The sequence below is a fragment of the Hydrocarboniphaga daqingensis genome (genome assembly GCF_900129825.1).
In the GTDB taxonomy this organism is placed as follows: Bacteria; Pseudomonadota; Gammaproteobacteria; order Nevskiales; family Nevskiaceae; genus Hydrocarboniphaga; species Hydrocarboniphaga daqingensis.
In genome coordinates, this window is the sequence record NZ_FQWZ01000002.1 from 599,539 (window position 1) to 655,287 (window position 55,749).

Genomic DNA, 55,749 nt, shown 5'->3' on the forward strand with positions numbered 1-55,749 from the left:
AGCGCGCCGAACAGCACGACGGTCATTGCCCAGGCCTGCAGGTTCTCGTTGCGTACCGACCAGACGCTGTGGCCGAGGCGGTTCAGCCGTTCGCGCTCGATGTTCCAGGCCGACTTGACGCTGCCGACCACAGTGCGCGGCCAGAATGCGTAGAAGCTTTCGCCCATCCGCGAGCTGGCCGGGTCGACCGGCGTGGCGACGTGCCGGTGATGGCCCTTGTTGTGCTCGACGTAGAAGTGGCCGTAAGCCACCGGCGCCAGCGCGATCCGCGCCAGCCAGCGTTCCAGGCCATTGGTCTTGTGGCCCAGTTCGTGGGCGGTGTTGATGCCGACGCCATTGGTGATGCCCACCGTCGCCAGCAGGCCCAGCCATTCGGCCACGCCGAGCTGGCCCTGCGCCGCCAGCCAGGCACCGGCGATCGTCGCCAGATACTGGCTCGGGATGTACGCGAACACGATCTGCAGGTAGTAGCGGTCGGCGTTCAGCGCCGGCACCGCGGATTCGGGCGCGTTGACCGGGTCTTCGCCGATCAGCCAGTCGAGCAGCGGCGTGATGCCGTAGAACACCACCGGCAACGCCCACAGCCACAGGCTCGACGCGCCGCTGATGACCAGCAGCGTCGACACCGCGCCGAGCAAGGGTAACGCCGGGCTCAGCAGCCACAGCCAGCGTTTGCCGTCGGTCCAGGCCGGGCTATCGGCGGGGCTGTTCATCATCGTGGGCCGCATCGTCATGGCGACGTCTCCTTCGTTATGGTTTTGATGGCATTGATGCTGAACGCTGGGACCGGCTTGAACCGGTCAAAGTGCGCCATGTTATGGTCATAATGCGCCACGGGATTGGGAGCGCTGCATGGGCAAAACCGAACTGATGGTGCCGACGCGCTACTACGCGCGTCTGGCCGAACTGCTGGTCCGCGATCGCGTCGACGTGTCGGCGCTGCTGGCCGGGCTGGGCTTGTCACCGCAGCTACTGACCCATGCGCAGGGCTTGGTGCCGTTCTCACAGGTCGACCGCCTGCTACAGCTTCTGGTGGCGGGCGGTGTGCGCAGCGATCTGGCCTTCGACTTGGGCAAGTTGTTGTCGGCCAGCGCCCACAGCTTCGTCGGCTACGGCATGCTCAATAGCGTCAATCTCGACCAGGCGCTGCGCTTCGAGGCGCAGTACTTTCGCCTGATACTGCCGAGCTTTCAGTTGCGGTATCACAGCGGCCCGGACTTCGGCGAGCTGACGTTGACGCCGCGCGTGGCGATGAGCCACGTCTGCCTGGCCTTTCATCTGGAGGCGATGGGCATGGCGGCGCTGCGCGAAGTCAGCGATCTGATCGGTGATCGGCGCCCGCCGTGCCGCTTGCAGCTGTCGATCCCCGAGCCGCCGCACCAGGCGCGCTACCGCGAGATCCGCGACCTGCAGTGCCGCTTCGGCGTGGCGTCCGCGCCTGGCGTCAGCCTGCGCCTGCTTGGCGATCCGCGCGCGCTGCCGCTGTCGATGGCCGATGCCAACGCGCGCAGCTTGGCCGAGGAACGCTGCCGCGCGCTGGTGCAGCAGATGGCCGATGTGCGCGAACTCGCTGGCTGGGTCGCGATGACGCTGCGCGAAGTCAGCGAGGGCCTGCCGACGCTGTCGGAGCTTGCCGGCATGCTGAACTTGTCGCCGCGCACGCTGAACCGCTATCTGGAACGCGAGGGCACCACGTATCGCGAGTTGTCGGGTCGGGTGCAGCACGAGCTGGCCTGCGAGCGGCTGGCGTCCGGCGCCAGCGTCACCGAGGTCGCCTATTCGCTGGGCTTTAGTGACACATCGAACTTTGCGCGTGCGTTCCGCGCGCGTTCGGGTTGCAGCCCGAGCGAGTATCAGCGGCAAGCGCGCCCGGGTTCAGGGCCAATTAACGCCGCCGCTTCGATGCTCGCGTCGTGAGTTGGCTTGCCCCTTGCGGAGCGAGCGCAGGCCCGCGCAATACTGACCAGGGACGGATACGACGATGAAAACCGGATTCTTGAACGACGACGAAGTGCGGCAGATCCACTCGATCATGGCGCGTCATGGCATTGAGCAATTTGATGCCGCCATCCGCTTCTGGGGGCGCGGCAAGGCGATCTCGGTCGACGGCGTGCTCGACGAAAAACACCTGACCTGCCTGCTCGACATTGCCCGAGCGTTGTCGCCGCAGCCACAGGCCGAGCAGGGCGTGGCGCCGGCAACGATGTCGTTGGCGGTGTCCGCGGCGGTGCCGGCGATCACAGCAGCGGCGTCGCCGACGCAGGCCGCCGCCTGAACGATTCGACCGCACACTGGCGCGATCACCTGATCGCGACGCCGGAGGCGATCCGCCGCCTGCTTAATGCAACGCGGCGGATCGCCGTGCTGGGCATAAAGACCGAGATGCAGGCCGATCAGCCGGCGTTCTACGTCGCGCAGTATCTGGTCGATGCCGGCTTCGATGTGGTGCCGGTGCCGGTCTATTACCCGAATGTTTCGACGATTCTTGGACGGCCCGTGCATCGGCAATTGGCCGGCATCGATCCGCCAGTCGACATGGTCAACGTGTTCCGCCGGCCGCAGGACTTGGCTGCGCATGTCGACGACTTGATCGCCGCCCGGCCGCGCGCGGTGTGGATGCAACTGGGCATCGCCGACGCGGCGGTCGCCGAGCGGCTCGCCCGCGCTGGAATCGACGTCGTGCAGAACCGCTGCATCATGGTCGACCACCGCCAGCTGGCTGCCTGAGCAGCGGCAACAGCAGCGGCAGCGCGCACCGGCTGCGCTGCCGCTGTGAGCCGCGATCAGCCGCTGGTCAGCGCGCTGGCCGGCACCACGGGAATCACCACGCTCGACGGCCGCGCCGCGTCGCTGTAAATCGTCAGCACGCCGGCCAACGACTGCAGCAGCGTGGGAAGCGGCGGCACACCCTGCGGCAGATTGCTGGCGCTGACGGCGATCCGCAGACGGTGACCCTTGGCGATCAGCGCGCTGGTTTGGAACACCTCGACCGGCACCATGACCGGCGTGTTGATGCCCACCGGCAGCACCGATTCCTGGGTAAACGGATGCCAGGGCTGGATCGACTGGCCGTCGAGCTTGCGTGAGCGGCGCTCGTCGACCGCGCGCAGTGATGCGGTCTGCAGGCCGTTGGTCAGCGGTGTCACCCGGCCATTGGGTGCGACGTCGTCGACCCGCACCGACAGGCCGGCGTCGATCGCGGTGGTCGCCATCCAGATGTCCGCTTCGATCGGGCCGTTCAGGTAGTAGTCCTCGGCCATCGGCTCGGTCTGGTAGTTGATCGCGCCGCTGTCGACGACGTTGCCGTTGGAGAAGCAAGGCACCGGAAGCAAGCCGAGCAGGCCGGCGGTCCACTGCGCGGAGCTGACCGAGCACAAGCCCAGGATCGGGACTTGCGCCGCGACATTGCTGCGCTCGTCGGCGGCCGGCGTCGTGGTCGACAACGATTTGTCGCCGCGGAGGTACAAGCGCTGCGCGCTGGCTTGCGGATGCGGCCAGTCGCTCGCCGTTACGTAGCGATCCAGGCCGGTGACCCACTGCGTAACATTCGGCAAGCGGTCGGCGCCGACGTCCAGGCCTTTGACGTACTGGTCGAACCACTGCAGCGTCAGCTCGCTGAGCGTCGGCACACCATCCGCCGGCAAGCCCATGCCCATCGCAGCCTGGATGTGCGTCCACGGGCCCATCAGCAGCTTGGCCACGGTGTTGCGCTTGATGACCTCATAGCTCATCGGCTCGCTGCGCTGGAACAAGTCGCGCAGGCCGCCGACGACGAAGGTCGGCACCCTGACGGCCGAGATGATCTCCAGCGGCGAGCGTGCCTGCCAGAACGCGCCGTCGTATGCGGTTTCGGCCTCGCCGACCAGCGCCTTCAGAATCGTCGGCACCTGAAAGTTGGTCACGGCGCTGAGCACGTGCTCCAGCACGACCGGGATGCCGATGGTGGGATCGGTCAGCACCGTCGGATTGGTCACGCCGAGCACCGACACCAAGCCCAGCCACAGCGGAATGAACGTCGGATTGACCTGGCCGCCGGTGAACACGATGTCGCGGTAGCCGTCACCGATCGGCACGATCGGGAACGCCGCCTTGATCGACGGATGGCCCTGCGCTGCCGTGATGATCGCCGTGATGCCCAGATAGGAGACGCCCTGCACGCCGATGCGTCCGTCGCACCACGGCTGGCGGACGACCCAGTCGACCACCTCGGCGTAGTCGGCCTGCTCTTCAGGGCCGAAGGCTTCCCACTGCCCCTCGGACTGGCCGGTGCCGCGGACGTCGACCGTGATGCTGGCGTAGCCGTGAGTGACCAGCAGCTCGTCGGCACCGCCGAGCGCCGGCACGAACTGGCCGCTGACGCCGTTGTAAGCGGTCTGCACGAGCACGGTCGGGAACGGCCCTGGCGCCGGATTGCCGTCGGCGTCGGCCGGCAGCGTCAGATACGCGGCCAGACGCTTGCCGTCGCGCATCGTGATGTATTGCAGCGGCTGCACGGCCGTGCCGGCGTGCGTCGCCGGCGGGGCATAGGTGCTGGTCCACTGCGCGCCCTGATTGCCGGTGATCGTGCGGCCGCCTTGCGCCGTGGCCGTGCGCGCGCCGAGCGTGCTCCAGTCCGACTGCGCTGTCGGCAACGGGCCAGGATTGTCGTCGCTGCCGCCACCGCCACAGCCCGCCAATATCACCAGCGCCGAACAGGCCGCCGTCAGCCACAGTCGATAGCTCGTCTTGCCCACGATGTTCTCCATTTGCACCACGTTTCGATGACGCTCGGTACCGGGCACGGCGAGGTGCGCATCGGCATTGCTGCCACGAGTCTGTCATGCAAGCCACGGCTTCGTGATTGGCCTAGTTCCTACTTCAAATGGAGTAGATCGGAGGCGGTGCTGCGATCGCGGCGCGAGGAGGGCGGGCGCTTGCCTCGGCGTGCCCCGCAGATATCCAACGTGCTGTCAGTAATCAGGTCGCGAACGACACGTTTGGCGCGGGCCATGCAGCGCGCCAAGCGGTGAGTGGCCCGGTAACATGTGCTGCGATGAAAAGACCCCGATACCTCTACACCGCCGGTTACGAAGGCATGACCTCGGAGGCCTTCATCGGTCGGCTCGCGGCCGAAGCGATTCGGACTCTGGTGGATGTCCGGGCGCTGCCGCTCTCGCGAAAACCCGGATTCTCCAAAACCGCTTTATCGAAGCTACTGGCTGACCGGGGTATCGGCTATCTGCACATGCCATCGCTCGGCTGTCCGAAGTCTGTGCGCGATCGCTACAAGCTCGACCGCGACTGGACGCAGTACACAGCGTCGTTCATGGAACACCTCGCTGGCCAGCAAGCCGCCATTGCCGAACTCGCGAAGATCGGGAGCACCACGACGGCGGCCTTGATGTGCTTTGAGGCCGACCCGGCTCAATGTCATCGAACGTTCGTCGCAAGGGCGGTGAGTCAGGCCGGTGCCCTGCCGGTGGCCCACATCACGGCCCGAACAGTGATCCCTGAACTTGCGTGCCGGGCTGCAGCTTAGGCGGGTAGATCACGCTGACGATCAGCCACTGGTCCGGGAAACGGTGGATCGTTCCCATCAGGAACATCAGGTCCTTTGAGGCAAACTCGGTCTCGTACTTGGCCCGAAGCGGAGCCTCCCAGGCCGTTCCATGCTTGCGCTCAACATTCCAATAAAGGGCGCCAATCTCCCAATCCACGATCTTGTGCCGGTAAGACGTTACCGATGAGCCCGCACGGCACTCGTACCGGTAGTGGAAGTCGTAGGGAAGTTTCTTCAACAGCCGGATGTCCGGATCGGAATGCGCGAAGAGGTTGCCCTGCGCTTGAAGCTGGGTGAGCTTGGCTTTCTCTTCCGGGGTCCAGTCACGGTCTTTGACCGGCTTGGTATCCAAGGCGAGGATTCGAGAGGGCCTGAGCAGCGCCAAGGTCGGTCCGCGGCGCTGTTGCCTTGCTCGTTCGAGGGCATCGAAATCATCGAACACCGGCAGCATGTCCAGCCAGCGTCGACGTTGAGACCAGTCTTTGGCGGTCGGTACCACCTCGCCAATTTTGATGGTGTCGACATGCAAACGATGGCTTTCAACTCGGCGATCGTCTGACGCGTGCTGGACTCGCGCATCGATCCACTGCCACTTTTTGAACTGCTGCTGATCCGTCACGAGGCGGAAGGGCACCGGATACAACCGGATCAAATCGCCCGATTCCGTCATCCCCGCAACGCAAGACGTCTCAACGTACTTCGTGCTGGGGGATGGATACGTCTTGCAAAGAATCAGGATGCGTTCCTGTCGGATTGGATGGGCCATGGGTCACGTCCTGCGCCTTGAGGTTGGCAGACGCGGCTTGAACCACGGGAGCGGATTCGCTCAAGCCCGCCGAGCAACGGCATCGGCCGCAGGGGCAGGTCGCGCCGCATTCGCCGAGCGCGGCCGATCGCGTCGGGCAAAATGATCTCATCAGCAGAAGTGAGAATTTGTTGCGCCGGTCTCAGTGGAAGACGGCATTTTCGACCCGACGTGCCGGACCCCAGCCCGGGCTCGAAATCCCGCTGGCTGCTTAGGCAAAAGCTTTTTTGCCTGCAAAATTCAGCAAAAACTCCATCTGGTCCGCGAGGATCAGTCGGTTGCTGAGGATCAGGTATTCGGCGAGGTTGGGCGTGTAGGGCACCGCCAGCAGTTTCATGCCGGCTTCTTCGGGCGTGCGGTCGGCCTTGCGGTGGTTGCAGCGTTCGCAGGCGGTGACGCAGTTGATCCAGACGTTTTCGCCGCCGCGGGATACCGGAATGACGTGGTCGCGCGTCAGCACCGAGGCGGAGAACTGGCGGCCGCAGTACAGACACAGATTGCGGTCACGCTGGAACAGCGTGCGGTTGGTCAGCATCGGCGCGCCGGCGGCGAATTTCCGCGCGCGGTCGGCGACGGCGATGATCGAGCCGATCTCGACTGACGAGCGCTGGCCGGTCACGGAGCTGAGGCCGCCGCTGATCCGGAAGCGCTCGGCGCCGGCTTCCCAGCAGACGCGTTTGCGGGCGTACAGCGTCACCGCCGATTGCCAGCGTATCCAGCCGACGGGCAGGCCGCCGGCGTCGAGTTTGAGTATCGAAGGGATCATTACTGCTCCGTTTCGCTCAATGCGGCTGATGTGTCGCGCGCCGCTTGCATCGTTGCTGCCACTGCGCCCTGGCCGGTGCCGGGGATGACTCGGTTTGATCACTGCGATTGTGGACGCGCCGTATGGACATTCCAAGACGGCGCGTGACGCAACCTATTGTGATTAAGTATTCAACAATAGGATTTTGTGCAAGCCTTTAAAGCTCCGGCACCTTGAAGAACACTTCGGCGACGGCGCCGTGCAGGTCGTTCAGGCCTAGCTGGATTTCGTCGATCAAGCCATGCAGGCCTTCTTCGACCAGCTTGTCGACGTTGGCGTCCTGAACCAAGGCCCGGACCCGCCACAAGGTGCGCTCGACGCTGCGCGATTCCGGCAGGTGCGGCAGCGTGGAGGCGATCATCGACAGGCAGAACGTGACGCTGCGCGGGAACTCGCGGTTCTGCAGCAGGAATCGCAGCACGCCGGTGCGGTTGACGCGCGCCTTCACGTGCCGGCGATACATCTGATACGCGGTCAGCGTGCGCAGCACGCTCATCCACTGGATGTTGTACAGCGGCGCCAGCTGTTCGGCTCGGCCGGTTGGGTCCAGCAGCGACGTCGACCGCACATCGAGGATGCGCGTGGTCATGTCGGCTTGTTCGAGGTTGGTGCCGATCCGCAGAAACTGGAAGCCGACGTCCTGGCTCATGTTGAAGCTGAGCACCGAGTACACCAGCATCGTGCCGTCGATCACGCGCTGCAGGAACGCGCCGCGCCGCGACCGGCTCAGCGCGCCTTCGCCCTGGCCGATCACGTAGTAATGCAGGTCGTTGAGCTTTTCCCAGACTTCGCGCGGCGTGGCGTCGCGCACGGTGCGGAGGATTTCGCGCGCCGCGTGCAGCGAGCTGTGGATCGAGCCCGGGTTACGCTGGTCCAGCAGCAGAAAGCGCACGACATTGGATTCACTGTAGTCGTCGCCGTACAGCGAGCGGTACAGCTCTTCGGCGCCGACGATCTGCACCAGCGGCTGCCAGCCGAACGGAATGCCGCGCGGCAGGTCGAGCAGCAGCAGCGCGTTGACGTTGACCAGTCGCGCGGTGTTTTCGGCGCGTTGCAGGTAGCGGCCGAGCCAGTAGATGTTGCTAGCGACGCGGGACAGCATCAGCCGGCCCCCTGCGATTGCGATTGCGTTGGTGACGGCGGGGCGCTGTCTTCGAGGTCGACGATCCAGGTGTCCTTGGCGCCGCCGCCCTGACTGGAATTGACCACCAGCGAGCCGCGCACCATCGCCACGCGGGTCAGTCCGCCGGTGGTCACGTAGGTGGAATCAACACTGCCGCGCGACAGGATGAACGGCCGCAGGTCGAGGTGTCGGGGTTCGATCGTGTTGTCTTCCATCAGCGTCGGCGCAGTGGACAGTGCCAGCGTCGGCTGGGCCATGTAGTTGCGCGGATTGGATTCGATCAGCCGGCGGAACTTCTCACGCTCTTCGGCCGTCGATCGCGGCCCGATCAACATGCCGTAGCCGCCCGATTCGTTGGCCGGCTTGACGACCAGCTTGTCGAGATTAGCCAGCACGTATTCGCGCTGCTTGGGGTCCATGCACAGATAGCTGGGCACGTTCGGGATGATCGGGTCTTCGCCCAGGTAGTACTTGATCATCTGCGGCACGAACGCGTAGACGACCTTGTCGTCGGCGACGCCGGCGCCCGGGCAGTTGGCCAGCGCCACGCGACCGTTGATCCAGGCGCGCATCAGGCCTTTGACGCCCAGCACCGATTCGGGATTGAACGCTTCCGGGTCGAGGAACAAGTCATCGATGCGGCGATAGATCACGTCGACCCGGCGCGGGCCGTAGATCGTGCGCATGTACACGCAGTCGTCGTCGGCGACGAACAGATCGGTGCCTTCGACCAGCTCGATGCCCATCTGCTGCGCCAGATACGCGTGCTCGAAGTACGCCGAATTGAAGATGCCCGGCGTCAGCAGCACGACGTTGGGCTGGTCCAGCGGCCGCGGCGACAGTGCGGCGAGCGTGTCGTACAGCTGCGCTGGGTAGTCGTCGACCGGCAGGATGTTCGTCGCTTCGAACAGCTCCGGGAACACGCGCTTGGTGACCAAGCGGTTCTCGACCATGTAGGAGACGCCCGAGGGCACGCGCAAGTTGTCTTCGAGCACATACATCGTGCCGTCGTTGTCGCGTACCAGATCGCTGCCGCAGATATGCGCCCAGACGCCGTTGGCTGGCTTGACGCCGATGCACTGCTTGCGGAAGTTCACCGACTCGTTGAGCAACTCGGCCGGGAACACCCCGTCCTTGATGATCTTCTGCTCGTTGTACAAGTCCTGGATGAACAGGTTCAGCGCGTAGACGCGCTGCTTGAGGCCGGCTTCGGTCTTCTGCCACTCACTCAGCGGGATGATCCGGGGAATGATGTCGAACGGCCAGGCGCGGTCGACATTCTTGCCCTCGGAATACACCGTGAAGCTGATGCCCATGACCTTGATCGCCAACTCGGCGGCCAAGCGGCGTTCGGCCAATTCGGGTTCGGACAGGGCTTGGAGGTACTCGGCGAGCTTGCGCGCCGCGGGGCGTGGCAGCCCGGCCGACTCGCACAGCTCATCGTAGAAGTTTTCGCAGCGGTATTGCCGCCAATCAATTGCCATGTGCTCCCGCAGGGTGATGGCTGTTTTTAGAGAGAAACTACGCTAACAGGAAGCCTAAGCAAAACATAGGCCATGGCGCACCGCTTCGGTGCATCATGCTGCGGTCTCGCCGAAGGCCCGGTGAACCGGCAATGCTAGACTGTTGCAATTCCGGTAGACCGATTCCATGCCCAAAGCCAAGCCTGCTCTGGAGTTCAAGGGGCGCATGCTGTCGTTGACGCGAGTCCGCGTTCTCGATCCCAGCCTGGCCGCCATCGACACCCACCTGCGCAACTTCGCCGCCCAGATGCCGCAAGCCATCGAAGGCCTGCCGGTGATCCTCGAAAGTGACGTGCCGATCGAACTGGCCGGCGTGCTCAAGCTGATGCGCGATTTGGGCATGCAGCCGCTGGCGGTCATGGAAGGCGCACTGGCCGGTGATGCGCGGCTGTGCGGCCTGCCAGTGCTGCCGCTCGACGTCGTCAGCGAAGGCCGCAGCGGCCGCGCTGCGGCCGAGCCCGTGGTGGTCGAAGTACCGGTCGCACCACCGCCACCGCCGCCGCCGCCGATCGCGATGCCGGTGCGCCGCTCGACCCGGATCGTGACCGAGCCGGTCCGCTCCGGCCAGCAGATCTACGCCGAAGGTGCCGACCTGATCGTGACGCAACTTGTCAGCCCGGGCGCCGAGGTCATCGCCGACGGTTGCATTCATGTCTACGGCACGTTGCGCGGCCGGGCCTTGGCCGGTGCGCGCGGTGATACCGACGCCCGCATCTTCTGCCGCAAAATGGAAGCCGACCTGCTAGCGGTCGCCGGCATCTACGCCGTCGCCGACCAGATGCAGGGCGCCCTGCGTGGCCAGCCGGTGCAAGCCAGCTTGGTGCAGGGCAAGCTCAGAATCGAACGCCTCGACGTGTAGCGCCTTTGGCGCGCGACGCGGCTCACACACAGGAAGCAGTACGTACTCGAGAGGGACAGCGGTGACGAAAATCGTCGTAGTGACATCCGGCAAGGGCGGCGTGGGCAAGACCACGACCAGTGCATCGTTTTCCACGGGCCTGGCGGCGCGCGGCAAGAAGACGGTGGTGATCGATTTCGACGTGGGCCTGCGCAATCTCGACCTGATCATGGGCTGCGAGCGGCGCGTGGTGTTCGACTTCGTCAACGTGATCCACGAAGAAGCCAACCTGCGTCAGGCGCTGATCAAGGACAAGCAGTACGACAACCTGTACGTGCTGGCCGCGAGCCAGACCCGAGACAAGGATGCGTTGTCCGAAGCCGGCGTCGAAAAGGTGCTCAACGAACTGGCCAAGGAATTCGACTACATCATCTGCGACTCGCCAGCCGGCATCGAGCGCGGCGCGCATCTGGCGATGTACTTCGCCGACGAGGCGCTGGTGGTCACCAACCCCGAAGTGTCGTCGGTGCGTGACTCCGACCGCGTGCTCGGCCTGCTGTCGAGCAAGACGCGCTCGGTCGAATCGGGCAGCGGCCGGGTCAAGGAACACCTGGTCATCACCCGCTACAACCCGGCGCGCGTGCTCAAGGGCGAAATGCTGTCGATCGACGACGTCAAGGAGATCTTGGGCATCCCGGTGCTTGGCGTGATCCCCGAGTCCGGCAGCGTGCTGTCGGCATCCAACTCGGGCTCGCCGGTCATCAACGACAAGACCACCGACGCCGGCCAGGCCTACGACGACTTGGTGGCGCGTTTCCTCGGCGAAGATCGTCCGCACCGCTTCATCACGGCAGAAAAGAAGGGCCTGCTCAGCAAACTGTTCGGAGCCTGATTATGGCCATCGACTGGATGAAGCTGTTCCGCACCGAACAGAAAGCGAGCGCGCAGACCGCCAAGGAACGCCTGCTGGTCGTCGTGTCGCACCAGCGTGCCGGCCGCGCCAACGGCCCGGAATATCTGACCCGTCTGCGCGAAGAACTGCTGGCCGTGGTGCGCAAATACGTCACCGTCGACGATTCGGCGGTCCACGTCGACGTCAAGCGCGAAGACGGTGACGAAGTGCTGGCGATGAGCATCACGCTACCCGAGCGCAGCTGACCTTGCTTGCCTCTCCCTCCGGGAGAGGTCGGCGCGTAGCGCCGGGTGAGGGCGTTTGGGATCGCGCGACGCTGGCAGGCCCTCACCCGGCCCTGCGGGCCACCCTCTCCCGGCGGGAGAGGGCTAAAGCGCTGGCTTGGCCCGCTTTTTCTTGCAGCAAGGCTGCCCCTCTTGCTTGGCTTGCCTGTCCCTCCGGGAGAGGTCGGCGCGTAGCGCCGGGTGAGGGCGTTTGGGATCGCGCGATGCTGGCAGGCCCTCACCCGGCCCTGCGGGCCACCCTCTCCCGGCGGGAGAGGGCTAAAGCGCTGGCTTGGCCCGCTTTTTCTTGCAGCAAGGCTGCCCCTCTTGCTTGGCTTGCCTGTCCCTCCGGGAGAGGTCGGCGCGTAGCGCCGGGTGAGGGCGTTTGGGATCGCGCGACGCTGGCAGGCCCTCACCCGGCCCTGCGGGCCACCCTCTCCCGGCGGGAGAGGGCAAAAGCGCTGGCTTGGCCCGCTTTTCCTTCAGCGAGGCTGACCTTCAGGCCTGGTTTGCCTCTCCCTCCGGGAGAGGTCGGCGCGTAGTGCCGGGTGAGGGCGTTTAGGGATCGCGCGATGCTGGCAGTCCCTCACCCGGCCCTGCGGGCCACCCTTTACCGGTGGGAGAGGGTTAAAGCGCTGGCTTGGCTCGCTTTTCTTGCAGCGAGGCTGACCCTCAGGCTTGGCTTGCCTCTCCCTCCGGGAGAGGTCGGCGCGTAGCGCTGCGTGAGGGTGTTTAGGAATCGCGCCACGCTGGCAGGCCCTCACCCGGCCCTGCGGGCCACCCTCTCCCGGCGGGAGAGGGCTAAAGCGCTGGCTTGGCTCGCGTTTTCCTTCAGCGAGGCTGACCCTCAGGCTTGGCTTGCCTCTCCCTCCGGGAGAGGTCGGCGCGTAGCGCCGGGTGAGGGCGTTAGGGATCGCGCGATGCTGGCAGTCCCTCACCCGGCCCTGCGGGCCACCCTCTCCCGGCGGGAGAGGGCTAAAGCGCTGTCTTGGCTCGCGTTTTCCTTCAGCGAGGCTGACCTTCAGGCCTGGTTTGCCTCTCCCTCCGGGAGAGGTCGGCGCGTAGCGCCGGGTGAGGGCGTTAGGGATCGCGCCACGCTGGCAGACCCTCACCCGGCGCTGCGGGCCACCCTCTCCCGGAGGGAGAGGGCTAAAGTGCTGGCTTGGCCCGCTTTTTCTTGCAGCAAGGCTGACCCTCTTACCTAGCTTGCCTCTCCCTCCGGGAGAGGGTGGCGCGTAGCGCTGGGTGAGGGCGTTTAGGAATCGCGCCACGCTGGCAGGCCCTCACCCGGCCCTGCGGGCCACCCTCTCCCGGCGGGAGAGGGCTAAAGCGCTGGCTTGGCTCGCCTTTCTTGCAGCGAGGCTGCCCCTCTTGCTTGGCTTGCCTCTCCCTCCGGGAGAGGTCGGCGCTTAGCGCCGGGTGAGGGCGTTTGGGATCGCGCCACGCTGGCAGACCCGCTCGCTCCGGGAGCGGGCGCCATCTTGAGCCCCGCTCGCCACGCCCCTCGGGCGAGCGGCCGAAGCTCAGGCCTTGCCGCGCAGTTCCTTGCGCAGGATCTTGCCGATCGGCGACTTGGGCAGGTCGGTGCGGAACTCGATCACCTTGGGCACCTTGTAGCCGGTCAGGTACGACTTGCAGTGCTCGCGCAGCGCGGCAACCGTCAGGCTTTCGTCCTTTTTGACGACGCAGACCTTCACCGCTTCGCCGGTCTTGTCGTCCGGGATGCCGACGCAGGCGCATTCGAGCACGCCTGGATGCTTGGCGACCACGTCTTCGATTTCGTTCGGATATACGTTGAAGCCCGACACGATGATCATGTCCTTCTTGCGGTCGACGATCGCAAAGAAGCCGCGCTCGTTCATCGTCGCGATGTCGCCGGTGCGCAGGTAGCCGTCGGGCGTCATCACCTTGGCGGTTTCTTCCGGGCGGTTCCAGTAGCCGGCCATCACCTGCGGGCCCCTGACGCACAGCTCGCCGGGTTCGCCCGCGGCGACGTTGCGGTTGTCGTCGTCACGCAAGGCGATGTCGGTGGACGGAATCGGCAGGCCGATCGTGCCGTTCCATTCCAGCGACGTGATCGGGTTGATGCAGACCGCCGGCGAGGTTTCGGTCAAGCCATAGGCCTCCGACAGCGGCTTGCCGGTGACCTGCTTCCAGCGTTCAGCCACGGCCTGCTGCACGGCGGCGCCGCCGCCGAGCGTGAAGCGCAGGCTGGAGAAATCCAGCGCGGCGAAGCCCGGCGTGTTGAGCAGGCCGTTGAACAGCGTGTTGACGCCGGTAAAGGCCGTGAACTTGTGCTTGGCCAGCTCGGCGACGAAGCCCGGCATGTCGCGCGGGTTCGGAATCAGCACGTTTTTGCCGCCGACCGACAGGAATACCAGGCAGTTCGCCGTCAGTGCAAAGATGTGGTAGAGCGGCAAGGCGGTGATGATCAGTTCCTTGCCTTCCTGCAGGTTGCCGCTGAGCCAGCTGCGCGCCTGCAGCACGTTGGCGACGATGTTCTTGTGCAACAGCTGCGCGCCCTTGCTGACGCCGGTGGTGCCGCCGGTGTACTGCAAGTAAGCCGTGTCGGCGTGGCCGATCTTGACGCGGTGATACGGCTGCGACCGCCCCTTGGACAGCGCCTTGCGCAGCGGCACTGTGCCGGGGATGTTCCAGGCCGGCACCATCTTCTTGACGCGTTTGACGACGAAGTTCACCAGCGGCCGTTTCGGGAACGGCGCCAAGTCGCCGATCTGCGTGGTGATCACCGTTTCGACCTTGGTATTGGCCAGCACCTGCTGCAGCGTATTGCAGAAGTTTTCGATGATGACGATCGCACGCGCGCCGCTGTCGTTGAGCTGATGTTCCAGCTCGCGCGGCGTGTACAGCGGGTTGACGTTGACGACGACCAGGCCGGCGCGAAGGATGCCGAACATCGTCACCGGGTACTGCAGCAGATTGGGCAGCATCACCGCGACGCGATCGCCTGCATGCAGGCCGAGCACGTTCTGCAGGTAGCTGGCGAAGTCCTGGCTCAGCTTGTCGAGCTCGTCATACGTCAGGCCAAAGCCCATGCACTCGTAAGCCGGCAGATTGCGGAAACGGTTGCAGGCGTCTTCGAGGATGTCGACGACCGACTGATAGGTATTCAGGTCGATTTCGGCGGGAACGCCGGGTGAATACTGAGAAAGCCAGATCTTGCCGCTGGTCGCGACGCTGTTCCCGGTCATGGGCATGTCCTGCCTGTCGTAATGGATCGTTGATTTAATGGTGGCATTTCAAGGGTCTGCGCCCCTGGCCGCGATACAGCGCTCCCTTGCGGCCCGCCGATGATAGGGGATTTTCCGCGCTCGCCGCGAACTCGTTATCGGCACATCGCCGGGCTAAATCGCGTTGTTTTCGGCGCTGTTTTGGCTCTCCAGCAGCCAGGTTCGCAGATCGATGTCGCCCCCGCTGCGGTCGAACGCGCCGTCGACCCGGTCCAGCAAGGCCGCGACGCGACTGCCGAGCGGGCCGCCGGGCTTGACCGCCAATTCGTGCTGGCGCAGCGCACGCCACATCGCGCCAAGACGGATCGATGATGGATCGCGTGCCGGCAGCAGCACGCTGCGGGTCGGGCCGGATTCGATCAAATAGCCGCAGGCGATCAGCGATTCGACGCTGTGAATGACGTTTTCGGGCGGTGCATCGATGCTCTGCACCAGATCGTCCTGGGTCAGCGGCGCATCGCCTGCGACGTAGCGCTGCGCGGTCATCGCGATGATCGTCAGCGCCAGATAGTCCGCTTCGCGGCCGGGGATCTGCAGCGCACGTCGTGCCGGGCCTAGATGCCGCGGATTCTGCACATAGAAGGACAACTGGCAGCCGATCAGCAGCACCAGCCAACCCACATGCAGCCAGATCAGCAGAAAGATCACGATCGCAAAGCTGGAATACACCGCGTTGTAGTTGCTGGCATTGGCCACGAACGAGGCAAACAGCAGGCTGCCGGTTTGCCACAGCACGCCAGCGCCGAGCCCGCCGATCAGCGCCGCTTTCCAGCGCACTTTGGTGTTGACCAGAAAGCTGTACATGAAGCTGAACAGCAGCACGATGATCAGGTACGGAATCGCCCGCGCCAGCAGAAAGATCAGCCAGCCGAACGGCTCGTACTGCGCCACTTGGGCGACGATGCCGCTGTTGAGCACCGTCGCGGTCAGGCCAAGCGCCGTAAACACCAGCGCAGGCCCGATCATCAGCACGCCGAAGTATTCGCCGATGCGCCGCGTCAGCGGCCGCTGGATGTCGATGCGCCAGATGAAATTGAAGCTCGACTCGACTTTGCGGATCAGCGACAGCGCGGTGTAGAACAGCAGAATCACGCCGAACGAACCCAGCACACTGACCTGGATCTTCTCGACGAAGGCCATCACGCGCGTCGCGATCGGCGCGGCCTGCGGGCCCAGCGGCCGCAGGAATTCCAGCAGCACCGGCTCCAGGCTGTCGTTGGCGCCGAGCGCCTTGAGTACCGAAAACCCGAGCGCCAGCAACGGCACGATCGACAGCAGCGTGGTGTAGACCAAGCTCATCGCGCGCAGTGACAGGTCGCCTGCCATCAAGTCGCGCAGCACCGCATACAGATACTGGCCGCAGCGGACCAGCAGGCGCTGATGCCGGTGCCGCGCCACCGGCGCCTGCCACAGCGCCGAGCTGAGCCGGGTCATCAAGGGGACTTTCATCGGGTGTTTCCTCGGTCGGATCCGCGTGCGTCCGTCTGCTCGCGCTTGACTTTGTTGCACTGCAAAAATAATCTGCAGATGCGCGTTGTTGCAGTGCAACATCGCTTTCCAATTGCAGGGTGCCCAAAGCGGGCAGCCCCTTGTACCAAACCAGGAGTGAGTGATGACTGTGCAGACGATCGTGAGCGATGTGAAGGGCCGTGTTGAACCGTTGGTTGCCAAGGGCCAGGAAGTGGTCACCGTGTCGGTCGACACGCTGCTGAAGGCCAACGACGTCGTCGTCGACGGCGTGACCACCGTGGTCAAGACCCAGGTCGAAGCCGGCAAGGACCTGTTTGCTGCCGCCCAGGCCAGCTTCGAAAAGGCCAAGAGCGCCGGCATCAAGGCCGTCGTCGCCTCGCCGATCGAATACCTGCCCGACGGCCGTGAGCGCGTCGTGTCGGCCTACAACGACACCGTCACCGTCGTCACCAAGACCGGCGAAGAAGTCGTCAAGATCGTCAAGGAAGGCTACGAGACGGTCACCGCGACGCTGACCGGCGTCCCGGTTGCCGCCAAGGCTGCCCCGGCCAAGAAGCCGGCGCCGCGCAAGGCCCCGGCTGCCAAGAAGCGCACCGCCAAGAAGGCGGCCTGAACTGACTCGGTGCCGGCCGCGAGGCCTGCACCGGTCAAGCGGTAACCAGAAGGCTGAAGCGCAGCGCGCTTCAGCCTTCTGTCGTTGTGCTGCCGCAAAATGCCGGTCTTGCATCCCGCTGCGGATCGTCGGCAGGAAGGTTCGTCGCGCCAGCGCTATACGGAACTGCATTTCCAAGGATCGGTGGCAGCGGCTGGCCGTGCGTGTTGGGCGCTTCCAGCGCCCTGGATGATCATTGGGTTCGCGGCTTCGTCCTCGGAGAGTATTCACCGATGTCTATTCAAAAAAGGCGCGCGATCTGCATCCATTGTGGAAATCTAAAGCCGCACTTTCTAAGTGAATGCCGAAAGTGCGGCTTTATTCCGCTGTCGCTCTCGGCCAAAGCAAGAAGCTTGATTCTTTCGATGGATTACGAAAGGCAGAGCAATGAATATGGCAATGAGCCCTCAGAGGTCTCATTGCGCGACTTGGAGGATATGGGGCGCAGGATCGAGTCCGGTATCGGCGTTGAATATGATGACGAGGCGGTTTTGGATGCTGAGCGCCACCTGCAGAGTATTGAAGCACTCACGGCCAAGGACGTATTTCGCGCGACATTCCTCTGGTTGCTGCCCGTCATCGTCGTCTTTGTCGTGACCGTTGTTTATCTATTTCTGAAGTAACCATCACAGGGAACGCGATCGGTGGCGGATCATTGGAGCCAACGGTGAACGCAACGGGCGTCGTTTTGCTGACTTCATTGGCAGTTGGCGTTCTGGTGCCTCTCATCGCTGCGTTCGTGAGCGATCGGGCGCGCAACGTGCTGGCATCGGACGTTGCAATCAGATCGCACCCTCGCCGGAGAGCGACGTCGTAACCGTGCTGTGTCAGGTTATGGAACCGGCGGTTGATCGCCTGACCTCATGGCGCTTTTGATCATGGACCCAGCCCTTTCTGCTTCCCCCACCATCGGTCGCCGCGTCGAAAGCCGCTTTCGTGCGCACCCGCTGCTGCGCAATGCGCATCAGCAGACGATTGCGCCGCTGTTGTTCCGGCGGATGCCGGTGCTCGATCTGCGGATCGAGCGCCTGGAAACGCCGGACGGCGATTTCGTCGACTTGGGCTGGGTTGATCGGCGGCATCCGAGCGGGCCGATTGCGGTGTTGCTACACGGCCTCGGCGGCGGGTTTTCGAGCCTGTATCTGCGCGGGCTGGCGCTGCGGCTCGAAGCGCTCGGCTGGCGCGCGCTGCTGCTGCAACTGCGCGGCGCCGGCGAAGAACCCAACCGGCTGCCACGCAGCTATCACCACGGCGACACGGCCGACTTGCGCTGGATCTGGCAGCGGCTGCGCGCCGCCGAGCCGGCAACGCCGATCGCATCGGTCGGCTGGTCGATGGGCGGCAACATTCTGCTGCGGGCCCTGGCCGAGGAGGGCGAGCAAGCGCCGCTGTGTGCCGCGGTGGCGGCCAGCGTGCCGTTCCGGCTGCTGGAATGCGCCGAGCACCTCGATCGCGGCTTTGCCCGCGTCTACCAGCGGCATCTGCTGACCGGGCTCAAGGACATCGTCCGGCGCAAGCATGCGGCGTGGCCGCTGCCGCCGTCGGTCAACGTGGGCCGCGTGCTGGCCTCCCGCAACTTCTTCGAGTTCGACGACGCGTTCACGGCGCCGTTGAACGGCTTTGCCGATGCGGCCGATTACTACCGCCGCACTGCTTGCGGCGAGGTGTTGGACCAGGTCCGGACGCCGACGCTGATCGTCCATGCCGAAGACGACCCGTTCATGCCGCGCGGCATCATGCCGTCGGCATCGCAGTTGTCGCCGTCGGTGACGCTGGAGGTGGCCGAGCGCGGCGGGCATGTCGGGTTTGTGGCCAGCGATCGCTACGGTCGTGCCGACTGGTGGCTGGAGCGGCGTATTGCAGCCCATCTGCAGCAGTCGCTGCCGACGGCCGCCGCCACCGCGTGACGGTCGTTAGCGCTGCATCTCGACGCTGCTGGCGGCCGGCGCCGGTGGCCGAACGCGGTTGACCTGGCGGCGCAGCAAGTACCGCTGCAGACGGAACACCAGACGGCTCAGCAGCGAGTCGTCCACCGGCGCCAGTGCGGTGAATTCCATGCCCAGCCGCGTCGACGACGCGCCGCTGACGCAGTTGCGCACCGTCACTTCGGTGTCGAGCGCGCCGTCGTCAGCCGTTAGCCGGCAGCGCAGCCGCACGCCGCGCGCCACGGTGACGCCGGCCGGCAAGCGTGCGCCGATGCCGGCGCGCGACAGGTCGAGGACCACGGCGCCGACGGTGTCGCCGCTGTCGTCGATCAGCGTGGCGCTGAGCCAGCCCGGATCGGACACCGGCACCCGGAACACGCCGCGACGTTGTGCGGAGTCGTTCATGGGCATTCGGCGGCGCGGCGGAATGGGCGGTGGTTCATACGGGTGAACAGGGGAGGTTGTGAGTCGATCGGGGCTTGCCACAAGATGACTATCGGCCGGGCCAGATCAAACTAGAGTCCCGCAAGTGACTGTCTCGACAACGTCATCTGGCCGCGCCGCCCTATTCGTTTGCCTGCGCTACCGTTGAGGATCATCTGCTGACATGACCCACTACCATTTGAATGCCCCGCTGACGGCCGATCTAGGATCGCGCGTGGTCTCGACTTCGGCTGCGATTCGCAGCGGCAAGATCGGTCCTAGCCAATCCGACCCGGTCAGCGACCTGATCGTCGACCTGACCGACGCGGCGATGCGCCACTTCTTCGTGCGCCCGGCCGAGGTGTTCAAGCTGGGCCTGGCGTCGCGCGGCATCATCGACCTGGGCGTGCGCAGCACCAACAAAACGATCCGCATGGCGCTCAAGCAGATCCTGCCGCGACTGTCACCGGAGCAGTTCCGTCAGGTCGCCGACTACCTCGACGAAGCGCTCGAAATCAACAAACCGCAACGGAAGCCCGAATGACCGCAGCTCGTCCCGACCCGGCCGCCGAGCGCGGCAGCGACCGTATTCGTCTGGTCGATCTGCTCTGCAGTGCCGCGCGCATCACGCCCGACCTGCCCGGCGTGGTCCGTGGATTGGCTCGGCTGGCGACGCTCAAGCCGGCCGCCAGCGGCTCGATCGCGGCACTGATCGAGCGTCATGCGCAGCGTCGCCCGCAGTCTTTGGCGCTGAGCTTCGAAGGCCGGCGCTGGACCTACGCCGAATTCAACGCCGACGCCAACCGCGTCGCGGCCGTGCTGCGTCAGCACGGCGTCAAGCCGGGCGACGCGGTGGCGGTGCTGATGGAAAACCGCGCCGAAGTGCTGATCTGCGTTGCGGCGGTGCTCAAGCTCGGCGCGATTGCCGGCATGCTCAACCACCAGCAGCGCGGCGATGCGCTGACGCACAGCATCAAGCTGACCAAGGCGGCGCTGGTGATCGTCGGCGAAGAATGCCGTGAGGCGATCGATTCCACGCCGTACGCGGCCGGCGGCTCGTTACCGATCCAGCGTTTGTGGGATGGCGCGGCCGATGCGCCGGAAGGCTACGTGGCGCTGCGTCCGCTGCTGGCCGATGCCAGCAGCAGCAACCCGCCCGAGACCGCGCAGATCACGCTCAAGTCGCCGGCGTTCTACATCTTCACGTCCGGCACCACGGGCTTGCCCAAAGCCTCGGTGATGTCGCATTTCCGCTGGCTGCGCGGCATGTCGGGCTTGGCCGACAGCGCGGTGCGCCTGCACCCGGATGACGTGCTGTATTGCTGCCTGCCGCTGTATCACAACAATGCGCTGACGGTGTCCTGGGGCGCCGTGCTGTCGCAAGGCTCGGGTCTGGCGATCGCCCGCAAGTTCTCGGCATCGCGCTTCTGGGACGATATCCGCGCCACCGGTTCGACCAGCTTCTGCTACATCGGCGAACTGTGCCGCTATCTGCTCAACCGTCCGGCGTCGCCGGGCGACCGCGACCACAAGGTGCGCGTGATCGTCGGCAACGGCCTGCGTCCCGACATCTGGGATGCGTTCCAGCAGCGTTTTGGCATCGAGCGCATCTGCGAGTTCTACGGCGCCAGCGAATCGAACCTGGCGTTCGTCAATGCGTTCAACATGAAGCGCACCGCCGGCTATTGCCCGCTGTCGTTCGCGATCGTCGAGTTTGATGCCGACGCCGAAACGCCAGTGCGCGATGCGCAAGGCCGCATGCAGCGCGTCGCACCCGGCGGCATCGGCTTGCTGATAGGCGAAGTCACCGATCGTGCGCCGTTCGACGGCTACACCGATGCCAAGGCCAGCGAGGGCAAGCTGTTCCGCAATGTCTTCGCCGACGGCGATTGCTGGTTCAACAGCGGCGATCTGGTGCGCGACCAGGGCTATCGGCATATCCAGTTCGTCGACCGCGTCGGTGACACGTTCCGCTGGAAGGGCGAGAACGTCGCCACGACCGAAGTCGAAGCAGCGCTGTGCCGACATCCGGGCGTCGAGGAAGCGGTGGTCTACGGCGTGCAGTTGCCCGGTATGGACGGGCGCGCCGGCATGGCGTCGCTGAGTTTGGCGTCGCCGGATTTCGACGGCGCGGCGCTGGCCGCCGGGCTGCAGCAGTGCTTGCCTGCCTATGCCGTGCCGCTGTTCCTGCGCCTGCGTAGCGGGCAGGAAACCACGTCCACGTTCAAGCACCGCAAAGTCGATCTCAAGCGCGACGGCTTCGACCCGAGCCGCGTCGGCGATCCGCTGTACGTGCTGCTGTCGGGTTGCTACGTACCGCTCGACGATCAGTGCTACCAGCGCGTGCAGCGCGGCGAACTGCGCTTCTGACACGCGACCGGTCAAGTGACGACGGCGATGCCGATCGCCGCGTCACTTGACGTCGCTGACGCATCACCACGCGCTGGCGGCCAATGCGGCCACTTTGCGCTGCGTGACACGCTGGGGCTCTTATCGAGGAGCGCCCATGAAAGTCGACATTGAGATCGAACGCAGCATCACCATCGAGCTGCCGCCGGAAAAAGTCCGCCCGCTTTTCCAGGACATCGAAACCACGGTGTCGCGGTTTCCCAAGCTCAAGAAGCTGGTCCGCGTCGCCGACAACCAATACGTCTGGGAGCTGAGCACGATCGGCTCGCGGATGGCCAAGATCGCGCACGACGTCACCTATGGCGCGCATTACCAGCTCAGCGCCGACGGCAACGAGCTCACCTGGAAGCCGCTCGCCGGCAAGGGCAACGCCAGCATCTCTGGCCGCTTCCGCATCGCGCCGACGGCCAAGGGCAGCGAAGTGTTCTTCAAGGTTCAAGGCGAGCTGCGCGACGTGCCGGTGCCGCTGATCTATCGCCTGGTCGCGCCGCCGTTCATCCAGGGCAAATTCATTCACCTGGTCGAGACGTTCCTCGAACGTACGCGTGAAGCCTTGCTCGCCGACAAAGCACCGTCGGCCAAAAAGAAAGCCGCTGCGCGCTGAGTCGCGCGGCGGTATCTGACGGTCGCAACACACTGCCGGACCCCCGGCAGCCGCGGTTCAATCGATCAATCTGTGGAGCAGCCCCCGATGCAAAACGTGATGGGTTTGGGTTTGCGTGTGCTCAATCGTGTAGCGGGCTTGCCGGTCGTCGATCGGCTCGGCTTGCGTCCGACCACCGAGCGCTGGATTTATCAGGCTTCTAAAACCGGCTTCCAGGCCGCGACACTGGCAGCGCGTCAGTTCAAGGCGACGCAGAAGCTGCTCAAGCCGGCGCGCCTGCCGCGCGCCGCGCGTCCCGAGTTGTTCGACCTGACGCCGACCGACGATCAGCAAGCGCTGAAAGAAGCCGCGCAGAGCTTCGCGATGGAACAGCTGCGCGCTGCCGGCCAGCAGGCCGACACCGATGGCAAGGCGTCGCCCGAATTGCTGGCGCAAGCCGCCGAACTCGGTGTGGCCATCCTGGGTGTTCCGGAAGAACTCGGCGGTGCCGGCAGTGAACGCTCGGTGATGACCAACGTGCTGATGGCCGAAGCGCTGGCACAAGGCGACTTGGGCTTGGCGGTGGCGTGTCTGGCGCCGACCGCGGTCAGCACCGCGCTGGTGCTGTGGGGCGATGCCGATCAGCAGGCGCGTTATCTGCCGGCGTTCGTCGGCGAGCAGCCTCCGGTGGCGGCGCTGGCCGTCATGGAGCCGCGTCCGCTGTTCGATCCGCAGCAGCTCGATACCACGGCCACGCGCAGCGACGGCGGCTTCGTGCTCAACGGCGTCAAGACGCTGGTGCCGCGTGCCGCCGAGGCCGAGTTGTTCATCGTCGCGGCGAGCTTGGACGGGCAGCCGGCGCTGTTCATCGTCGAAGCCGGCGCCGCCGGTTTGACGACCGAAGCCGAGCCGGCAATGGGCTTGCGCGCGGCGTCGATGGCGCGGCTGCAGCTCGGCAACGTGTCGGTGCCGGCCACGGCCTTGCTGGGCGCCGGTGCGGCCGAGGTTTATGACGAATGCATCGCGCTGTCGCGGCTGGCCTGGTGCGCGCTGGCGGTTGGCACCTCGCAAGCGGTGCTCGATTACTTGATTCCCTACGTCAACGAGCGCGTCGCCTTCGGCGAGCCGATCAGCCATCGCCAGGCGGTTGCGTTCGCGGTGTCGAACGTCGGCATCGAGCTTGAAGGCATGCGGCTGCTGACCTACCGCGCGGCGTCCCGCGCCGAGCAGGGTCAGGACTATGTCCGGCAAGTGGCGCTGGCGCGTCGCTTGTGCGCCGACAAGGGCATGGCGATCGGCTCCGACGGCGTGCAGCTGCTCGGTGGCCACGGCTTTACCAAGGAATATCCGGTCGAGCGCTGGTATCGCGATCTTCGCGCCGTGGGCCTGATGGAAGGCGTGCTGTTGGTCTAACCGATAACGAACGAGCCATCCGATGATCAATCTCGAAGTCCCCAAGAAGTTTCGTCCGCTGGTCGACCAGGCCCACCAGGTCGCCGTCGAATTCTTTCGCGCCAACTCCCGCAAGTACGACCGCGCCGAGCACGCCGTCCCCAAAGAACTGAACATGCTGGCGTCGCTGCTCGACGGCATGAACGACAGCGGTGCCGGTGGTGGCACCGGTGCGTCCGGCGTGCGTCGTGACACCGTCGATCACGCTGAAAACAAGAACGGCTCCAACCTGTCGACCTGCCTCGGCATCATGGAACTGTGCTGGGGCGACGTCGGCCTGCTGCTGGCCATGCCGCGCCAGGGCCTGGGCAATTCGGCGATCGCCAGCGTGGCCAACGCCGAGCAGCTGGAGCGCTTCAAGGGTCGCTGGGCGGCGATGGCGATCACCGAACCGGGCTGCGGTTCGGATTCGGCCAACATCCGCACGACCGCCGTACTCGACGGCGACCACTACGTGCTCAATGGCGAAAAGATCTACGTCACCAGCGGCGACCGCGCCGACCTGGTGGTCGTCTGGGCAACGCTCGATCGCGCCGTGGGCCGCGCGGCGATCAAGAGTTTCGTCGTCGAAAAAGGCACGCCGGGCTTCGAGCTGGTGCGCCTGGAGCACAAGCTCGGCATCCGCGCGTCGGACACCGCGGCGTTCGCGCTCAAGGACGTGCGCGTGCCCAAGGAAAACCTGCTCGGCGACCCGGAGGTCAACGTCGAGAAGGGCTTTGCCGGCGTGATGCAGACCTTCGACAACACGCGTCCGTTGGTGGCGGCGATGGCCATCGGCCTGACCCGCGCCTGCCTCGAAGAAACCTGGAAGCTGCTCGACACCGCTGGCTTGTCGGTCGACTATCGTCGGCCGTCACTGGTGCAGTCCTCGGCAGCCGCCACGCTGCTGGGGCTTGAAGCCGACTACGAAGCGGCGCGTCTGCTGACGCTGCAGGCGGCGTGGATGGCGGACAACCGCAAGCCCAATTCGCTGCAGGCGTCGATGGCCAAAGCCAAAGCGGGCCGTACCTGTGTCGACGTGGCGCTGAAGTGCGTCGAGATCGCCGGCAGCCTCGGTTATGCCGAAGGCAATGGCGGCGCCGGCTTGCTCGAGAAGTGGGCGCGCGACGCCAAGATTCTCGACATCTTCGAAGGCACGCAGCAGATCCAGTTGCTGATCGTCGCCCGTCGCCTGCTTGGCAAGTCATCGGCCGAGCTGAAGTAACAGCGGATGCGGCAGGCCCGCGGCGCGATCGCCGCGGGCCACAAAAAACCCGCGCTGCCGGACCTTGTGGTCCGAACAGCGCGGGTTTTTTGTTGCGGCGGGTTTAGCGGCCGACCGAGTAGGTCGCGCTCAGATCGCCGATCTGTTCCAGATACGCGCGGTTGTCGTGGTCCCAGGGATGGAAGCTCGGACGGAAGTAGTCGAGCCATGGCAGCGCCAGCTTGCGCAGCACGCCAGGGGCGCCGAACAGGAAGTTGATCAAGCGCACCCAGCCGGTCAGACCGCGGGCCTGCGGGTCATTGGCCAGCAGCCGCAGATGGAACACGAACACCAGCGCCATAAACACCGCCGACGCCAGCACCAGCGCCAGGCAACGCAGCGCCCAAGCGCCGACACCCTTGCCGACGACCTGCTCGTAGACGTCGAACGCCACGCCCTTGTGTTCGGTTTCTTCCAGCGCGTGCCAGCGCCACAGCGCCGCCATGCGCGGGTTGGAGTCGTCCAGCACCTTGGCGTCGCGCAGCACGTGGTCGGCCATCATCGCGGTGAAGTGCTCCAGCGCCAGCGTGACCGCCAGCTGCATCGAATTCGGCAGCACCTTCTTGAGGCCGCTGAGCAGCTTGCCGATGAACTTGTCGAGACGGCTCGCCGGCAGGCCGGCGCTGTCCATCAGGTTGTTGAAGTCGACATGCTCACGGCCGTGCATGGCCTCCTGGCCGATGAAGCCCAGGATGTCGCGCTGCAGCTTCGGATCGGTGATCTGATCCCGGTAGTTGCGGAGCGAATGGATGAAAAAGCGTTCACCTTCGGGGAAGAACACCGACAGTGCGTTGAAGAAGTGGCTGACGTGACGGCCCTGTTTATGCCAGGTGCCGACATCGGCAGGGCTGAGCTGTTCGGGGATGTTGAAGTCGAGGTCGCGGCGAATCGGCTGCATGGCTTGCTCCAGCGATGTGACATTGCCAGCGAACGATGTCACAGTCGTTTTATAGCGTCAAGGCGGGCGATACGTTGCCTCGCTTATCATGGCGACATGAACAAACGCCGCTTTTTTCAGCGCAATAGCGCCGATGGGTCGTCTGGCTCCGGTGACGATTCGGAGCCCGATCGCGCCGACGGCGGCGTCATCGAGTATTCGATCGACGAACTGGCGCGCGCCGCGAGCACCACGGTGCGCAACGTGCGCGCGTACCAGGATCGCGGCCTGCTGCCGCCGCCGGAACGGCGAGGGCGCGTCGGCATTTATGGTGAATCGCATCTGTCGCGCCTGCGCATCATCGGCCAGCTGCTGGCGCGCGGCTTTACGCTGGTCAGCATCGGCGAGCTGATCAACGCTTGGGAAAGCGGTTCGGACCTCGGCGGCTTGCTCGGTCTGGAATCAGCGGTGTCGAGCCCCTGGGGCGACGAAAAACCGATCTGGCTCGGCTTGCCGGCGCTGGTTGACATGTTCGGTGGTGCCTTCGACCCGCGCTGGCTGGTCCGCGCGTCCGAGCTGGGCGTGATCGTCCTCGACGGCGTCCGGTTCCGGGTGCCCAGCCCGCGGCTGCTGCAGGCCGGCGCCGAATTGGTCAAGCTCGGTATTCCGCTCGACGAAATGCTCGAAGTGCTCGGCAGCCTGCGGGCCAACGTCGAAGCGGCCTCCGACCAGATGGTGATGCTGGTCGAGCGTCACCTCTTCGACGGCTTTGGCAAAGGCCTGCCGCCGGCCAGCGAGGCCTCGCGGCTGGGCGAGATCGTCTGGAAGCTACGCCCGCTGGTGGAATCGGCGGTGCAGGCCGAAGTGGCTAGGGCGATGGAGCAGGCTGCTACGCGTCACCTCGGCGATCGTCTGGCGCATATCCTGGCGCAGTTCCAGGCCAGCAAGGCGGGCGATCCGCCGCGTTGAGGTTCAAGCCGCGCGCCGCATCGTCGCCGCCGGCGGTTGATAGGCGGCCACCAACTCGTCGATCGCGCCGAGCAAATCCCGGTTGTCGTCGTCCCAGGGATGAAAGCTGGGCCTGAAGTAGGCCAGGCCCGGCCGGATCATCTGCCGCAGCAGCCCGCGCCGCCCGCCCAGAAAGCCGGCGAACCGAGCCCAGTCGCGCAGGCTCGGCCGACCGCGGCGGTCGGCCGCCAGCAGCCGCAGCTGAAACGCCAGCACATGCGCCAGAAACAGCGGCATCACCGCCGAAAATGCCGCCGTGCGCAGCGCGTACGCGACCGCACCGCGCCCGAGCGCGGCCTGGTAGACGTCGTAGGCCACCGCCTTGTGCTCGGTCTCTTCCGCCGCATGCCAGCGCCACAGCGCGCGCAGCGACGGCTCTGCTGCGTCCAGCAGCGCGGGTTCGCGAAGCAGCAGGTCGGCCAGCATCGCGGTGAAATGCTCCAGCGCCAGCGTCACCGCCAATTGCAGGCTCGGCGATAGATGGTCTTTGAGTACGCCCAGCAGCCGCGCCGTGTACTGCACCAATGCGTCGGCCGGCAGACCCGCGCTCTGGAGCAATGCGTTGTATTGGTCGTGTTCTCGGCCGTGCATCGCCTCCTGGCCGATGAAGGCGGTGACCGCGTCCTTCAGTGCCCGGTCGTCGAGCCGGTCGCGGAAGTGGCGCACGCTATGGATGAAAAAGCGCTCACCTTCCGGAAAGAACAGCGACATCGCGTTGTAGAACTGGCTGACCGGCGCCCCGAGCGGATGCCAGTGCGCGGCGATCGACGGAGGCAGACGGTCGAGATCGAATTTGAGGTCACGTCGGACCGGTGTTGCGTGCATGGTGGGCCTTCCTTGGCAAACGACATGCCCCACGATCCACTGCATGTTGCACTGCGTCAAATCCCGGAAAGGTGGCGCTCAGCTTGGGCTGATTTTCGCTCGCAACACATTGATTATGCGAGTGGAGACCACTCGGCCTTTGGCGGCCGAACGCGCAATGAACGCTAGTGGTCGACGGTGTCGACGACGGCGTTGAAGATCGTCATCGCGCTGCCGACGACGTCGTCGAGGTCGCGCTGGTAGCCTTCGAGGAACCAAGTCATCGCGATGAACACCACCGATCCGACCAGGCCGGCCGTGATCAGGTCTTCCTGCTGTTCGGGTACCGGCAGCTGTGGCAGCCGGCGCGCCGTCATCCGGATCAGCATTGCAAAGTCGGCGATCGCGCGTTGGCTCAGTCGCGTTACTTCGGGACTCACGCCCAGCACTTCGAACAGCAGGATGCGCGCGGCGTCCGGGTTGTCGCGCATCGCGGCGAAGTAGCCGGTCAGGCCCAGGCGGGCCAGGGCGGCGGCATTGAGGTCGCCGGCCGTCATCACCGTTTCGGCGATCTGCGCGCGCAGCTGGGTTACCAAGTGGCCGTAGACTTCGCCGAGCAGCTGCTCGCGATCGCCGATCGCCTCGTAGAAGTAGCGTTCGGTCAGACCGGCTTCCGCGCACACGGCGCGTACCGTCGTCGACGCGTAGCCATCGCGGCCGATTACCTTGATGCCGGCCTCGATCAGCTTGCGCTTGCGCTCGTCGCGACGCTCGTCGGCCGTGGCGCCACGATACGAACGGCCTGGAGTTTTTGCAGAGTCGACCATCTGCCCATATTGACTCCCGGCGTTGTCAGATGCAAAGTGACATCAGTCGTTGTCACAAATAATCGAGGGGACCATGAAGAATTTCTCAGGCCGCGTCGCGGCGATCACCGGCGCAGCGTCGGGCATGGGGCGCACGCTGGCGCTCGAACTGGCGCGCCGCGGCTGCCATTTGGCGCTCAGCGACGTCAATGCGACCGAGCTGAACAAGACCGCCGAGATGGCGCGCGCCAAGGGCGTGAACGTGACGGCCGAAGTGGTCAATGTCGCCGACCGTGTCGCGGTCGAGGCTTGGGCGGCGCGCACGGCGGCGGCCCACGGCAAGGTCAACCTGATCTTCAACAACGCCGGCGTCGCGCTCAGCTCGACGATGGAGGGCGTCAGCTATACCGACTTCGAGTGGATCATGGGGATCAACTTCTGGGGCGTGATCTACGGCACCAAGGCGTTTCTGCCGTACCTGAAGGCGTCGGGCGAAGGCCACATCATCAACACGTCTAGCTTGTTCGGGCTCTGCGCCCAGCCCGGCATGGGCGCCTACAACGCCAGCAAGTTCGGCGTGCGCGGCTTTACCGAGGCGTTGCGCCAGGAACTCGATATGGCGGGCTACAACGTCAGCGCCACCAGTGTCCATCCGGGCGGCATCAAGACCAACATCGCGCGCGACAGCCGCGTGTCGTCGAACATCGAAGGCCTGTTGGTCAAGGACGCGAGCAAGAGCAGCGCGCAATTCGAAAAGCTGTTCATCACCACGGCCGAGTCGGCTGCGCTGACGATTCTGGGGGCGGTGGAGCGCAATCAGCGCCGTGTGCTGATCGGCCCGGATGCCAAGGCCACCGACCTGCTGGTGCGGCTGCTGCCGAGCGCCTATCAGGTCGTGCTGTCGTGGATGGCGCGCCGGTTCTTCAAGAACGTCTGATCGCCCGCCCGGCCGGCGCTTGCGAGCGCTGGCCGGGCGTGGCTGCCGCCGGTTTCAAGGCTTTTCGGCGGCGGCTTTCGACGAACGACGTGCGCGGCGGCTTTCGCGGTACTGCACCGGCGTCTGTCCTGACCAGCGCTTGAACGCCCGGTAGAACGTACTCGGCTCCGAGAATCCGGTCAGGTAGACGATGTTTTCGATCGCCTCGTCGGTCTTGGCCAGCAGGCGCTTGGCCAAGTGGAAGCGGAAGTCGGCCAGGATCTGCGAAAAGCTGGTGCCGGCGCGCGCCAGCTCGAAGCGCAAGCGTCGCGGCGGGATGTCCAGTTCCTTGGCCACGTCTTCGAGGTCGCAGTTTTCGAGCTCGAGCCGCTGCGAGAACACGCCACGGATGCGTTCGACCAGATCTTCGCGCTTGAGCTTCATCAGCCGCTTTTCGGCCAGCCCTTCGTGCAGCTGCAGCAGATCGGGGTCGGAATGCGGTGAGCGGTAGTCGAGCAGCGCCGCGTCGAACCAGATTTCGCTCTCGCGGCTGCCGAATTCCACCGGCGCGCCGAACACCGCGCGATATTCGTCCTGCGATGCCCGCTGGCTGCAGCGCAGCAGCACGCGATCGGGCTTGAAGTGATCTTCGGTGACGGCCTTGGCGAACTGCATCAGCTCATAGACGACGCAGATTTCGGTGTGGCGCAGCTGCGGCGCATCGACCGCGGTGCTGACGATCGCCATCCGCACACCCTGAGCGTCGTTGACCAGCCGCACGTTGATCGCATCGGAGATCAGCCGCAGATACTTCAGCGATCGGTTCAGCCCGTCGCCGAACGTACGTGAACTGAACATCAGGTATTCGAGCACTTCGCCGCGAAACACCGGTAGGTGCGGGCACAAGTGCAAGCCGACCTCGGGGTCTTTGGTGACCGACTCGATCGTGCTCCAGAAGAACACTTGTTGCTGATGCGGCGTGCGCAGGTCGCGCAACGCCAGTTTCTCGGCGTCGTAGCCGAGCCGTTGATAGATCGCGGAAACATCGAGGCCGGCTCGCACCATGCCCTGATGAACGATCTGCAGTAGTTGACCGGAATCCCGCATCGGCGCCCTTTAAATCAAGACGCCTAGTGTGCCGGATTGGCCGCTGCGACACACCTGTCGCTGGTCGCTATAGCTTGGGTGTGTGTGAAGTACCGGCAGGACGTACCCATTCCGGTGGCGCCCACAAGTGACGCAGTCGCTGCCGCAGCGGGCCGGGCCGGCCGACGTCGGCCAACATGTCGCGCCATTCATGAAACATCATCACCAGCGGATTGCGCGTGTGAATCTGCCGCGTGATGCCGTAGTCGCAGGGGGCCTCTTCGGCGACGAAGCTGCCAAACAGCTTGTCCCAGATCACCAGCACGCCGGCGTAGTTGCGGTCGATGTACTGCGGATTGCGGGCGTGGTGGACGCGGTGGTGCGACGGGGTGTTGAACACCGCTTCGAACCAGCGCGGCAGTCGTTTCACGACTTCGGTGTGAACGAAGAACTGGTAGCCGAGATTCACGGCGACGACCAGGATCACCTGCTCGGGTTTGAAGCCCAGCCAGGCCAGCGGCAGCCAAAACGCCCACATGCCCGACAGCGGATACGTCAGGCTCTGGCGCAGCGCCGTCGACAGGTTCATCCGCTCCGACGAGTGATGCGTGACATGGCTGGCCCACATCCAGCGGATGCGATGGCTGCCGCGATGGAACCAGTAGTAGAAAAAGTCCTGCAGCAACACCAGCAGCAGCACGGTCCAGCCGTTGAACGGCATGTCGAACACGCGGTGCTGGTAGACCCAATAGAACAGGCCGATCAGCAGGCTCCAGGCCAGACCGTCGGCCGCTGCGTGGGACAGTGCCAACACCACGTTGGTCCCGGTTTCGTGCAGCGAATAGGTCTGCTGCCGCCGGCGTTGCAGCACCAGATACTCGGCGGCCATGCAGACGATGAAGACCGGTGCCATCAGCAGCAGAAAGATCTTCTCGATGCCGACGGCCTGGATCGTGGCGAATAGATCGGTGAGCGGGGGCGGGAGCATGTCGCGATTCTAAAACGGTCAGGGGCGGTGGCCGGCTAGCAAATGCAGCCGGCCATTGCCGCTACAGCCGCGCGGCGAGCCGGCTGCCCTGATCGATCGCGCGCTTGGCGTCGAGTTCGGACGCGACATCGGCGCCGCCGATGCGGTGCACCACGACGCCCGCGGCCGCCAGCGGCGCTTCAAGCTCGCGCAGCGGCTCCTGGCCGGCGCACAGCACGATATGGTCGACCTCGATCAACTGCATGCGCTCGCGCTTGTCACCGAAGCTGATCCGCAGCCCGGCCGGTTCGATCGCTTCGTAATTGACGCCGGGGATCATGTTGACCGCTTTCATCTGCAGCGACGCGCGATGCACCCAGCCGCTGGTCTTGCCCAGCCCGGCGCCGGGCTTGCCGGCCTTGCGCTGCAGCAGCCAGATCTCGCGCGGCGACGGCGGGATGTCGCGTTCGCTGGTGACGCCGCCGCGGGCGACGGCCGGGTCGGCCACGCCCCATTCACGCTGCCAGGCCGGCAGGTCAAGCGTCGTCGAATGGCCGTCGCTGGCCAGGTATTCGGCCATGTCGAAGCCGATGCCGCCGGCGCCGATCAAGGCCACGCGCTTGCCGACCGTCGCGTTGCCGCGCAGCACGTCGATGTACGACAGCACGCGGCCCGCCGCCTCGCCTTCGGCCTGGCCGGGGATCTTCGGATTGCGCGGCACCACGCCGGTGGCCAGCACCACCTCGTCGTAGCCGGCAGCGGCCAGCGACGCGGCGTCGGCGCGGACGCCGAGCTTGAGCTTGACGCCGGTGACCTCGATCCGGCGGCGGAAATAGCGCAGCGTTTCGTGGAACTCCTCTTTGCCGGGAATGCGCTTGGCCATGTTGAACTGGCCCCCGATCTCGTCGGCCTGATCGATCAGGTCAACGTCGTGGCCGCGCTCGGCCAGCACCGTGGCGCAGGCCAGGCCGGCGGGCCCGGCGCCGACGACGGCGATGCGCTTGCGCACCGAGGTCGGCAGGTAGTTCAGCTCGGTTTCGTGCGCGGCGCGCGGGTTCACCAGGCAGGACACCAGCTTGTTCTTGAATGCGTGATCCAGGCAGGCCTGATTGCAGGCGATGCAGGTGTTGATCTCGTCGGCCCGGCCCTGGGCCGCTTTGCTGACGAACTCGGGGTCGGCCAGCAGTGGCCGCGCCATGCTGACCATGTCGGCGTAGCCGTCGGCGAGCAGCTGCTCGGCGACGTCCGGCGCGTTGATGCGGTTGGTCGTCACCAGCGGAATCTTCAGGCCTTCGGCCTTGAGCTTGCGGGTGACCCATGCGAACGCCGCGCGCGGCACGCTGGTGACGATCGTCGGCACCCGGGCTTCGTGCCAGCCGATGCCGGTGTTGATCATCGTCGCGCCGGCCGCTTCGATACCGCGCGCCAGCTGCACGACTTCGTCCCAGGTCTGGCCGCCGGGTACCAGGTCGATCAGCGATTGGCGGTAGATGATGATGAAGTCCTTGCCGACCGCCTCGCGCACCCGCTCGACGATCTCCAGCGCGATGCGCTGCCGGTTCTCGACCGAGCCGCCGTATTCATCGTCGCGCAGGTTCGTGCCCGGCGCGAGGAACTGATTGATGAAGTAACCCTCGCTGCCCATGATTTCGACGCCGTCATAGCCGGCTTCGCGCGCCAGCGCCGCGCAGCGGGCGAATGCGCGAATCTGCCGCGACACGCCCCAGCCCGACAGCTCGCGCGGCGTGAACGGCGTGATCGGCGACTTGATCCGGCTCGGTGCCACCGACAGCGGGTGATAGCCGTAGCGGCCGGCATGCAAGATCTGCAGTGCGATCTTGCCGCCTTCTTCATGCACGGCATCGGTGATCACTCGGTGCGATCGCGCTGAGGCACTGCTCGCCAGTTTGCCGCCCAGCGGCAGCAGCCAGCCCTCGATGTTCGGCGAGAACCCGCCGGTGACCATCAGCCCGACGCCGCCGCGCGCGCGCTCGGCGAAATACCGCGCCAGCTGCGGAAAGTGCTTGCGCCGGTCTTCGAGACCAGTGTGCATCGAGCCCATCAGTACGCGGTTTTTCAGCGTGGTGAAGCCGAGGTCCAGCGGGGCCAGCAGATGCGGATACGGCGATGCTGCGGTCATGGTGCGTCTCGGTGACAAAAGGAAATCGGGTGGGGTGCCGGGCCGCAGGACTAGGGCTGCGCCGGGCGCTCGGCCTGACTCTCGGCCTTGAGTTGAGCGACCAGCGCGTTCTGCGCGTCACGCCATTGTCGCGCCCAGTCAGGCAATGCCGGAGAGGGTTCGCGGTGGGCGATCACGTCGAGCACCTTGGCCGTCGGCACCGGGCCGCGCGAGCTGACGAACAGATAGCGCACCAGCACCAGCGCAGCGACTCGCTGCCCCAGCTGGTAACGGTGTTCGACGAAGAACCACTTGTCGTCCCAGCCGAGCAAGCGCGTGTGCAACTGGTAGCGCGCGAACGGCTGCAGCGATACCGAAAACCGGCCGTCGGCATCGCCGGCCACCGGGCGCCAGCCGCGCTTGAGCGCCGCGCGCCACAGCCCGCTGCGCAGGCCATGATCGAAGCGGCCCAGGTCGGCCACGCTGAAGTAGCGGCCGTTGTTCATGTGCAGGTTACTGTCGAGATCGCCCGGCCAGACGCGCAGCCGCAGCACGCTGGTGCCGAGCAGCGGCAGCACGCCGCGCAGGCGCGAAGTCAGTACCACCAGCAGGGTTCGCAGCAAGCCGGTTCTCCGCCCGGCATGAGCCGGGTTTGATTCGATGTGGGGTGCAGCTGGCGTCCATTGTGAGGCCGTTGAGGTCTGGCGGACTGACGCGCACGCCAGAACAGTCTGTCGGCTCCGCCATGGTCTTGCGCGCGTCGGAGCGCGACGCTGCAGGTAACAAGCGCCGATCCCTTGCTCGGCCCTGATGCCGAACCCGTCACGGGCGAGGCGCTAAGCTTGGCCCATCCAAACCAAAACGGATTTTTCCCATGAGCACCTACGGTCGTCGAGTCGCCCTGTTGGGCGGCGCCCGCATTCCTTTCGCCCGCTCCAACACGGTCTACTCGTACAAGAGCAACCAGGAGATGCTGACCGCCGCGCTGCGCGGCGTCGTCGACAAGTACCAGCTGCAGGGCGAGCGCCTCGGCGAAGTCGCCGCCGGCGCAGTGCTGAAGCATTCGCGCGACTTCAACCTGACGCGCGAGTGCGTGCTGTCGTCGGGCCTGGCCGCTGAAACCCCGGCCTACGACATCCAGCAGGCCTGCGGCACCGGTCTGGAAGCAGCGATCCTGGTCGGCAACAAGATTGCGATGGGCCAGATCGAGTCCGGCATCGCCGGTGGCGTCGACACCGCGTCGGACGCGCCGATCGCGGTCGGTGACAAGCTGCGCACGCTCCTGCTCGACCTCAACCGCGCCAAGACCAACAGCCAGCGGCTGCAGATCCTGACCCGCTTCCGTCCGTCGATGCTGGCGCCGTCGGCGCCGACCAATGGCGAGCCGCGCACGCGCAAGAGCATGGGTGAGCACTGCGAGATGATGGCGCAGGAATGGAAGATCAGCCGCGAAGACCAGGATTTGCTGGCGGTCGAATCGCACCTGAAGGCCGCCAAGGCCTATGACGAAGGCTTCTTCGACGATCTGCTGGTCGAGTTCGCCGGCGTCAAGCGCGACAACAACCTGCGCGGCGACAGCAAGATCGAAAAGCTCGCCACGCTCAAGCCGGTGTTCGACCGCAAGTCGGGCAAGGGCACGCTGACGGCCGCCAACTCCACGCCGCTGACCGACGGCGCTTCGGCTGCGCTGCTGTCGAGCGAAGCCTGGGCCGACGCGCACGGCTTCAAGCCGCAGGCGTTCCTGACGCACAGCGAAACCGCTGCCGTCGATTTCACGGTGAAGAAGGAAGGCCTGCTGATGGCGCCGGTTTATGCCGTGCCGCGCATGCTGGAGCGCGCGGGCCTGACGCTGCAGGACTTCGATTTCTATGAAATTCACGAAGCGTTTGCGGCACAGGTGCTGTGCACGCTGCGCGCCTGGGAAGATGCCAAGTACTGCAAGGAGCGCCTCGGTCTGGCCAAGCCGCTGGGTTCGATCGACCGCAGCAAGCTCAACGTCAAGGGCAGCAGCCTCGCGCTGGGTCACCCGTTTGCCGCCACCGGCGGCCGCATCCTGGCCACGGCCGGCAAGCTGCTCGAACAGCGCGGCGGTGGCCGCTGCCTGATCTCGATCTGCGCGGCCGGCGGCATGGGCGTGGTCGCGATCGTCGAGCGCTAAGCCTCACGCTGTCGGCGTGGCTCGCGCCACGCCGTCGTGTTGATTCAAAAGCCAGTGGTCGCGGATGCGATCACTGGCTTTTTCGTTGTGGCGCCGCGCCGGCTCCGTACAATTCGCCGCCTTCCCGTCCGAATCAGAGAACTGCCATGCCCGTCGCCTATCAGGCTCCCGACTTTCTGCACCCGGTGGCCGGCGTGCGCCTCGGTGTCGCCGAAGCCGCGATCAAGAAGCCCGGTCGCAAGGACCTGCTGGTCATCGAGCTGGCGCCCGGTACGCGCGTGGCCGGTGTGTTCACGCAGAACCGGTTTGCTGCCGCACCGGTGCAGGTCTGCCGCACGGTGCTTGCCAGCGGCGCCCCGGTGCGCGCGCTGGTGGTGAACTCCGGCAACGCCAATGCCGCGACCGGGCAGGGCGGGCTCGACGATGCGCAAGCAGTGGCGGCCGCGGTGGCCGCTGCCGTCGGTTGCGAGGCCGGGCACGTGCTGCCGTTTTCGACCGGCGTCATCGGTCAGCGTTTGCCGGTGGCGCGGATGGTGGCAGCGGCGCCGGCCGCGCACGCCGATTTGCGCGCCGACGGCTGGCTCGATGCGATGCGCGCGATCATGACCACCGACACGGTCGGCAAGGGCGCCACTCGCCGTGTCGCCACGTCGCAGGGCGAGGTCACCGTCACCGGCATCGCCAAGGGCGTCGGCATGATCCACCCGAACATGGCGACGATGCTCGCCTATGTCGGCACCGATGCGCCGCTGTCGCCAGCCACCACGCAAGCCGCGCTGCAGACGGCGGTCAATCGCAGCTTCAACTGCGTCACCGTCGACGGTGACACCTCGACCAACGATGCGTGCGTGCTGTTCGCCACCGCCCGCGCGGGTAGCCGCGACATCGAGGTTGGCGACGCCGACTACGCGGCGGTCTACGGAGCGATCGAGCAGGTCTGCCTGGAGCTGGCGCACGCGATCGTCCGCGACGGCGAGGGTGCGACCAAGTTCGTGACGATCGACGTCGGCGGCGCCTCGGACGAGGCCGCTGCTCGCCAGGTGGCGCTGTCGGTGGCGCATTCACCGCTGGTCAAGACCGCGCTGTTCGCATCCGACGCCAACTGGGGCCGCATCGTGATGGCGATCGGCAAATCCGGCGTTCCGGTCGACCCGGCGCGTGTCGACCTGTGGCTCGACGACGTCTGCCTGCTGCGCGGCGGCCAGCCGCATCCCGACTACGTCGAGGACGCCGGCGCCGCCGTGGTCGCCCAGCCGGAGTTCCGGATTCGCATCGGGCTGGGTGACGGCGACGCGCAAGCCACGGTGTGGACCTGCGACTTCAGCTACGACTACGTCAAGATCAACGCCGAGTACCGCACTTGACCGGTGATCTGCCGCTGATCGAAGTCGCCTGCGGCGTGTTGCAGCGTGCCGATGGGCAGGTGCTGCTGGCGCAACGGCCCGAGGGCAAGATCGCGGCAGGCTACTGGGAGTTTCCAGGCGGCAAGATCGAGCCGGGCGAAAGTGCCGACGAAGCGCTGCTGCGCGAGTTGCACGAGGAGTTGGGCGTTGCGGTGCGCGCCGCACGGCCGCTGATCCGGCTGCGTCACGCGTACCACAACCGCATCGTGATCCTCGACACCTGGCTGGTCACCGACTTCGACGGACAGCCGCAGTCGCGTGAAAATCAGGCACTGGCCTGGGTTGCGCTCGATGCGATCGCGGCCTACACGACGCTGCCGACGGTGGCGCCGATCCTCAAGCCGCTGCGCTTGCCGGCGCATTACGTGTTCACGCCGCCGACGATCGATCCGGCCACGCTGCGCGATCGCTTGCCGGCGCTGCCCGGCGACGCGCTGCTGCGGCTGCGGCTGCCGGCGCTCGACGATCGCGCCTACGCGGCGCTCGCCGCGTCACTGCGGCGCGGTGGACACCGGCTGGTGCTCGACCGAGACCCCGCTCTGTCGCGTGAACTGGAGTGCGGCTGGCACGCCACGACCCGCGCCTGGCGCGCACTGCGCCAGCGACCCGACGTGCCGGCGTTTTATGGCTCGGCTCATGGCCGCGCCGACCTTGATGCGCTGCGCCGGCTCGATGCCGATGCCGCTGTGCTCGGTGCGGTGTTGCCCACGGCTTCGCATCCGGGCGAGCCGACGCTGGGGTGGGATGGTTTTGCTGGTGCTGCGCTGGAATCGGGGCTGCCGGTCTATGCCATCGGCGGCGTTGGCCGCGAGCACTTGCTGTACGCCTGGCAGCACGGCGGCCAAGGCTGCGCCGGCATCAGCGCCTACTGGTAGGGCTCGTCGCTACTGCAGCCGCGAGTCGCGGTCGTCGATCTCGATTTCTTCGCCGTCGATGTCGTTCTCGACGGCCGGAATCGTGTACTGGCCGTTGATCCAGGCGCCAAAGTCGAGCAGCTTGCAGCGCTCGCTGCAGAAAGGGCGGAAGCGGTTGCCGGCTTCCAACAAGGCCGGAGCACTGCACTGAGGGCAACGCCCGGTACGCGGAGTCGTGCTCATGCGGCGCTTACAGCGAGCAGCACTGGATGCTGAACGGCACGTCCGTGTGAACTTGACTGCTGCGCCGGTTGACGTCGCGCAGCGACACGAAACGGATCGTGAAGCGATGGGCCCCGGCGCTGATCTCGGGATAGGCAGCGGCCGCATGCGGCACGAACACCCGCAGCAACTGCACCGGCCCCTGCGGCGCGTGCACGTAGAGTCCGCCACGGGCGACCGCCGCGGTCAGCTCGGTGCTGCCGCGCAAGAGCTTCAGGTACAGACCGATCGCGGACTCGAACGGTGCCAGATCGGCGAACCAGGCGTCGAGGTCCCGGTTGACGACCTCGTACGGTTGCGACAGCCAGAAGTGATACGCCGGCAGGTCGAAGCCACAGCTGCCGCCCGGGATCGACGTGCGATTGTGGATCGAGATCAGGAACTCGTTGTCGCGCAGCGCGCTGCCAGCGAACTGGGTCACCAGATGCTGAAGGCCGTTGACCGCCGCCGTCAGCTCGCGCAGCACCGAGCCGAGCCGCTCCTGATCAACGCCAGGGCGCGCCGAAAGCCGCGTCAGATGCCCGTGCTGTTCGAGCAGCTCCTTGAGGATGTCTTTCTTCAGGTCGGAGCGCGACAGCACGGTGAGTGTGTCGAGCAGCGTCTGCAGTCGTGCTCGCAGCCCGTATTGGCTGCGATCCTGGCGGTGATGTGCGTGTTGGCCGAACAGGAATTCGAGGCGCAGAAACGTGCGCACCCGCTCGTTGAGCGGCTGCTCGAAGCAAATCGCGTCGAGTGCCTCGGCCGATACTGGAGTCACTGGCAGTTGCTGAACGAAAGTGCCCGGATTGTGACGCAGTGCATCAAGCACCGCAAACGAGAATGACGTGCGACTCGGCAGGTCGTCGCAGTCCGATTGCGATTAGCGGTCCGGGTGCGGCGCGGCCTGCGTCTGCGCCAGGTAACGCTGGTGCAGACGGGCGACGGCCGCCGCGGTCTGTTCGACGCTGCCGTCGTTGACGATCACCTCGTCTGCAGCGGCGAGGCGTTGCTCACGCGTCGCTTGCGCGGCCATCATCTTCAGCGCCAGAGCCTGATCAACCTGATCGCGACGCTGCAGTCGCTCCATCTGCAGGCTCTGTGGCACGTCGACGACCAGTATGCGGTCGACCAGCTCGCGCATGCCGGGCGATTCCACCAGGATCGCCACCGACAGGATGCAGTACGGCGCGGTCTGGGCGTCGCGCCATTGCCGCATCCGCTGCCGGATTGCCGGATGCGTGATCGCCTCCAGCCGGCGCAGTTCGGCCGGGTTGCCGAACACGCGTTCGCGCATCCGGCGTCGATCGAGCGTGCCGTCGGGCAGCAGCGCGTCAGCACCGAAGACCTCGGCGATCTGCGCCAGCGCCGGTTCGCCCGGCGCGACGACGTCGCGCGCGACCTGGTCGGCGTCGAGTACCGGCACGCCAAGTCCGATGAAGGTATCGGCCACCAGCGTCTTGCCGCTGGCGATGCCGCCGGTCAGGCCCAGCGTCAACCGCGACATCAACTGCCGCCCTGCACGTAGTGCAGATAGCCGGCGTTGATCTGCTCGCCCCAGACCAGCGCAATCCAGCCGGCGCCGGCGATGTACGGCCCGAATGGAATCCGCGAGCTCCATTCGGCGCGCCGCGACAGGATCAGCGCGACGCCGACGGCGGCGCCGACCAGCGCCGACAGCAGCACGATCTGCGGCAACAGCGGCCAGCCCAGCCAGGCGCCGAGCGCGGCCAGCAGCTTGAAGTCCCCGTAGCCCATGCCGTCCTTGCCGGTCGCCAGCTTGAACAAATGAAACACGCCCCACAGCAGGCCATAGCCGACCGCCGCCCCGATGATGGCCTGCGTCGGCGTCGCGAACACGCCCCACAAGCTGGCGATCAGCCCCAGCCACAGCAGCGGCAGCGTTAGATCGTCGGGCAGGTACATCGTGCGTAGATCGGTCACCGTCAGCGCGATCAGCGACCACGTCAGCACCAGGGCGCCGATCAACTCCGGCGTGGCGCCGAAGTGCTGGGCACAGACCGCTGACATCAGTCCGGTGATGGCTTCGACGATCGGGTACTGCACCGATATGGGTGCATGGCAGCTTGCACAGCGGCCTCGCAGTAGCAGCCAGCCGAATACCGGCAGGTTGTGTTGAGGTTTGACCGGCGCCTTACAGGCCGGGCAATGGCTGCCGGGACGCAGCAGCGAGATCGGCTGCTCTCCGGCAATCGGCGCCGGCGCGCCGAAGCTGTCGCGACAGGCATTGCGAAAGTCCTGCTCGATTCGCAGCGGCAGCCGGTAGGCCACCACATTCAGGAAGCTGCCGATCAGCAGTCCGAGAATCGTGACGGTGACGAGCAACAGCGTGGGGCTGGACTGCAGGGCATCTAGCAAGGGCATCGGCTCGGGTCATCGGCTGCGGACGGGGCGCCGCGCAGCGTAGCGGTAAACAAGGCTCAGACCACCTGGCCGAGCTGGAAGATCGGCAAGTACATCGCCACGACGAGACCGCCGACCAGCACGCCGAGAATCGCCATGATCATCGGCTCGAGCAGGCTCGACAGCGAGTCGACCATGTTGTCGACCTCCGCTTCGTAGAACTCGGCCACCTTGGCGCACATTTCGTCGAGCGCGCCGGATTCTTCACCGATGGCGACCATCTGCGTGGCCATCGGCGGAAACAGGCCGCTCTGCTGCATCGTCAGCTGCAGCTGCTGGCCCGTCGATACCTGCTCTTTCATGTGCATGATCGCTTCGAGAAACACGATGTTCCCGGCGGCGCGGGCCACCGAATCGAGCGCCTCGACCAGTGGCACGCCGGCTGCGAACATCGTCGACAGCGTCCGCGCAAAGCGCGCGACCGCCGACTTGTACAGGATGTCGCCAACCACCGGTACTTTCAGCAGTGCGCGGTCCATGAAGCGCCGCATCGGTGCCGAGCGCTTGTAGAAATAGACGAACGCGAAAATGCCACCGCCGAGCACACCGAACACGATCCACCAGTTGTCCTGCATGAAGCGCGACATCGCGATCACCATCACGGTGAACGCCGGCAGGTCGGCACCGAAGCCCTTGAACAGGTCTTCGAACTGCGGCACGACGAAGTACAACAGGATGCCGGTGACGATGAAGGCCACGGCCAGCACGGCCGTGGGATAGGTCATCGCCTTCTTGACCTTCTTCTTGATCGCCTCGGTTTTCTCTTTGTAGACGGCGATCTTGTCGAGCAGCGTTTCCAGCGCACCGGAGCGCTCGCCTGCATCGACCAGGTTGACGAACAGATCGTCGAAATGCAGCGGATAGCGGCTCAGCGACTCTGAAAACGAGTTGCCGCCTTCGATGTTGGTCTTGATGCCCATGACCATCTCGGCCATCGCCGGGTTCTGGTTGCCACGGCCGATCAGTTCCAGTGACTGCACCAGCGGCACGCCCGCCGACATCATCGTCGACATCTGCCGGCTGAAGACAGCGATGTCGCCGGCCGTGACCTTCTTCTTGCTGCCGAACAGCTGCAGCTTCTTGCGGATGCGGATCGGGTTGATGCCCTGCTTGCGCAGCTGGGTCTTGATCAGGCTTTCACTGGCACCGCGGCTCTCGCCCTTGACGCGCGCGCCCTTGCGGTCTCTGCCTTCCCACAGGAAGACGTGTTCCTTGACGGTGACTGCTGCCTGCGCCATCGCTGCCCGGGTATCCGTGTTTCGAGGGTGATGCGGCTATCAGACTACAGCCGCGGCGCCGGCACCACGCCGGGGCCGATCGGCGGACGTGCTGGCTCGCCAGCCGTCATTCGCCGACGGTCGTGCGATTGGCTTCGAGCAGGTCGATGACGCCATCGCGGACCTTCTTGAGTGCCGACGCCCGCAGGTTGGCCACGCCTTCGCGCTCGGCTTGGTCGGCAATATCCATCGCGCTGCCGCCCTCCATGATGATTCGGCCCATCGCTTCGGAGAACGGCATCACTTGGTAGATGCCGGTACGCCCCTTGTAGCCGCGGTCGCACTGGTCGCAGCCGACGGCTTCGTAGATGCGGAAGCTGGGGGCATCGACATCGGCGGCGCTGAGGCCCTCTTTGATCAGCTCGGGGCGCGGAATGTTGGCCGGCCGCTTGCAGACCGGGCACAGCTTGCGCGCCAAGCGCTGGGCGATGATCAGCGTCAGCGTCGAGGCGAGGTTGTAGGCCGGCACGCCCATGTTCATCAGGCGCACGATGGTCTGCGGTGCGTCATTGGTATGCAGTGTCGACAGCACCAAATGGCCGGTCTGCGCCGCCTTGATCGCGATTTCGGCGGTTTCCAGGTCGCGGATTTCGCCGACCATGATCACGTCGGGGTCTTGACGCAAAAACGCTTTCAGCGCCGCTGCGAACGTCAGCCCGACCTTGGGATTGACGTTGACCTGATTGATGCCGGGCAGATTGATTTCGGCCGGGTCTTCGGCCGTGCTGATGTTGACGTCGTCCTGATTGAGGATGTTCAGGCCGGTGTACAGCGACACGGTCTTGCCCGAGCCGGTCGGGCCGGTCACCAGGATCATGCCTTGCGGCTTGTCCAGCGCGCGCATGTAGGCGTCTTTCTGCTCGGGCTCGTAGCCCAGCGCATCGATGCCCAGCTGCGCGCTGGTCGGGTCGAGAATACGGCAGACGATCTTCTCGCCCCACAGCGTCGGGCAGGTGCTGACGCGGAAGTCGATCGCCTTGCTGCGCGACAGATTCAGTTTGATGCGGCCGTCCTGCGGCACGCGCCGCTCGGCCAAGTCCATTCGTGACATCACCTTGACGCGCGCCGACAGCCGCATCGCGGTGGCGATCGGCGGCGTGGCCACGGTGCGCAGTTCACCGTCCTTGCGATAGCGGATCCGGTAGCTTTTTTCGTAGGGCTCGAAGTGGATGTCCGATGCGCCCTGGCCGATCGCGTCGAGCATGATCTTGTGCACGTAGCGCACGATCGGCGCTTCGTCGGCGTCCGACTTGGTGACGTCGGGCAACTCCGCGCCCGGGTCGCTGATGTCGATGTTTTCGAGGTCCGCATCGCCCATGCCGATGTCCATCGACGCGGCGCTGAGCCGCTGCGCGGCGGCGTCGATGGCCTTGGCGAGCTTGTCTTCCTCGACGACGACGGCCTCGGTCGTCGTGCGCGTCGCGAACTTGATCTCGTCCAGCGCGGCGAGGTTGGTCGGGTCCGACACCGCGACGAACAGCGTGTTGGACCGCTTGTACACCGGTAGCGCATGGGTCTTGCGCAGCACACGTTCGCTGATGTCCTTGAGCAGGCTTGGGTCGATGTCGATCGCCGCCAAGTCCAGCAGCGGCGCGCCGAAGTCGGCACTGGCCAGCTCGGCGATCCGCAGCGCCGATACCGTCTTGGATTCGACCACGACCGCAACGAACGGCTGGCCGCTGCGTCCCGCCTTCAGCTGGAACTCGCGCGCTTGGTCTTCGCTCAGCAGCTGATCGGCGACCAGCTTGCGGGCCAAGCCAGTCAGCGCGGACGGAGCCGGAGCGGTCGACAGCGGGGCGGCCAAGAGAGATTCCCTCACAGGTTGAGCGGTTTACGCTCGGATTCGAATGGTGTTCCGAGCCTATTGCGGCCGTCAACCGCCAATCTTGAATCGCGTGGCACCTTGACCGACCGGGGTTGTGGCAGCCACGCCGCAGGTTTGCTCGAGCGGCACGATGCCCTGTGACCAGTAGCGCGGGTATAGCGTTTCGTCGGCACTCATGAAGTAACGGGTGTCGCCGCCGGCGCCGACGCAGTTCGCGCCGTCATGGACCGCCATCGCCAGAACACCCACGACCAAGCCGCAGCCGGCGATCCAGCCGGCCGTTACCTGCAATGACGGGCCTGGTATCGGCACATCCAAGCGAGCGGCCGTCAGCGACGGCAACGCGGGAAACCAGGCGATGCTGAGCATCAGCAGTGTCTGGCTCAACGGGTCGTTGGCGACGTTGGCCAGCAGTCCATGCACCAGCGCGGCGGTGATCGCGGCAAGCAGCGCGATCCCGGTCGACGCGTCGCCTCCGCCGATCGCGTGCGCGCGCAGCTGGCGCAAGGCCCGGCGGTAACTCGCGGCGATCACCGCGAGCAGCAGCAATGTCGCCGGCAGCCCCCATTCGGCGAGCCATTGCAGCGGCGCGCTGTGTGGCCCGGCCACCGAGCGCAGCGGATGCCGCCCCAGTTCGGCGTACAGCATTGGACCGATGCCGAGCAGCGGCGCGCTGACGAAGTCGGTCCAGGCGTCGCGATACAACGCGGCGCGGCCGCTGCTGCCGGCGCGGAGCAGCCCGCCGCCCGCCGACGGCACGTCGGCCAGCGAAATCAGCCACCACAGCGCTGCGCCGGACGCGAGCACGGCCAGTTGCTCGAACGCGAAGCGCCTCCCCTGGCGCCCGAAACAGGCCGCGGCGATCAGCGCGGCGACCAGCAGCGCCAGCACGCCGCCGCGTCCGCCGGAGGCGACCAGCTGCGAGGCGATCGCGACCGCCGCCAGCGAGCAGGCGACTGAGCCAATGCGGCCTTGCCGCGACGACGACATCAGCTGCGCCGCTAGCCACAGCAGCGGCAGCGCAAACGTCGCGGCTTTGGCGAAATAACGCGGATAGACGAACACGTCCCAGGCGCTGCTCAAGCTGCCGGCATCGCCGATGGCGATCGCGGCCGCATAAGCCGCGATGAACTGCAGGCCCAGCGCCAGCGGGCCGCAGCACAGCAGCAGCAATGCCGTGCGGGCCAGCGACGGTGACGTGGCGGTGCCTTGTCGCAGCTGCAGTGCGCCGATCGCCAGCGCCGCCAGCGTGCCGACTTCGATTGCCGCGTAATGCGGCAGCGCGCTGCGTGCAGCGGACCACAGGCCCAGTGCCAGCACGACCAGCAGGCTGCGCCCCGACCATGACCGCAGCGGCGCCATCAACGTTGCGGGATTCGCAGCTGCGGCCGTCACCAGCAATATCAGCAACAGGCACTGGGCCAGCCGCAGGTCGTCGTAACGCGTCTGCCACTGCGACGGCAACGGCAGCCCGCTCAGCATCCAGGCGCCAACAAGGGCGACAACGAACGTGATCGGTCGGCTTATCGGCATCGGTGGGTCCTGGAACCACGGCGCCGCCTCCGGGCGGCAGAAACAACGACGCCGCCCGGAGGCGGCGCCTTGTACGGCGTCTCAGCCGATCAGCTGGCCTTGACGTAATTCTGCGTGACGCAGCCGCCGCTGAAGACCCAGGTCAGGCGATCGCCGGTGACCGTCGGCGTCAGAACACAGGTCTCCGTCGCGACAATGCCCTTGTAGGCGTTGGGCGTGGCGGTGATTACGCCACTGGCGACCGCCAGCGTATTGAATGCCTTGACGGTCGATGCCGTCGGTGCGGCCGGGATGCCGTTGCTGCCCGCGTCGCAGCCGGTCAGCGTGCCCAGTTCGCCGTAGCAGACCTGAACCGCGGTCTTGTACGACGTCATTGCCGAGATGACCTCCGAATAGGCGGCCTTCTTGATGTAGTTCTGGTAAGCCGGAATGGCGATCGCGGCAAGAATGCCGATGATCGCAACGACGATCATCAGTTCGATCAGCGTAAAGCCTTGTTGTTTCTGGTCCATGGTGACTCCGGTTGCGGCGTGGATGGTGGGCGGCAACTGGCAACAGAGCAACCGGCATGCCGTCGCTGCAGTCAGATTAAAATTAGCAAAATCAACAACATGATATTGAGTGCGAGCTTGCGGCCTGACGCCGGCTGTCTGGCACTGACACTTCTTGTCAGCCCGTGTCACTTACCAACACGTCATTTGGGGCGCTGCAACGACAACGCCGCCTTGCGGCGGCGTTGTCGGCCCGGCTCAAGACGATCAGCTGGCCTTGACGTAGTTGTTCGTCACGCAGGCGCCGCTGAATACCCAGGTCAGACGATCGCCAGTGGCGGTCGGCGTCAGCACGCAGGTATCGGTGGCGGCAATGCCCTTGTAGGCGTTGGGCGTGGCCGTGATCACGCCGGTGGCGACGGTCAGCGTGTTGAACGCCTTGATCGTGGAGGCGGTCGGCGCGGCCGGAATGCCGTTGCTGCCGGCGTCGCAGCCGGTCAGGCCGCCGGTTTCGCCGTAGCAGACTTCAACGGCGGTCTTGTACGAGGTCATCGCCGAGACGACTTCCGAATACGCAGCCTTCTTGATGTAGTTCTGGTAGGCCGGGATCGCGATGGCGGCCAGAATGCCGATGATGGCAACGACGATCATCAGTTCGATCAGCGTGAAACCCTGCTGCTTGTTATTCATGTTGGAGACTCCAGGGGGTGGCGGGGACTGCAGTGTGATGCAGTTCGCAATCGCTGTGCCGCGAACGAGATCTTAAAAAATATAAATTAAATCAATGCGTTGATGGACAGAATGACCGATTTCAGAGTCGCGGTATTTGTCGGACACTGACAATTGCTGTCAGTTGTTGGCTCTTTTTGTGATGACGATCACAGTAAGCCCGATTGTTTTCTGAGCCACAAACGACGACGCCGCCCGTAGGCGGCGTCGTGGCCCGGCGGATGGGACTTAACTGGCCTTGACGTAGTTCTGCGTGACGCAGCCCCCACTGAAGACCCAGGTCAGCCGATCACCGGTGACCGTCGGTGTCAGAACACAGGTTTCAGTGGCGAGAATGCCTTTGTAGGCGTTGGGCGTCGCGGTGATCACGCCATCGGCCACGGCCAGGGTGTTGAACGCCTTGACCGTCGACGCCGTCGGGGCGGCCGGCACACCGTTGCTGCCGGCATCGCACTGGGCAAGCGCATTGGTCTCGCCGTAGCAGATCTGGATCGCCGTTTTGTACGAGGTCATCGCCGAGATGATTTCAGAGTAGGCGGCCTTCTTGATGTAGTTCTGGTAGGCCGGTATCGCAATCGCGGCCAGAATGCCGATGATCGCGACCACGATCATCAATTCGATCAGCGTAAAACCCCGTTGTTGGCTCGTCATGGCAGTTCCTCGTATCGACCTCAAGTTGGTTCAGTGGTCTGAGACGAGCAACGGGCGTGCCGATCGTTTTCCGATTTAACGGTAAGTAAAACAATGGTTTGAAGCTGCCGTCGAAAGCGGGCGTGACAGGCTTCGGCGGGGCCTGACAAATATTGGCAGTGTTCGCTACTGAACCCAGCGTCGGTGCAGCGGCCTGCTGCGCCCTCGCTGCTAAACTCAGCGACCCCGTCGATCAAGCAGAAGAAACATGCAGGAGCACTACAGCCCCGCCGAACTGGAAGCCGGCGCTCAGGCCTATTGGGAGACCCAACAGTCGTTCAAGGCCGTCGAGGATCCGGGCCGCGAAAAGTACTACTGCCTGTCGATGTTCCCGTACCCGAGCGGCAAGCTGCACATGGGGCACGTGCGCAACTACACGATCGGTGACGTGATCAGCCGCTACCAGCGCATGCTGGGCAAGAACGTGCTGCAGCCGATCGGCTTCGATGCGTTCGGCTTGCCCGCCGAAAACGCGGCGATCGCCAACAACACACAGCCGGCCAAGTGGACGTACGCGAACATGGAATACATGCGCGTACAGCTCAAGCGGCTGGGCTTTGCTTACGACTGGTCGCGCGAGCTGGCCACCTGCCGCCCCGAGTACTACCGCTGGGAGCAGTTGCTGTTCACGCGGCTGATGAAGAAGGGCCTGGTCTATCGCAAGGACTCGGTCGTCAACTGGGATCCGATCGACCAGACCGTGCTGGCCAATGAGCAGGTCGTCGATGGCCGTGGCTGGCGCTCCGGCGCCGTGGTGGAGCGCCGCTCGATCCCGCAGTGGTTCCTGAAGATCACCGCCTACGCACAGGAACTGCTCGACGACCTCGATCGGCTGCCCGGCTGGCCTGAGCCGGTCAAGACGATGCAGCGCAACTGGATCGGCCGCAGCGAGGGCCTGGAACTGCAGTTCCAGGTGTCGGGCGAAGCCGAGCCGCTGCGCGTGTACACGACGCGCCCCGACACCCTGATGGGCGTGACCTACGTTGCCGTCGCCGCCGAACATCCGCTGGCGCAGAAGGCCGCTGCTGACAACCCGGCGTTGGCGGCGTTCCTGCAGGATGCGGCGCGTAGCGGCGTTGCCGAAGCCGACATGGAAACGGCCGAAAAGCGCGGCATGGCGCTGGGTATCGATGCGATCCATCCGATCACCGGCGAGCCGGTGCCGATCTGGGCTGCCAACTTCGTGTTGATGGGCTACGGCACCGGCGCGGTCATGGCCGTGCCCGGCCACGACGAGCGCGACTTCGAGTTTGCGACCAAGTACGGCTTGCCGATCAAGCGCGTGATCTGCACGCCGGCCGAGGCTGAACTGGAAGCGCGCTTGGCCACTTTGGGCGATTTGTCAGACGAAGATGATGCGGTCGAAGGCTCGGCCAAGCAGCCGTTGCTGGCGCAACTGCGTGCGCTGCAGGCCGGCGCCACCACCGACCACGGCACGCTGATCAACAGCGGCGAATACGACGGCTTGGATTTCCGTCAGGCGTTCGATGCGATCGCTGCGCGCTTCGAAGCAGCGGGTACTGGGTCACGCCGCGTGAATTTCCGGCTGCGCGACTGGGGCGTGTCGCGCCAGCGTTATTGGGGCTGCCCGATTCCGGTGATCTACTGCGCGCACTGCGATGCGGTGCCGGTGCCTGAAGATCAACTGCCAGTCGTGCTGCCGGAGGACGTCGCGTTCACCGGCGTGCAGTCGCCGATCAAGGCGGATCCGGAGTGGGCACGAACCACCTGCCCGCAGTGCGGCGGCCTGGCGACGCGCGAAACCGACACCTTCGATACGTTCTTCGAATCCAGCTGGTATTTCGCGCGCTACGCCAGCCATGACAACGATCGGCAGATGCTCGACGAGCGTGCCGACTACTGGCTGCCGGTCGACCAGTACATCGGCGGCATCGAGCACGCGATCCTGCATCTGCTGTATGCGCGCTTCTTCCACAAACTGATGCGCGACGAAGGGATGGTCCGCTGCGACGAGCCATTCACGCAGTTGCTGACGCAGGGCATGGTCATCAAGGAGACCTACTACCGCGAAGCGGCCGACGGCAAGAAAACCTGGATCAACCCGGCCGACGTCGTGCTCGACCGCGACGCAAAGGGCCAGCCGGTCGCGGCGCGCCACGCAGTCGATGGCGAGCCGGTGGTCATCGGCGGCGTCGAGAAGATGTCCAAGAGCAAGAACAACGGCGTCGATCCGCAAGCGATGATTGAGCAGTACGGCGCCGATACCGTGCGCTTGTATTCGATGTTTGCGGCTCCGCCGGATTATTCGCTGGACTGGAAGGAAGAAGGCGTCGAGGGCATGGCGCGCTTCCTGCGCCGGCTGTGGCGCGGCGTGCAGCAGCATGTCGCGCGCGGCCCGGCACCGACGCTCGACGTGGCCGCGCTCAATGCACCACAAAAGGCGCTGCGCCGGCTGCTGCACGAAACCATCGCCAAAGTCGGAGACGACTACGGCCGCCGTCGCACGTTCAACACCGCGATCGCCGCGATCATGGAGCTGCTCAATGCCGTCGCCCGCTTCGACGCGGCCGACGATCAGGGCCGCGCCGTGCTGCAGGAAGTCTGGGAAGCAGTGACGCTGATGCTCAATCCGGTCACGCCGCATATCGCGCACCAGTTGTGGCGCGAGCTGCGCGGCAGCGACGATCTGCTCGCGCAGCGCTGGCCGCAGGTCGATGCCGGCGCGTTGACGCGCGACAGTGTGACGCTGGTGGTGCAGATCAACGGCAAGCTGCGCAGCAAGATCGAGGTTGCAGCCGATGCCACGCAGGATTCGATCATCGCCCAGGCCTTGGCCGACGAGGCCGTGCAGCGCTTCATCAACGGTACGCCGGTCAAGAAGCAGATCGTCGTGCCCGGCAAGCTCGTCAACTTGGTGATTTAGTGCATCGCATCGCCCGCCCGCTTTTGTTGTGCCTCGTACTGAGCGTGCTGCTCGGTGCCTGCGGCTTTCATCCGGCCGGCTCGCGGCCCTTGCCCGATGTGCTGCGACGCGTCTACGTCGATGTCGTCGTGCCGTATCGCGTGTCGGAGCCGCCACTGGAAGCATCGCTGCGGGCACGGCTGACGCGGCAGGGTGCGCTGGTCACCAAAGAAGCCGCCAGCGCCACGGCGACGATCAAGCTGACCAATCTGAAAGAAGGTCGCCAAGTGTTGTCGGTCGGCCCGGACGGCAAGGCGATCGAGTTTCTGCTGGTGACCACGGTCGAATACGAAGTCATCGACGGGGGACAGGTGCTGGTGCCGCCTGGCAGCTTGCGCGTCACGCGTGCCTACACCTTCAATACCGAACAAGTGCTGGCCAAAGAAGCCGAAGAAGCGCGGCTGCGCGAATACATTCAAGACCAGCTGGCCGAGTTGTTGCTGCTCAAGCTTGAAACGCAGCTGTCGCATCAACAGGGTCGCGTCGATGGCGCGCCGGCTGCCGTGGTCGACCCGCTTCCCTGACTCACGGGCGCGCGCCATCGCCGCCCCACTGGACGCCCGAGGACGGCCTTCGATGCAACCGATCAAGATCAAAACCCTGCTGGCTGTCGTGCTGCCATGGGTCTGCAGTGCGACGGTAGGCGCTGCCGAAGACGACGCGGCGGCGTCGCCAGCCGATGCAGCCGTGCAAACCGCAGCCGAGGTTGCTGACGCCCCGCCGTCAACGCCGCCACCGTGGTGGGGCGAAGCATCGGCCGGCGTGCTGACCACGTCAGGCAATAGCGAGACGCGAACCGCCAACGGCAAATTCACGCTCGACTATCAGCGGGCCGATTGGCGCAATGCGCTGCTGTTACAGGCCCTGCTGGCGGCCGATGACGGCCAGACCACCGGTGAACGCTACTTGTTGACCAACAAGGTCGACTACACGTTCTTCGAGCAAAACTATTTCTTCGCTGCCCTGGATTTCGAAAAGGATCTGTTCGGCGGCATTCGCCAGCGCACGTCGCAGACGCTGGGCTTGGGCCGTCACTTGCTGACCGGGCCCGCGCACCGGCTCGATGTCGAACTCGGTGCAGGCGCGCGGCAGCAGCAGGAGCAGGACTCGCTCGACAAAGACCGTGATCTGATCGGCCGTTTCGGCCTCGATTACCAGTACCGGATCAACGACAACAGCGGTGTGCGTCAGACGGTCAAAGTCGAATCTGGCGAGGCCAACACGTTCACGCAGTCGGTCACCGAGCTCAAGCTGTATGTGATCGGTAATCTGTTCACGTCGATCATGCTGACGGTGCAAAACAACAGCTCGGTCGATCCCGGCGTCAAGCATACGGACTCGACGACAGCGCTGAACTTCAGTTATGCGTTCGGCAACAAGCCGGGCTGACATTCCTTACAGCGAGCATTTCGATGAACGACGACGATCAGCCTGTTTCCGATGCGGTGCCCAGTGCCACGCCGCGTGCGTTCTATCGGCATCACGTGTTTTTTTGTACCAATGTGCGCGAGCCGGGCGAGCGACGGTCTTGTGGTCGCCACGGCGCCGTTGAAGCACGCGACCATGCCAAGCAGCGGATCAAGGAGATGAAGCTGGCCAAGCCTGGATCGGTGCGCATCAACAATGCCGGCTGCATGGAGCGTTGTGAGCTTGGGCCGTGTCTGGTGATCTATCCGCAAGGCACGTGGTATGGCTACAACTCGCAACAGGATGTCGACGAGATCATCGACCGTCACGTCGTCGGCGGCGAAATCGTCGAGCGGCTCAAGCTGCGATGATCCGCGAAGTGCTGCGGATGGGCGATGCTCGCCTGCTGCGCATTGCGCAGCCGGTCACTGCATTCAACACGCCGGAGCTGCGCGAGTTGATCGCCGACATGTTCGACACGATGCGCGCACTCAACGGTGCCGGCCTTGCCGCGCCTCAGATCGGCGTCGATCTGCGTGTCGTGATCTTCGGCTTCACGTCGAGCCCGCGCTATCCGCAAGCCGAAGCGGTACCCGAGACGATACTGATCAATCCCGTGCTGACGCCGATCGGCGACGAGATCGAAGAGGGTTGGGAAGGTTGCCTGTCAGTGCCGGGTTTGCGCGGCGTGGTGCCGCGTCACGCACGCCTTCATTACAGCGGCTACGACGTCAACGGCGAGCGCATCGAGCGTAGTGTCGACGGCTTTCACGCACGCGTCGTGCAGCACGAATGCGATCATCTCGACGGCATTTTGTATCCGATGCGCGTGCGGGACTTCACGCGCTTCGGCTTTCAGGACGTGCTGTTTCCTGGCGTGCCGATCCAGGACGACTGAATCGGCGGTGGCGCGCGCAAGCGCAGGCGCGCTACAGAATCGGCGAGCGGATTTTCAGCACTTGCTCGGCGTCCGGCACGACGTCGGACGGCGGTGCCATCGCCGGAGTCGTTGTGATTGCCGTGTCGCGGTTGTCGGCCATCGTCGTTCCGTCCGTGCTCGAGTCGGTGAGCCAGACCAGCATGTCGTAGTACGTGCGCACGTTGCCAACGAAGTGCATCGCCTGCCGGCCGCGCGCGTAACCATGCCGGGTGCGCTTGTACCACTTGGGCTGACCGAGCAGCGGCAATGATTGACGTACATCGAGCCAGCGCCGGCCGTCGCCGCCAAGACTATCGGTCAGTTCGCGCACATCGTTCAGATGACCCACGCCCATGTTGTAGGCGACCAGCGCCAGCCACGTGCGATCGGGCTCAACCACTTCGGGCGGCAGCTGGTCGATGATCGCGCGCAGATAGCGCGCGCCACCGGCAATGCTCTGGAACGGGTCTTCTCGATCGGCGACCTTCAAGTGCAACGCCGTCTGCGCGGTCAGCTGCATGATTCCGCGCACGCCGGTCGGGCTGATCGCGCCCGGATCCCAGTGCGACTCCTGATACGAGATCGCCGCCAGCAAACGCCAGTCCAAACCGTTCTGTGCCGCTGCCTTCTGAAATGCGCTGCGGTAGCGCGGCAAGCGGGTCTGCGCATGCGTGGCCAGCGCAACGGCGCCCAGCGCATCGACCTGTTCGATATGGCCAAAGTGTCGGTCGCGCAGCCTGGCCAGTTCGGTTTCGCCGATCGCGCCCAGATAGTCCGACGCGGCGTCGAACAAGCTTGAATCACGGTCTTTGGCGAAAGCCCAGGCAATGTCCTGCGAGTCCGCTAGCGCGAAGGCGACACGCAGTTTCGGGTAGTAGCGCTGGTTGATCGCGATCAGGTCCGAATGCGCGATCGTGTAGTCGATCTCGCCGGACGCGACTTTCTCGAGCAGGTCCTCGGCATCGTCGTCTTCGGTCTCGCTCCAGGTCAGCGCCGGTGCGCTGCGTTTGGCGATCAACAGATGCTCGGCATGCGTGCTGCCCTTGGGGACGACCAAGCTGCCCTTCAGGTCGGCCAGATTGTCGGGCGGCGCGGCGCCCATCCGGTAGACCAACTGCGGCACCACGGTCAGCAGCGGCTGGGAAAAACGCACGTGCTCGCCCCGGAGTCGACTCACTCCGAGGCTTGCGGCGGCCATATCGGCACTACCGGACCGCACCAACTCCAGCGCGGCCGGTGGCGAACTGGCCACCTCGATCTGCAATTCCACGCCCAACTTCTCGGCAAGACCACGCGCCAGGTCGTATTCAAAGCCCGTCGGGCCATCCGGGCCCTGGTAGTACGTCGTCGGACTATTGACCGTGGCGACCCGCAACACCTTGGTCTGCTTCACTTTTTCGAGTGAGCTGAGGCTCGGTGTACAGGTTGTCAGCGCAACACTGGCTGCGACGCTGAACATCAGCGTGGCAGCCCATGCACCCGGTTTGCGAAGAACAGTAGGCTTCACTGCGTCATTCATCTACAATGCACGCCCTATCGCTTCGGCCCGACACCCTAGCACATGCTTCCGTTCAGTTTGGCGAACGGCCGGCTTGGCAAAGTGTCCATCGGCGGGGCGAATTGGTCATCAAGGGCGCTGCAAAGTTCCCTGATGAAGCGAACCTTCGCGTAAGCGAAGGCTCGTAAGGCAGCACTGCGGAGAGGTACCGAAGCGGTCATAACGGCGCCGACTCGAAATCGGATGGTGGGTGAAAGCCTGCACAGGAGTTCGAATCTCCTCCTCTCCGCCACTTTTTTGTTGCTTTCCCGACAGCCACTTGCGGGCGATTCGGGTCACTGTCCAGCGCTGCTGATCGCGGCACGATCTTAGCCGCCAAGCGGCCCACGACGATTCCCGTTGTTCCGCCTTCCCGGTGTCGTGCTCCCCAAATCAGCTTCAGTCGGGTCATCGCTCGTCGTCGGCCGACGCGATCGGCGTCACGTTCTGATGCGCCGACTCGTACCGATCCAGCGGTTTGATTGCGCCGACCGGCGGTTGGACCGCGTCAGCCGCCTGTGCGGGCCGAGGGCGGTGCCGGGTACATGACGCGCCGGTTCAAACGATCTCGCCGAGGATCGTACCGACCGGGTATAGCGCACCAGCGGCCTTGTAGATCCGCACACGTCCGGCGACGGGCGCTTCGATCTCCTGCACCGACTTGTCGCTCTCGAGCGAGTACAGCAGTTGGCCCTGCGTCACCGATTGCCCTTCCTTGACGAACCATTCGGCCAAGGTGCCGTCGTTCATCGAAAAGCCCAGCTTGGGAAGAATGATTTGGGTGCTCATGGACGGGGTCCGCAGTCGGGTCGGGCCGGAACGGCCTTTTCACGGGATTGTAGCCGGCGGCTGTCATCATTCCCGTTATGCGATCGAGGAATGAAGGGCACACCAAAAGTTCGCTGGCAATTATGTCGGCTTCCCCTATCATCAGGTTCTCGAGCCTTTCCAGGCCATGCCGCCGGTGCGCTCCGCACTGAGACGATCATCCGGGCGCTGCGGACCGCGTCATGCGGATCGCGCCCGCAACCATAAAGGTGTTGTTTTGCTGACGATGCAGACATTCGTGCATGTGGCCGCAGGCGGCTGCGCTGCGCCCGCAGAGCGGCGGTAATCGCTGATGGATTTCTCCGGTAAGCCCCAAGGTACGCGCCGCGTCACCGCCATCGGTGCGGTCATCGTGTTCCACATTCTGCTGTTGTACGCGCTCGTCAGCGGCCTGGCCCGCAAGGCGATCGAAGTGCTGCCGGCGCCGTTCGAGACGCAGATTCTCGACGAGCAGCGTGCCGAAGAAGAGCCGCCACCACCGCCTCCGCCGCCGCAGCTCGACATTCCGCCGCCGCCGTTCATTCCGCCGCCCGAAATCAACATCGCCACGCCGCCGCCGTCGTCGGCCAACACGATCACCACGCAGAGCGTGGTGGCCACGCCGCCCGCACCGCCACCGCCAAAGGCCGCGCCGGTCAGCCGTCCGCCGGTGGTCAAGGCCAATGCCTGCCGCCAGCCCGAATACCCGCCGGT

53 protein-coding genes, 1 tRNA gene and 1 pseudogene (1 of these 55 only partly in view) are annotated in these 55,749 nt (G+C 65.2%); 27 read left to right on the plus strand and 28 right to left on the minus strand.

Going from position 1 to position 55,749, the window contains the following annotated elements; all coding sequences use genetic code 11:
- Nucleotides 1-734 carry the 5' portion of a fatty acid desaturase gene (locus BUB09_RS05635; protein WP_245793144.1) on the minus strand. It extends 682 nt beyond the left edge of the window, so only the first 734 of its 1,416 coding nucleotides appear in the window; its start codon is at nt 732-734; its stop codon lies off the left edge, out of view.
- Between the two features lie 118 nt (nt 735-852).
- On the opposite strand from BUB09_RS05635, the gene BUB09_RS05640 reads away from it, so the two are divergent.
- The 3 genes from BUB09_RS05640 (at nt 853) to BUB09_RS05650 (ending at nt 2,727) form a co-directional block, all read left to right on the plus strand.
- Entirely contained in the window at nt 853-1,917 is a 1,065-nt protein-coding gene (locus tag BUB09_RS05640; RefSeq protein ID WP_072895249.1) for a helix-turn-helix domain-containing protein, read from the plus strand.
- Between the two features lie 64 nt (nt 1,918-1,981).
- The gene (locus tag BUB09_RS05645) at nt 1,982-2,275 is read left to right on the plus strand and encodes a hypothetical protein (protein ID WP_072895252.1); all 294 of its coding nucleotides are present in this window, start codon (nt 1,982-1,984) and stop codon (nt 2,273-2,275) included.
- Nucleotides 2,272-2,727: a CoA-binding protein gene (locus BUB09_RS05650; protein WP_072895254.1), complete on the plus strand. Its 456-nt coding sequence runs from the start codon at nt 2,272-2,274 to the stop codon at nt 2,725-2,727. The genes BUB09_RS05645 and BUB09_RS05650 overlap by 4 nt, the downstream gene beginning before the upstream one ends.
- A 56-nt stretch (nt 2,728-2,783) precedes the next feature.
- On the opposite strand, the gene BUB09_RS05655 is transcribed toward BUB09_RS05650, so the two are convergent.
- Entirely contained in the window at nt 2,784-4,733 is a 1,950-nt protein-coding gene (locus BUB09_RS05655; RefSeq protein ID WP_245793146.1) for a CocE/NonD family hydrolase, read from the minus strand.
- A 299-nt stretch (nt 4,734-5,032) separates the two neighbouring features.
- Here BUB09_RS05655 and BUB09_RS05660 point away from each other — a divergent pair, with 299 nt between their 5' ends.
- The gene (locus BUB09_RS05660; RefSeq protein WP_072895258.1) at nt 5,033-5,518 is read left to right on the plus strand and encodes a DUF488 domain-containing protein; all 486 of its coding nucleotides are present in this window, start codon (nt 5,033-5,035) and stop codon (nt 5,516-5,518) included.
- Here the strand turns inward: BUB09_RS05660 and BUB09_RS05665 are convergent.
- The 4 genes from BUB09_RS05665 to BUB09_RS05680 form a co-directional block, all read right to left on the minus strand.
- Nucleotides 5,469-6,305: a DUF8758 domain-containing protein gene (locus BUB09_RS05665; protein ID WP_072895261.1), complete on the minus strand. Its 837-nt coding sequence runs from the start codon at nt 6,303-6,305 to the stop codon at nt 5,469-5,471. The two genes, BUB09_RS05660 and BUB09_RS05665, sit on opposite strands and share 50 nt — an antisense overlap.
- Nucleotides 6,306-6,555: 250 nt before the next feature.
- Entirely contained in the window at nt 6,556-7,110 is a 555-nt protein-coding gene (locus BUB09_RS05670; protein ID WP_072895263.1) for an HNH endonuclease, read from the minus strand.
- A 196-nt stretch (nt 7,111-7,306) separates the two neighbouring features.
- Complete coding sequence (locus BUB09_RS05675) at nt 7,307-8,251, minus strand: alpha-E domain-containing protein (protein ID WP_072895266.1); 945 nt, start codon at nt 8,249-8,251, stop codon at nt 7,307-7,309.
- A complete protein-coding gene (locus BUB09_RS05680; RefSeq protein WP_072895529.1) occupies nt 8,251-9,750 on the minus strand; it encodes a circularly permuted type 2 ATP-grasp protein in 1,500 nt (499 codons plus the stop codon). The genes BUB09_RS05675 and BUB09_RS05680 overlap by 1 nt, the downstream gene beginning before the upstream one ends.
- Before the next feature lie 172 nt (nt 9,751-9,922).
- Between BUB09_RS05680 and minC the strand changes: the two genes are divergently transcribed.
- From minC to minE, 3 genes are all read left to right on the plus strand, one after another.
- Nucleotides 9,923-10,654, plus strand: coding sequence for a septum site-determining protein MinC (gene minC, locus BUB09_RS05685; protein ID WP_072895269.1), 732 nt, complete (start codon nt 9,923-9,925; stop codon nt 10,652-10,654).
- Between the two features lie 61 nt (nt 10,655-10,715).
- Entirely contained in the window at nt 10,716-11,525 is an 810-nt protein-coding gene (gene minD, locus BUB09_RS05690) for a septum site-determining protein MinD (RefSeq protein WP_072895271.1), read from the plus strand.
- 2 nt (nt 11,526-11,527) lie between these two features.
- Nucleotides 11,528-11,791, plus strand: coding sequence for a cell division topological specificity factor MinE (minE, locus tag BUB09_RS05695; RefSeq protein ID WP_072895274.1), 264 nt, complete (start codon nt 11,528-11,530; stop codon nt 11,789-11,791).
- Between the two features lie 1,541 nt (nt 11,792-13,332).
- On the opposite strand, the gene BUB09_RS05700 is transcribed toward minE, so the two are convergent.
- Nucleotides 13,333-15,021: an AMP-binding protein gene (locus tag BUB09_RS05700; RefSeq protein WP_072895278.1), complete on the minus strand. Its 1,689-nt coding sequence runs from the start codon at nt 15,019-15,021 to the stop codon at nt 13,333-13,335.
- A 153-nt stretch (nt 15,022-15,174) separates the two neighbouring features.
- Nucleotides 15,175-16,509 (minus strand): YihY/virulence factor BrkB family protein, encoded by a 1,335-nt coding sequence (locus tag BUB09_RS05705; RefSeq protein ID WP_072895281.1) that lies wholly within the window; start codon nt 16,507-16,509, stop codon nt 15,175-15,177.
- 163 nt (nt 16,510-16,672) lie between these two features.
- Here BUB09_RS05705 and BUB09_RS05710 point away from each other — a divergent pair, with 163 nt between their 5' ends.
- The 3 genes from BUB09_RS05710 (at nt 16,673) to BUB09_RS05720 (ending at nt 19,089) form a co-directional block, all read left to right on the plus strand.
- Nucleotides 16,673-17,143 carry a phasin family protein gene (locus BUB09_RS05710; RefSeq protein ID WP_072895284.1) on the plus strand — a complete coding sequence of 157 codons (471 nt, stop codon included), beginning with the start codon at nt 16,673-16,675 and terminating at the stop codon, nt 17,141-17,143.
- Between the two features lie 86 nt (nt 17,144-17,229).
- The gene (locus tag BUB09_RS16900) at nt 17,230-17,805 is read left to right on the plus strand and encodes a hypothetical protein (RefSeq protein ID WP_175550115.1); all 576 of its coding nucleotides are present in this window, start codon (nt 17,230-17,232) and stop codon (nt 17,803-17,805) included.
- 240 nt (nt 17,806-18,045) lie between these two features.
- Nucleotides 18,046-19,089, plus strand: coding sequence for a hydrolase (locus tag BUB09_RS05720; protein ID WP_245793147.1), 1,044 nt, complete (start codon nt 18,046-18,048; stop codon nt 19,087-19,089).
- A gap of 6 nt (nt 19,090-19,095) precedes the next feature.
- On the opposite strand, the gene BUB09_RS05725 is transcribed toward BUB09_RS05720, so the two are convergent.
- The gene (locus BUB09_RS05725) at nt 19,096-19,512 is read right to left on the minus strand and encodes a flagellar brake protein (protein ID WP_072895290.1); all 417 of its coding nucleotides are present in this window, start codon (nt 19,510-19,512) and stop codon (nt 19,096-19,098) included.
- Nucleotides 19,513-19,714: 202 nt separating this feature from the next.
- Between BUB09_RS05725 and BUB09_RS05730 the strand changes: the two genes are divergently transcribed.
- The 5 genes from BUB09_RS05730 to BUB09_RS05750 all read left to right on the plus strand — a co-directional run bounded on the left by BUB09_RS05730 (nt 19,715) and on the right by BUB09_RS05750 (nt 25,178).
- Entirely contained in the window at nt 19,715-20,074 is a 360-nt protein-coding gene (locus tag BUB09_RS05730) for a hypothetical protein (protein ID WP_072895292.1), read from the plus strand.
- On the plus strand, nt 20,071-21,900 hold the full coding sequence (locus BUB09_RS05735; protein ID WP_072895294.1) for a long-chain-acyl-CoA synthetase: 1,830 nt from the start codon (nt 20,071-20,073) through the stop codon (nt 21,898-21,900). Before BUB09_RS05730 ends, BUB09_RS05735 begins: the two co-directional genes overlap by 4 nt.
- Nucleotides 21,901-22,036: 136 nt before the next feature.
- On the plus strand, nt 22,037-22,543 hold the full coding sequence (locus BUB09_RS05740; RefSeq protein ID WP_072895297.1) for an SRPBCC family protein: 507 nt from the start codon (nt 22,037-22,039) through the stop codon (nt 22,541-22,543).
- An 87-nt stretch (nt 22,544-22,630) separates the two neighbouring features.
- Nucleotides 22,631-23,935, plus strand: a complete 1,305-nt coding sequence (locus tag BUB09_RS05745) for an acyl-CoA dehydrogenase family protein (protein WP_217650238.1) — start codon at nt 22,631-22,633, stop codon at nt 23,933-23,935.
- Between the two features lie 22 nt (nt 23,936-23,957).
- Nucleotides 23,958-25,178, plus strand: coding sequence for an acyl-CoA dehydrogenase family protein (locus tag BUB09_RS05750; RefSeq protein ID WP_072895300.1), 1,221 nt, complete (start codon nt 23,958-23,960; stop codon nt 25,176-25,178).
- A gap of 103 nt (nt 25,179-25,281) precedes the next feature.
- Here the strand turns inward: BUB09_RS05750 and BUB09_RS05755 are convergent, their stop codons facing one another.
- Complete coding sequence (locus BUB09_RS05755; RefSeq protein ID WP_072895301.1) at nt 25,282-26,115, minus strand: metal-dependent hydrolase; 834 nt, start codon at nt 26,113-26,115, stop codon at nt 25,282-25,284.
- A 96-nt stretch (nt 26,116-26,211) separates the two neighbouring features.
- Here BUB09_RS05755 and BUB09_RS05760 point away from each other — a divergent pair, with 96 nt between their 5' ends.
- Nucleotides 26,212-27,063 carry a MerR family transcriptional regulator gene (locus BUB09_RS05760; RefSeq protein ID WP_084083190.1) on the plus strand — a complete coding sequence of 284 codons (852 nt, stop codon included), beginning with the start codon at nt 26,212-26,214 and terminating at the stop codon, nt 27,061-27,063.
- A 3-nt stretch (nt 27,064-27,066) separates the two neighbouring features.
- On the opposite strand, the gene BUB09_RS05765 is transcribed toward BUB09_RS05760, so the two are convergent.
- A complete protein-coding gene (locus tag BUB09_RS05765; RefSeq protein ID WP_072895303.1) occupies nt 27,067-27,927 on the minus strand; it encodes a metal-dependent hydrolase in 861 nt (286 codons plus the stop codon).
- 164 nt (nt 27,928-28,091) lie between these two features.
- On the minus strand, nt 28,092-28,733 hold the full coding sequence (locus BUB09_RS05770) for a TetR/AcrR family transcriptional regulator (protein ID WP_072895304.1): 642 nt from the start codon (nt 28,731-28,733) through the stop codon (nt 28,092-28,094).
- A 73-nt stretch (nt 28,734-28,806) separates the two neighbouring features.
- On the opposite strand from BUB09_RS05770, the gene BUB09_RS05775 reads away from it, so the two are divergent.
- Entirely contained in the window at nt 28,807-29,649 is an 843-nt protein-coding gene (locus tag BUB09_RS05775) for an SDR family NAD(P)-dependent oxidoreductase (protein WP_072895307.1), read from the plus strand.
- Nucleotides 29,650-29,703: 54 nt separating this feature from the next.
- Here the strand turns inward: BUB09_RS05775 and BUB09_RS05780 are convergent, their stop codons facing one another.
- From BUB09_RS05780 to BUB09_RS05795, 4 genes are all read right to left on the minus strand, one after another.
- Entirely contained in the window at nt 29,704-30,735 is a 1,032-nt protein-coding gene (locus tag BUB09_RS05780) for an AraC family transcriptional regulator (RefSeq protein ID WP_072895310.1), read from the minus strand.
- 67 nt (nt 30,736-30,802) lie between these two features.
- The gene (locus BUB09_RS05785; protein ID WP_072895313.1) at nt 30,803-31,702 is read right to left on the minus strand and encodes a sterol desaturase family protein; all 900 of its coding nucleotides are present in this window, start codon (nt 31,700-31,702) and stop codon (nt 30,803-30,805) included.
- 61 nt (nt 31,703-31,763) lie between these two features.
- On the minus strand, nt 31,764-33,821 hold the full coding sequence (locus BUB09_RS05790) for an NADPH-dependent 2,4-dienoyl-CoA reductase (RefSeq protein ID WP_072895316.1): 2,058 nt from the start codon (nt 33,819-33,821) through the stop codon (nt 31,764-31,766).
- 50 nt (nt 33,822-33,871) lie between these two features.
- Entirely contained in the window at nt 33,872-34,423 is a 552-nt protein-coding gene (locus tag BUB09_RS05795; RefSeq protein WP_072895318.1) for a thioesterase family protein, read from the minus strand.
- Between the two features lie 251 nt (nt 34,424-34,674).
- Here BUB09_RS05795 and BUB09_RS05800 point away from each other — a divergent pair, with 251 nt between their 5' ends.
- From BUB09_RS05800 to BUB09_RS05810, 3 genes are all read left to right on the plus strand, one after another.
- Nucleotides 34,675-35,958 (plus strand): acetyl-CoA C-acetyltransferase, encoded by a 1,284-nt coding sequence (locus tag BUB09_RS05800; RefSeq protein WP_072895320.1) that lies wholly within the window; start codon nt 34,675-34,677, stop codon nt 35,956-35,958.
- A 146-nt stretch (nt 35,959-36,104) separates the two neighbouring features.
- Complete coding sequence (gene argJ / locus BUB09_RS05805; protein ID WP_072895321.1) at nt 36,105-37,322, plus strand: bifunctional glutamate N-acetyltransferase/amino-acid acetyltransferase ArgJ; 1,218 nt, start codon at nt 36,105-36,107, stop codon at nt 37,320-37,322.
- Nucleotides 37,319-38,236 carry a Nudix family hydrolase gene (locus tag BUB09_RS05810; protein WP_072895324.1) on the plus strand — a complete coding sequence of 306 codons (918 nt, stop codon included), beginning with the start codon at nt 37,319-37,321 and terminating at the stop codon, nt 38,234-38,236. The genes argJ and BUB09_RS05810 overlap by 4 nt, the downstream gene beginning before the upstream one ends.
- A 9-nt stretch (nt 38,237-38,245) precedes the next feature.
- Here BUB09_RS05810 and BUB09_RS05815 read toward each other — a convergent pair whose 3' ends face one another.
- The 10 genes from BUB09_RS05815 to BUB09_RS05860 form a co-directional block, all read right to left on the minus strand.
- Complete coding sequence (locus BUB09_RS05815) at nt 38,246-38,458, minus strand: DNA gyrase inhibitor YacG (protein ID WP_072895326.1); 213 nt, start codon at nt 38,456-38,458, stop codon at nt 38,246-38,248.
- 7 nt (nt 38,459-38,465) lie between these two features.
- Entirely contained in the window at nt 38,466-39,254 is a 789-nt protein-coding gene (gene zapD, locus BUB09_RS05820) for a cell division protein ZapD (RefSeq protein ID WP_245793148.1), read from the minus strand.
- Nucleotides 39,255-39,356: 102 nt separating this feature from the next.
- Entirely contained in the window at nt 39,357-39,980 is a 624-nt protein-coding gene (coaE, locus tag BUB09_RS05825) for a dephospho-CoA kinase (protein WP_072895328.1), read from the minus strand.
- The gene (locus BUB09_RS05830) at nt 39,980-40,858 is read right to left on the minus strand and encodes a prepilin peptidase (RefSeq protein WP_072895331.1); all 879 of its coding nucleotides are present in this window, start codon (nt 40,856-40,858) and stop codon (nt 39,980-39,982) included. Before BUB09_RS05830 ends, coaE begins: the two co-directional genes overlap by 1 nt.
- 56 nt (nt 40,859-40,914) lie before the next feature.
- A complete protein-coding gene (locus BUB09_RS05835) occupies nt 40,915-42,135 on the minus strand; it encodes a type II secretion system F family protein (protein WP_072895334.1) in 1,221 nt (406 codons plus the stop codon).
- Between the two features lie 106 nt (nt 42,136-42,241).
- Nucleotides 42,242-43,966 (minus strand): type IV-A pilus assembly ATPase PilB, encoded by a 1,725-nt coding sequence (pilB, locus tag BUB09_RS05840; protein WP_175550119.1) that lies wholly within the window; start codon nt 43,964-43,966, stop codon nt 42,242-42,244.
- 81 nt (nt 43,967-44,047) lie between these two features.
- Nucleotides 44,048-45,532, minus strand: coding sequence for an O-antigen ligase family protein (locus BUB09_RS05845; protein ID WP_084083192.1), 1,485 nt, complete (start codon nt 45,530-45,532; stop codon nt 44,048-44,050).
- Between the two features lie 89 nt (nt 45,533-45,621).
- A complete protein-coding gene (locus tag BUB09_RS05850) occupies nt 45,622-46,044 on the minus strand; it encodes a pilin (protein ID WP_072895339.1) in 423 nt (140 codons plus the stop codon).
- A gap of 246 nt (nt 46,045-46,290) precedes the next feature.
- Entirely contained in the window at nt 46,291-46,713 is a 423-nt protein-coding gene (locus BUB09_RS05855; protein ID WP_072895342.1) for a pilin, read from the minus strand.
- Nucleotides 46,714-46,980: 267 nt separating this feature from the next.
- The gene (locus BUB09_RS05860) at nt 46,981-47,403 is read right to left on the minus strand and encodes a pilin (protein WP_072895345.1); all 423 of its coding nucleotides are present in this window, start codon (nt 47,401-47,403) and stop codon (nt 46,981-46,983) included.
- A 247-nt stretch (nt 47,404-47,650) separates the two neighbouring features.
- On the opposite strand from BUB09_RS05860, the gene leuS reads away from it, so the two are divergent.
- Genes leuS through def form a run of 5 tightly spaced genes read left to right on the plus strand, consistent with a single transcriptional unit; the run spans nt 47,651 to nt 52,670 of the window.
- Complete coding sequence (gene leuS, locus BUB09_RS05865; RefSeq protein WP_072895347.1) at nt 47,651-50,326, plus strand: leucine--tRNA ligase; 2,676 nt, start codon at nt 47,651-47,653, stop codon at nt 50,324-50,326.
- Between the two features lie 26 nt (nt 50,327-50,352).
- Nucleotides 50,353-50,889, plus strand: a complete 537-nt coding sequence (locus BUB09_RS05870; protein WP_245793150.1) for an LPS-assembly lipoprotein LptE — start codon at nt 50,353-50,355, stop codon at nt 50,887-50,889.
- 52 nt (nt 50,890-50,941) lie between these two features.
- Nucleotides 50,942-51,754, plus strand: coding sequence for a DUF481 domain-containing protein (locus BUB09_RS05875; protein WP_084083193.1), 813 nt, complete (start codon nt 50,942-50,944; stop codon nt 51,752-51,754).
- Between the two features lie 23 nt (nt 51,755-51,777).
- Entirely contained in the window at nt 51,778-52,143 is a 366-nt protein-coding gene (locus BUB09_RS05880) for a (2Fe-2S) ferredoxin domain-containing protein (protein WP_072895352.1), read from the plus strand.
- Nucleotides 52,140-52,670 (plus strand): peptide deformylase, encoded by a 531-nt coding sequence (def, locus tag BUB09_RS05885; RefSeq protein ID WP_072895355.1) that lies wholly within the window; start codon nt 52,140-52,142, stop codon nt 52,668-52,670. Before BUB09_RS05880 ends, def begins: the two co-directional genes overlap by 4 nt.
- Nucleotides 52,671-52,701: 31 nt before the next feature.
- Here def and mltF read toward each other — a convergent pair whose 3' ends face one another.
- Entirely contained in the window at nt 52,702-54,150 is a 1,449-nt protein-coding gene (gene mltF / locus BUB09_RS05890) for a membrane-bound lytic murein transglycosylase MltF (protein ID WP_072895357.1), read from the minus strand.
- 238 nt (nt 54,151-54,388) lie between these two features.
- Between mltF and BUB09_RS05895 the strand changes: the two genes are divergently transcribed.
- A tRNA-Ser gene (locus BUB09_RS05895) sits at nt 54,389-54,481 on the plus strand.
- A 305-nt stretch (nt 54,482-54,786) separates the two neighbouring features.
- On the opposite strand, the gene BUB09_RS05900 is transcribed toward BUB09_RS05895, so the two are convergent.
- Complete coding sequence (locus tag BUB09_RS05900; RefSeq protein WP_072895360.1) at nt 54,787-55,017, minus strand: biotin/lipoyl-containing protein; 231 nt, start codon at nt 55,015-55,017, stop codon at nt 54,787-54,789.
- Nucleotides 55,018-55,348: 331 nt separating this feature from the next.
- On the opposite strand from BUB09_RS05900, the pseudogene BUB09_RS17155 reads away from it, so the two are divergent.
- Nucleotides 55,349-55,749, plus strand: a pseudogene (locus BUB09_RS17155) (energy transducer TonB); the annotation flags it as partial.

Coding starts and splice junctions, on each gene's coding strand:
- BUB09_RS05860 (WP_072895345.1), bottom strand. CDS start 47,403: ATGACGAGCCAACAACGGGGTTTTACGCTGATCGAATTGATGATCGTG.
- minE (WP_072895274.1), top strand. CDS start 11,528: ATGGCCATCGACTGGATGAAGCTGTTCCGCACCGAACAGAAAGCGAGC.
- BUB09_RS05640 (WP_072895249.1), top strand. CDS start 853: ATGGGCAAAACCGAACTGATGGTGCCGACGCGCTACTACGCGCGTCTG.
- BUB09_RS05700 (WP_072895278.1), bottom strand. CDS start 15,021: ATGACCGGGAACAGCGTCGCGACCAGCGGCAAGATCTGGCTTTCTCAG.
- BUB09_RS05800 (WP_072895320.1), top strand. CDS start 34,675: ATGAGCACCTACGGTCGTCGAGTCGCCCTGTTGGGCGGCGCCCGCATT.
- BUB09_RS05645 (WP_072895252.1), top strand. CDS start 1,982: ATGAAAACCGGATTCTTGAACGACGACGAAGTGCGGCAGATCCACTCG.
- BUB09_RS05670 (WP_072895263.1), bottom strand. CDS start 7,110: ATGATCCCTTCGATACTCAAACTCGACGCCGGCGGCCTGCCCGTCGGC.
- BUB09_RS05740 (WP_072895297.1), top strand. CDS start 22,037: ATGAAAGTCGACATTGAGATCGAACGCAGCATCACCATCGAGCTGCCG.
- BUB09_RS05775 (WP_072895307.1), top strand. CDS start 28,807: ATGAAGAATTTCTCAGGCCGCGTCGCGGCGATCACCGGCGCAGCGTCG.
- BUB09_RS05815 (WP_072895326.1), bottom strand. CDS start 38,458: ATGAGCACGACTCCGCGTACCGGGCGTTGCCCTCAGTGCAGTGCTCCG.
- BUB09_RS05830 (WP_072895331.1), bottom strand. CDS start 40,858: ATGCCCTTGCTAGATGCCCTGCAGTCCAGCCCCACGCTGTTGCTCGTC.
- BUB09_RS05665 (WP_072895261.1), bottom strand. CDS start 6,305: ATGGCCCATCCAATCCGACAGGAACGCATCCTGATTCTTTGCAAGACG.
- BUB09_RS05720 (WP_245793147.1), top strand. CDS start 18,046: ATGGCGCTTTTGATCATGGACCCAGCCCTTTCTGCTTCCCCCACCATC.
- BUB09_RS05900 (WP_072895360.1), bottom strand. CDS start 55,017: ATGAGCACCCAAATCATTCTTCCCAAGCTGGGCTTTTCGATGAACGAC.
- BUB09_RS05785 (WP_072895313.1), bottom strand. CDS start 31,702: ATGCTCCCGCCCCCGCTCACCGATCTATTCGCCACGATCCAGGCCGTC.
- BUB09_RS05765 (WP_072895303.1), bottom strand. CDS start 27,927: ATGCACGCAACACCGGTCCGACGTGACCTCAAATTCGATCTCGACCGT.
- BUB09_RS05675 (WP_072895266.1), bottom strand. CDS start 8,251: ATGCTGTCCCGCGTCGCTAGCAACATCTACTGGCTCGGCCGCTACCTG.
- minC (WP_072895269.1), top strand. CDS start 9,923: ATGCCCAAAGCCAAGCCTGCTCTGGAGTTCAAGGGGCGCATGCTGTCG.
- BUB09_RS05705 (WP_072895281.1), bottom strand. CDS start 16,509: ATGAAAGTCCCCTTGATGACCCGGCTCAGCTCGGCGCTGTGGCAGGCG.
- BUB09_RS05755 (WP_072895301.1), bottom strand. CDS start 26,115: ATGCAGCCGATTCGCCGCGACCTCGACTTCAACATCCCCGAACAGCTC.
- BUB09_RS05730 (WP_072895292.1), top strand. CDS start 19,715: ATGACCCACTACCATTTGAATGCCCCGCTGACGGCCGATCTAGGATCG.
- BUB09_RS05735 (WP_072895294.1), top strand. CDS start 20,071: ATGACCGCAGCTCGTCCCGACCCGGCCGCCGAGCGCGGCAGCGACCGT.
- BUB09_RS05875 (WP_084083193.1), top strand. CDS start 50,942: ATGCAACCGATCAAGATCAAAACCCTGCTGGCTGTCGTGCTGCCATGG.
- argJ (WP_072895321.1), top strand. CDS start 36,105: ATGCCCGTCGCCTATCAGGCTCCCGACTTTCTGCACCCGGTGGCCGGC.
- coaE (WP_072895328.1), bottom strand. CDS start 39,980: ATGTCGCGGTTGACGCTGGGCCTGACCGGCGGCATCGCCAGCGGCAAG.
- mltF (WP_072895357.1), bottom strand. CDS start 54,150: ATGTTCAGCGTCGCAGCCAGTGTTGCGCTGACAACCTGTACACCGAGC.
- BUB09_RS05750 (WP_072895300.1), top strand. CDS start 23,958: ATGATCAATCTCGAAGTCCCCAAGAAGTTTCGTCCGCTGGTCGACCAG.
- BUB09_RS05845 (WP_084083192.1), bottom strand. CDS start 45,532: ATGCCGATAAGCCGACCGATCACGTTCGTTGTCGCCCTTGTTGGCGCC.
- def (WP_072895355.1), top strand. CDS start 52,140: ATGATCCGCGAAGTGCTGCGGATGGGCGATGCTCGCCTGCTGCGCATT.
- BUB09_RS05850 (WP_072895339.1), bottom strand. CDS start 46,044: ATGGACCAGAAACAACAAGGCTTTACGCTGATCGAACTGATGATCGTC.
- BUB09_RS05835 (WP_072895334.1), bottom strand. CDS start 42,135: ATGGCGCAGGCAGCAGTCACCGTCAAGGAACACGTCTTCCTGTGGGAA.
- leuS (WP_072895347.1), top strand. CDS start 47,651: ATGCAGGAGCACTACAGCCCCGCCGAACTGGAAGCCGGCGCTCAGGCC.
- BUB09_RS05770 (WP_072895304.1), bottom strand. CDS start 28,733: ATGGTCGACTCTGCAAAAACTCCAGGCCGTTCGTATCGTGGCGCCACG.
- BUB09_RS05880 (WP_072895352.1), top strand. CDS start 51,778: ATGAACGACGACGATCAGCCTGTTTCCGATGCGGTGCCCAGTGCCACG.
- BUB09_RS05855 (WP_072895342.1), bottom strand. CDS start 46,713: ATGAATAACAAGCAGCAGGGTTTCACGCTGATCGAACTGATGATCGTC.
- BUB09_RS05745 (WP_217650238.1), top strand. CDS start 22,631: ATGCAAAACGTGATGGGTTTGGGTTTGCGTGTGCTCAATCGTGTAGCG.
- BUB09_RS05790 (WP_072895316.1), bottom strand. CDS start 33,821: ATGACCGCAGCATCGCCGTATCCGCATCTGCTGGCCCCGCTGGACCTC.
- BUB09_RS05660 (WP_072895258.1), top strand. CDS start 5,033: ATGAAAAGACCCCGATACCTCTACACCGCCGGTTACGAAGGCATGACC.
- BUB09_RS05725 (WP_072895290.1), bottom strand. CDS start 19,512: ATGAACGACTCCGCACAACGTCGCGGCGTGTTCCGGGTGCCGGTGTCC.
- BUB09_RS05760 (WP_084083190.1), top strand. CDS start 26,212: ATGAACAAACGCCGCTTTTTTCAGCGCAATAGCGCCGATGGGTCGTCT.
- BUB09_RS05710 (WP_072895284.1), top strand. CDS start 16,673: ATGACTGTGCAGACGATCGTGAGCGATGTGAAGGGCCGTGTTGAACCG.
- BUB09_RS05780 (WP_072895310.1), bottom strand. CDS start 30,735: ATGCGGGATTCCGGTCAACTACTGCAGATCGTTCATCAGGGCATGGTG.